The sequence below is a fragment of the Pseudomonas sp. 1176_21 genome (genome assembly GCF_052850635.1).
This window is the reverse complement of the sequence record NZ_VXCV01000013.1, coordinates 1-54,168: the sequence shown is the minus strand read 5'-3', so window position 1 is coordinate 54,168 and position 54,168 is coordinate 1. Positions and strand designations below refer to the sequence as shown.

At 64.9% G+C, this 54,168-nt stretch carries 62 protein-coding genes and 1 tRNA gene (1 of these 63 only partly in view); 44 read left to right on the top strand and 19 right to left on the bottom strand.

Annotated features, from left to right (window positions below; translation table 11 throughout):
- The 5 genes from FW760_RS23140 to FW760_RS23120 all read left to right on the top strand — a co-directional run.
- Positions 1–412 carry the 3' end of a J domain-containing protein gene (locus FW760_RS23140; RefSeq protein WP_078479915.1) on the top strand. The gene continues 1,181 nt to the left of window position 1, outside the view, so the window shows 412 of its 1,593 coding nt (coding positions 1,182–1,593); the start codon falls outside the window, past its left edge; its stop codon occupies positions 410–412.
- Positions 409–966 carry a GNAT family N-acetyltransferase gene (locus FW760_RS23135; protein ID WP_043864414.1) on the top strand — a complete coding sequence of 186 codons (558 nt, stop codon included), beginning with the start codon at positions 409–411 and terminating at the stop codon, positions 964–966. The genes FW760_RS23140 and FW760_RS23135 overlap by 4 nt, the downstream gene beginning before the upstream one ends.
- Before the next feature lie 73 nt (positions 967–1,039).
- Positions 1,040–1,588, top strand: coding sequence for a hypothetical protein (locus FW760_RS23130; RefSeq protein WP_054916297.1), 549 nt, complete (start codon positions 1,040–1,042; stop codon positions 1,586–1,588).
- Complete coding sequence (locus tag FW760_RS23125) at positions 1,589–2,116, top strand: hypothetical protein (protein WP_054916298.1); 528 nt, start codon at positions 1,589–1,591, stop codon at positions 2,114–2,116.
- Positions 2,117–2,131: 15 nt separating this feature from the next.
- On the top strand, positions 2,132–2,653 hold the full coding sequence (locus tag FW760_RS23120) for a hypothetical protein (RefSeq protein ID WP_446444019.1): 522 nt from the start codon (positions 2,132–2,134) through the stop codon (positions 2,651–2,653).
- A gap of 4 nt (positions 2,654–2,657) precedes the next feature.
- Here the strand turns inward: FW760_RS23120 and FW760_RS23115 are convergent, their stop codons facing one another.
- Positions 2,658–3,131: a DMT family transporter gene (locus tag FW760_RS23115; protein ID WP_078479917.1), complete on the bottom strand. Its 474-nt coding sequence runs from the start codon at positions 3,129–3,131 to the stop codon at positions 2,658–2,660.
- Positions 3,132–3,225: 94 nt separating this feature from the next.
- Here FW760_RS23115 and FW760_RS23110 point away from each other — a divergent pair, with 94 nt between their 5' ends.
- Positions 3,226–4,128, top strand: coding sequence for a LysR family transcriptional regulator (locus tag FW760_RS23110; protein WP_058541388.1), 903 nt, complete (start codon positions 3,226–3,228; stop codon positions 4,126–4,128).
- A 25-nt stretch (positions 4,129–4,153) separates the two neighbouring features.
- On the top strand, positions 4,154–4,546 hold the full coding sequence (locus tag FW760_RS23105; protein WP_078479919.1) for a lysozyme inhibitor LprI family protein: 393 nt from the start codon (positions 4,154–4,156) through the stop codon (positions 4,544–4,546).
- 73 nt (positions 4,547–4,619) lie between these two features.
- Here FW760_RS23105 and FW760_RS23100 read toward each other — a convergent pair whose 3' ends face one another.
- The 3 genes from FW760_RS23100 to FW760_RS23090 all read right to left on the bottom strand — a co-directional run bounded on the left by FW760_RS23100 (position 4,620) and on the right by FW760_RS23090 (position 6,542).
- Positions 4,620–4,790, bottom strand: a complete 171-nt coding sequence (locus FW760_RS23100; RefSeq protein ID WP_446444018.1) for an alpha/beta fold hydrolase — start codon at positions 4,788–4,790, stop codon at positions 4,620–4,622.
- Positions 4,750–5,334, bottom strand: a complete 585-nt coding sequence (locus FW760_RS23095) for an alpha/beta fold hydrolase (protein WP_446444030.1) — start codon at positions 5,332–5,334, stop codon at positions 4,750–4,752. The genes FW760_RS23100 and FW760_RS23095 overlap by 41 nt, the downstream gene beginning before the upstream one ends.
- 125 nt (positions 5,335–5,459) lie before the next feature.
- Positions 5,460–6,542, bottom strand: a complete 1,083-nt coding sequence (locus tag FW760_RS23090; protein WP_058541390.1) for a sugar phosphate isomerase/epimerase family protein — start codon at positions 6,540–6,542, stop codon at positions 5,460–5,462.
- A gap of 129 nt (positions 6,543–6,671) precedes the next feature.
- Between FW760_RS23090 and FW760_RS23085 the strand changes: the two genes are divergently transcribed.
- Positions 6,672–7,301: a TetR/AcrR family transcriptional regulator gene (locus tag FW760_RS23085; RefSeq protein ID WP_236177011.1), complete on the top strand. Its 630-nt coding sequence runs from the start codon at positions 6,672–6,674 to the stop codon at positions 7,299–7,301.
- Between the two features lie 29 nt (positions 7,302–7,330).
- Complete coding sequence (locus FW760_RS23080; RefSeq protein WP_054916305.1) at positions 7,331–7,876, top strand: sterol desaturase family protein; 546 nt, start codon at positions 7,331–7,333, stop codon at positions 7,874–7,876.
- Here FW760_RS23080 and FW760_RS23075 read toward each other — a convergent pair.
- Positions 7,788–8,711 (bottom strand): DMT family transporter, encoded by a 924-nt coding sequence (locus tag FW760_RS23075; protein ID WP_054916306.1) that lies wholly within the window; start codon positions 8,709–8,711, stop codon positions 7,788–7,790. The two genes, FW760_RS23080 and FW760_RS23075, sit on opposite strands and share 89 nt — an antisense overlap.
- An 82-nt stretch (positions 8,712–8,793) precedes the next feature.
- Here FW760_RS23075 and FW760_RS23070 point away from each other — a divergent pair, with 82 nt between their 5' ends.
- The 5 genes from FW760_RS23070 (at position 8,794) to FW760_RS23050 (ending at position 14,310) form a co-directional block, all read left to right on the top strand.
- The gene (locus tag FW760_RS23070; RefSeq protein ID WP_058541391.1) at positions 8,794–9,603 is read left to right on the top strand and encodes an AraC family transcriptional regulator; all 810 of its coding nucleotides are present in this window, start codon (positions 8,794–8,796) and stop codon (positions 9,601–9,603) included.
- A 70-nt stretch (positions 9,604–9,673) separates the two neighbouring features.
- The gene (locus tag FW760_RS23065; RefSeq protein WP_043864427.1) at positions 9,674–10,261 is read left to right on the top strand and encodes a hypothetical protein; all 588 of its coding nucleotides are present in this window, start codon (positions 9,674–9,676) and stop codon (positions 10,259–10,261) included.
- A gap of 67 nt (positions 10,262–10,328) precedes the next feature.
- Positions 10,329–10,847 carry a sigma-70 family RNA polymerase sigma factor gene (locus tag FW760_RS23060; protein WP_043864428.1) on the top strand — a complete coding sequence of 173 codons (519 nt, stop codon included), beginning with the start codon at positions 10,329–10,331 and terminating at the stop codon, positions 10,845–10,847.
- Positions 10,844–11,818: a FecR domain-containing protein gene (locus FW760_RS23055; protein ID WP_058541394.1), complete on the top strand. Its 975-nt coding sequence runs from the start codon at positions 10,844–10,846 to the stop codon at positions 11,816–11,818. Before FW760_RS23060 ends, FW760_RS23055 begins: the two co-directional genes overlap by 4 nt.
- A gap of 89 nt (positions 11,819–11,907) precedes the next feature.
- A complete protein-coding gene (locus tag FW760_RS23050; RefSeq protein ID WP_078479926.1) occupies positions 11,908–14,310 on the top strand; it encodes a TonB-dependent siderophore receptor in 2,403 nt (800 codons plus the stop codon).
- Here the strand turns inward: FW760_RS23050 and FW760_RS23045 are convergent.
- The 3 genes from FW760_RS23045 to FW760_RS23035 all read right to left on the bottom strand — a co-directional run bounded on the left by FW760_RS23045 (position 14,288) and on the right by FW760_RS23035 (position 16,284).
- Positions 14,288–14,812 (bottom strand): hypothetical protein, encoded by a 525-nt coding sequence (locus tag FW760_RS23045; RefSeq protein WP_446444017.1) that lies wholly within the window; start codon positions 14,810–14,812, stop codon positions 14,288–14,290. The two genes, FW760_RS23050 and FW760_RS23045, sit on opposite strands and share 23 nt — an antisense overlap.
- A gap of 123 nt (positions 14,813–14,935) precedes the next feature.
- Entirely contained in the window at positions 14,936–15,463 is a 528-nt protein-coding gene (locus FW760_RS23040) for a UPF0149 family protein (protein ID WP_100633012.1), read from the bottom strand.
- A gap of 101 nt (positions 15,464–15,564) precedes the next feature.
- Entirely contained in the window at positions 15,565–16,284 is a 720-nt protein-coding gene (locus FW760_RS23035) for an SDR family oxidoreductase (RefSeq protein WP_043864432.1), read from the bottom strand.
- Between the two features lie 217 nt (positions 16,285–16,501).
- Here FW760_RS23035 and FW760_RS23030 point away from each other — a divergent pair, with 217 nt between their 5' ends.
- From FW760_RS23030 to FW760_RS23000, 7 genes are all read left to right on the top strand, one after another.
- The gene (locus FW760_RS23030; RefSeq protein ID WP_446444016.1) at positions 16,502–17,191 is read left to right on the top strand and encodes a CPBP family intramembrane glutamic endopeptidase; all 690 of its coding nucleotides are present in this window, start codon (positions 16,502–16,504) and stop codon (positions 17,189–17,191) included.
- Positions 17,192–17,253: 62 nt separating this feature from the next.
- Positions 17,254–18,465, top strand: coding sequence for a YeeE/YedE family protein (locus tag FW760_RS23025; protein WP_054916313.1), 1,212 nt, complete (start codon positions 17,254–17,256; stop codon positions 18,463–18,465).
- A gap of 262 nt (positions 18,466–18,727) precedes the next feature.
- Positions 18,728–19,951: an SfnB family sulfur acquisition oxidoreductase gene (locus tag FW760_RS23020; RefSeq protein WP_043864434.1), complete on the top strand. Its 1,224-nt coding sequence runs from the start codon at positions 18,728–18,730 to the stop codon at positions 19,949–19,951.
- 9 nt (positions 19,952–19,960) lie between these two features.
- The gene (locus FW760_RS23015; RefSeq protein ID WP_446444015.1) at positions 19,961–21,334 is read left to right on the top strand and encodes an LLM class flavin-dependent oxidoreductase; all 1,374 of its coding nucleotides are present in this window, start codon (positions 19,961–19,963) and stop codon (positions 21,332–21,334) included.
- On the top strand, positions 21,331–21,996 hold the full coding sequence (locus tag FW760_RS23010) for a methionine ABC transporter permease (RefSeq protein WP_054916316.1): 666 nt from the start codon (positions 21,331–21,333) through the stop codon (positions 21,994–21,996). The genes FW760_RS23015 and FW760_RS23010 overlap by 4 nt, the downstream gene beginning before the upstream one ends.
- A gap of 92 nt (positions 21,997–22,088) precedes the next feature.
- A complete protein-coding gene (locus FW760_RS23005; RefSeq protein ID WP_043864437.1) occupies positions 22,089–22,859 on the top strand; it encodes a MetQ/NlpA family ABC transporter substrate-binding protein in 771 nt (256 codons plus the stop codon).
- Between the two features lie 73 nt (positions 22,860–22,932).
- Positions 22,933–23,985: a methionine ABC transporter ATP-binding protein gene (locus FW760_RS23000; RefSeq protein WP_058541401.1), complete on the top strand. Its 1,053-nt coding sequence runs from the start codon at positions 22,933–22,935 to the stop codon at positions 23,983–23,985.
- A gap of 38 nt (positions 23,986–24,023) precedes the next feature.
- Here the strand turns inward: FW760_RS23000 and ssuD (FW760_RS22995) are convergent, their stop codons facing one another.
- From ssuD (FW760_RS22995) to FW760_RS22970, 6 genes are all read right to left on the bottom strand, one after another.
- Positions 24,024–25,163: an FMNH2-dependent alkanesulfonate monooxygenase gene (gene ssuD / locus FW760_RS22995; protein WP_043864439.1), complete on the bottom strand. Its 1,140-nt coding sequence runs from the start codon at positions 25,161–25,163 to the stop codon at positions 24,024–24,026.
- 99 nt (positions 25,164–25,262) lie between these two features.
- Positions 25,263–26,363, bottom strand: coding sequence for a sigma-54 interaction domain-containing protein (locus FW760_RS22990; protein ID WP_043864440.1), 1,101 nt, complete (start codon positions 26,361–26,363; stop codon positions 25,263–25,265).
- A gap of 9 nt (positions 26,364–26,372) precedes the next feature.
- Complete coding sequence (locus FW760_RS22985; protein WP_043864441.1) at positions 26,373–27,563, bottom strand: acyl-CoA dehydrogenase family protein; 1,191 nt, start codon at positions 27,561–27,563, stop codon at positions 26,373–26,375.
- A complete protein-coding gene (gene ssuD / locus FW760_RS22980; protein ID WP_043864442.1) occupies positions 27,560–28,705 on the bottom strand; it encodes an FMNH2-dependent alkanesulfonate monooxygenase in 1,146 nt (381 codons plus the stop codon). The genes FW760_RS22985 and ssuD (FW760_RS22980) overlap by 4 nt, the downstream gene beginning before the upstream one ends.
- Positions 28,702–29,280: an FMN reductase gene (gene msuE, locus FW760_RS22975; protein WP_446444014.1), complete on the bottom strand. Its 579-nt coding sequence runs from the start codon at positions 29,278–29,280 to the stop codon at positions 28,702–28,704. The genes ssuD (FW760_RS22980) and msuE overlap by 4 nt, the downstream gene beginning before the upstream one ends.
- A gap of 238 nt (positions 29,281–29,518) precedes the next feature.
- Complete coding sequence (locus FW760_RS22970; protein ID WP_123752916.1) at positions 29,519–30,301, bottom strand: AraC family transcriptional regulator; 783 nt, start codon at positions 30,299–30,301, stop codon at positions 29,519–29,521.
- Positions 30,302–30,394: 93 nt separating this feature from the next.
- On the opposite strand from FW760_RS22970, the gene FW760_RS22965 reads away from it, so the two are divergent.
- Complete coding sequence (locus FW760_RS22965) at positions 30,395–31,303, top strand: EamA family transporter (RefSeq protein WP_236177002.1); 909 nt, start codon at positions 30,395–30,397, stop codon at positions 31,301–31,303.
- A 38-nt stretch (positions 31,304–31,341) separates the two neighbouring features.
- Here FW760_RS22965 and FW760_RS22960 read toward each other — a convergent pair whose 3' ends face one another.
- The 3 genes from FW760_RS22960 to FW760_RS22950 are packed head-to-tail and all read right to left on the bottom strand — an operon-like array spanning position 31,342 to position 33,892.
- Positions 31,342–32,244, bottom strand: coding sequence for a transporter substrate-binding domain-containing protein (locus tag FW760_RS22960; protein WP_043864448.1), 903 nt, complete (start codon positions 32,242–32,244; stop codon positions 31,342–31,344).
- Positions 32,245–32,274: 30 nt separating this feature from the next.
- Positions 32,275–32,625 carry a RidA family protein gene (locus FW760_RS22955; protein ID WP_116052897.1) on the bottom strand — a complete coding sequence of 117 codons (351 nt, stop codon included), beginning with the start codon at positions 32,623–32,625 and terminating at the stop codon, positions 32,275–32,277.
- 25 nt (positions 32,626–32,650) lie between these two features.
- A complete protein-coding gene (locus FW760_RS22950) occupies positions 32,651–33,892 on the bottom strand; it encodes a D-amino acid dehydrogenase (protein WP_116052900.1) in 1,242 nt (413 codons plus the stop codon).
- A gap of 107 nt (positions 33,893–33,999) precedes the next feature.
- Here FW760_RS22950 and FW760_RS22945 point away from each other — a divergent pair, with 107 nt between their 5' ends.
- A complete protein-coding gene (locus FW760_RS22945; RefSeq protein ID WP_116052903.1) occupies positions 34,000–34,905 on the top strand; it encodes a LysR substrate-binding domain-containing protein in 906 nt (301 codons plus the stop codon).
- Positions 34,906–35,360: 455 nt separating this feature from the next.
- Positions 35,361–35,921, top strand: coding sequence for a hypothetical protein (locus tag FW760_RS22940; protein ID WP_143516664.1), 561 nt, complete (start codon positions 35,361–35,363; stop codon positions 35,919–35,921).
- A 548-nt stretch (positions 35,922–36,469) separates the two neighbouring features.
- Here FW760_RS22940 and FW760_RS22935 read toward each other — a convergent pair.
- Positions 36,470–36,554: transfer RNA gene (locus tag FW760_RS22935), tRNA-Leu, on the bottom strand.
- Positions 36,555–36,662: 108 nt separating this feature from the next.
- On the opposite strand from FW760_RS22935, the gene queA reads away from it, so the two are divergent.
- The 6 genes from queA (at position 36,663) to FW760_RS22905 (ending at position 42,758) form a co-directional block, all read left to right on the top strand.
- Positions 36,663–37,712, top strand: coding sequence for a tRNA preQ1(34) S-adenosylmethionine ribosyltransferase-isomerase QueA (queA, locus tag FW760_RS22930; RefSeq protein ID WP_043864453.1), 1,050 nt, complete (start codon positions 36,663–36,665; stop codon positions 37,710–37,712).
- A 14-nt stretch (positions 37,713–37,726) separates the two neighbouring features.
- Complete coding sequence (gene tgt, locus FW760_RS22925; protein WP_446444029.1) at positions 37,727–38,842, top strand: tRNA guanosine(34) transglycosylase Tgt; 1,116 nt, start codon at positions 37,727–37,729, stop codon at positions 38,840–38,842.
- Positions 38,843–38,893: 51 nt separating this feature from the next.
- A complete protein-coding gene (yajC, locus tag FW760_RS22920; protein ID WP_043864455.1) occupies positions 38,894–39,235 on the top strand; it encodes a preprotein translocase subunit YajC in 342 nt (113 codons plus the stop codon).
- Positions 39,236–39,298: 63 nt separating this feature from the next.
- On the top strand, positions 39,299–41,167 hold the full coding sequence (gene secD, locus FW760_RS22915) for a protein translocase subunit SecD (RefSeq protein WP_054916607.1): 1,869 nt from the start codon (positions 39,299–39,301) through the stop codon (positions 41,165–41,167).
- A gap of 9 nt (positions 41,168–41,176) precedes the next feature.
- Positions 41,177–42,088, top strand: a complete 912-nt coding sequence (gene secF / locus FW760_RS22910; protein WP_043864457.1) for a protein translocase subunit SecF — start codon at positions 41,177–41,179, stop codon at positions 42,086–42,088.
- Between the two features lie 121 nt (positions 42,089–42,209).
- Positions 42,210–42,758: a glycine zipper 2TM domain-containing protein gene (locus FW760_RS22905; RefSeq protein ID WP_043864458.1), complete on the top strand. Its 549-nt coding sequence runs from the start codon at positions 42,210–42,212 to the stop codon at positions 42,756–42,758.
- Positions 42,759–42,894: 136 nt separating this feature from the next.
- Here the strand turns inward: FW760_RS22905 and suhB are convergent, their stop codons facing one another.
- Positions 42,895–43,713 (bottom strand): type III secretion system regulator SuhB, encoded by an 819-nt coding sequence (gene suhB / locus FW760_RS22900; protein WP_043864459.1) that lies wholly within the window; start codon positions 43,711–43,713, stop codon positions 42,895–42,897.
- Positions 43,714–43,858: 145 nt separating this feature from the next.
- Between suhB and trmJ the strand changes: the two genes are divergently transcribed.
- The 14 genes from trmJ to FW760_RS22830 all read left to right on the top strand — a co-directional run.
- Complete coding sequence (gene trmJ, locus FW760_RS22895; RefSeq protein ID WP_043864460.1) at positions 43,859–44,632, top strand: tRNA (cytosine(32)/uridine(32)-2'-O)-methyltransferase TrmJ; 774 nt, start codon at positions 43,859–43,861, stop codon at positions 44,630–44,632.
- Positions 44,633–45,415, top strand: a complete 783-nt coding sequence (cysE, locus tag FW760_RS22890) for a serine O-acetyltransferase (protein ID WP_054916605.1) — start codon at positions 44,633–44,635, stop codon at positions 45,413–45,415.
- A gap of 154 nt (positions 45,416–45,569) precedes the next feature.
- Complete coding sequence (iscR, locus tag FW760_RS22885; protein ID WP_043864462.1) at positions 45,570–46,061, top strand: Fe-S cluster assembly transcriptional regulator IscR; 492 nt, start codon at positions 45,570–45,572, stop codon at positions 46,059–46,061.
- Positions 46,062–46,104: 43 nt separating this feature from the next.
- Positions 46,105–47,319, top strand: a complete 1,215-nt coding sequence (locus FW760_RS22880) for an IscS subfamily cysteine desulfurase (RefSeq protein ID WP_043864463.1) — start codon at positions 46,105–46,107, stop codon at positions 47,317–47,319.
- A 46-nt stretch (positions 47,320–47,365) separates the two neighbouring features.
- Positions 47,366–47,752 (top strand): Fe-S cluster assembly scaffold IscU, encoded by a 387-nt coding sequence (iscU, locus tag FW760_RS22875; RefSeq protein ID WP_002552476.1) that lies wholly within the window; start codon positions 47,366–47,368, stop codon positions 47,750–47,752.
- 28 nt (positions 47,753–47,780) lie between these two features.
- Positions 47,781–48,104 carry an iron-sulfur cluster assembly protein IscA gene (iscA, locus tag FW760_RS22870; protein WP_043864464.1) on the top strand — a complete coding sequence of 108 codons (324 nt, stop codon included), beginning with the start codon at positions 47,781–47,783 and terminating at the stop codon, positions 48,102–48,104.
- 8 nt (positions 48,105–48,112) lie between these two features.
- A complete protein-coding gene (gene hscB, locus FW760_RS22865) occupies positions 48,113–48,634 on the top strand; it encodes a co-chaperone HscB (RefSeq protein WP_043864465.1) in 522 nt (173 codons plus the stop codon).
- Positions 48,635–48,675: 41 nt separating this feature from the next.
- Positions 48,676–50,538 carry a Fe-S protein assembly chaperone HscA gene (hscA, locus tag FW760_RS22860; RefSeq protein ID WP_043864466.1) on the top strand — a complete coding sequence of 621 codons (1,863 nt, stop codon included), beginning with the start codon at positions 48,676–48,678 and terminating at the stop codon, positions 50,536–50,538.
- 3 nt (positions 50,539–50,541) lie between these two features.
- Positions 50,542–50,883, top strand: a complete 342-nt coding sequence (gene fdx / locus FW760_RS22855) for an ISC system 2Fe-2S type ferredoxin (protein ID WP_043864467.1) — start codon at positions 50,542–50,544, stop codon at positions 50,881–50,883.
- Positions 50,884–50,897: 14 nt separating this feature from the next.
- The gene (gene iscX / locus FW760_RS22850) at positions 50,898–51,098 is read left to right on the top strand and encodes a Fe-S cluster assembly protein IscX (protein ID WP_043864468.1); all 201 of its coding nucleotides are present in this window, start codon (positions 50,898–50,900) and stop codon (positions 51,096–51,098) included.
- A 91-nt stretch (positions 51,099–51,189) separates the two neighbouring features.
- A complete protein-coding gene (gene ndk / locus FW760_RS22845) occupies positions 51,190–51,615 on the top strand; it encodes a nucleoside-diphosphate kinase (RefSeq protein ID WP_043864469.1) in 426 nt (141 codons plus the stop codon).
- Positions 51,616–51,643: 28 nt separating this feature from the next.
- Positions 51,644–52,792, top strand: a complete 1,149-nt coding sequence (rlmN, locus tag FW760_RS22840) for a 23S rRNA (adenine(2503)-C(2))-methyltransferase RlmN (protein WP_054916603.1) — start codon at positions 51,644–51,646, stop codon at positions 52,790–52,792.
- 7 nt (positions 52,793–52,799) lie between these two features.
- A complete protein-coding gene (gene pilW / locus FW760_RS22835; RefSeq protein WP_043864471.1) occupies positions 52,800–53,558 on the top strand; it encodes a type IV pilus biogenesis/stability protein PilW in 759 nt (252 codons plus the stop codon).
- The coding region (locus tag FW760_RS22830; protein ID WP_446444013.1) for a helix-turn-helix domain-containing protein at positions 53,558–54,168 on the top strand (611 nt) is incomplete at its 3' end. The genes pilW and FW760_RS22830, both read left to right, overlap by 1 nt.

The following is a 54,168-nucleotide window of genomic DNA, read 5'->3' as shown; positions in this document are numbered from 1 at the left end:
GGTGCAACTGTCGGCGGTGTTCATGCGCTTCTGGCTGTGGACCGCGCCGAACCTGCTGGCGTTGGACCTGCGCCTGAGCGAATGGCTGATCCCGCGTCGGTTCAACCCCGATGGCGAGCGTCTGCTGCTGCGCCATGGCGTGCCGCGCCTGCTGCTGGCACTGCCGATCTACCCGATGCTGGCCGGTACCCACCCGTGGACCGGTATCGTCGCGCTGACGGGCTACTTCGCTGTCGGGCTGCTTGGCCTGTTGCCGTATCAGCCACCACAGGAAGGCGGCCCGGCGTGGCGCCAGCCGTGGGTGACGCTGCACCGGCTCTACGAATTCAACCTGGCCCAGGCCGCGGTGCTGCTGGTAACGGTGGGCGTGGTGGCGTGGTGGCAGGTTCACCCACCAGGAGTAATTTCATGAGTTTGCCTGAAGCTTTCGACACCGCGCTGTGCCTGAACGGGCCGCGCCTGCAACTGCGGCCCATGCAGGCCCGCGATGCCGAGCAGTGGCTGGGGATCATGGCCGACCCCGAGGTGATGCGTTACTGGCACCACGGGCCGTGGCAGACCCTGGACGAAGCCGAAGTGGCCTTGCTGGCCGACCGCGCCGCCTACCTGGCCGGGCGCAGCCTGAAGCTGGGTATCTACCCCCAGGGCAGCGACCTGCTGCTGGGCATGTGCCAATTCTTCAACATCGACGCCGAGTCGCGCCGCGGCGAAATCGGCTACTGCCTGGCCAGCAGCGCCCAGGGCCAGGGCTACATGGGCGAGGCGCTGGAGCTGTTCGTCGAGTACCTTGCCATCGGCCTGAACATGCGCCGCCTCGAGGCCGAGATCGACCCGCGCAACGGTGCCTCGGCGCGCACCCTCGAACGCATGGGCTTCGAGCGTGAAGGGCTGCTGCGCGAGCGCTGGTGCATCGCCGGCGAGGTGTCGGATTCGGCGTTGTACGGGCTGCTGCTCGAATCGGCCTGAATGACTTGGACAGCGGGGCAGGCGATGGGCTATCGTCGCGCCCCGCTTCCCACCCGGCTGAATGGACTTACTGGTGCGCTTCGATTTCCGCTTGCTGAGCCTGCTGCTGTACCTCGCCTGCCTGTACCCGGAGGCCTGCGCCTGGGGGCACGATTCGGTGCTGCGCGGCATGCACGCGCTGTCGATGGGCTGGCTGGCCGGCGGCCTGTGGTTCGCCAATCCGCTGCTGCTGGGCGCCTTCGCAACCCACCGCAAAGACCCCAAAACCGCTTACCGCCTGGGCTGGTGCGCACTGCTGCTGGCGGGCTCGGCCCTGGCGCTGGGCTGGACCGACTGGTCGCCGATCCCGCCGGCGCCCCACGGCGGGCCTGACGTGCGCACCGGCTACTACTTGTGGCTGGCCTCGATGCTGGCATTCGTGATCGGCCAGCACCGCTACCGGCGCCAGCCCAGGCTTACCCAGCCAGCGCTGGGCTGGCTGCACTGGGTGCTGGTGGCGGGTATCGTGCTGACCATTCCACTGTCGTTCGTCAAGGCCACCGTCGCGCCGGCGCGACCGGTCTACATGAACCTCGGCGAGCCACCAGCGGCCTGCGACGACTGCGAACTCGGGGTCAACTAGATGCTGGCACTGTTCAAGCGGCATTACGTGGTACTGAGCCTGGTGCTGTACCTGGGCAGCCTGTTTCTGGATGCCGTGCCGGTCAGCGAGGTGACCATGCGCGGCATGCATGTGCTGACCCTCGGCTGGCTGGGTGGCAGCGCCTGGTGGGCAAACCCGCTGCTGTGCCTGGCACTGATGCTGCGGCGCAACCGGCCGCTGCTGTCGCTGTTGGCGGCGGTCGCGGCACTGGTGCTGGCGGCGCAGTGGCTGCCAGTGATCGGCTGGGGCGACAGCGCGCTGGTGCCGCGCAAGGCCAATGGCCAGGCCAACCTGCTCGGCGCCTACTACCTGTGGTTGCTGGCGTTGGCGGCATACGTGGCCGGCCAGTTTCTCAACCGCCGGCAGGCGCCGGGCGGGCCGGGCCAGGGCTGGCTGGCCTGGGTGCTGGTGGCGGCGATCTATGCCACGGCGGCGTTCTCGTTCAGCGTGGGCAGCGGCGCCAATGTCACGCCCCCGGCCCCGGCAATACCCTCCAATTCCATCTGACCTGCGGACACTCCTGTGAAACGTCATTACCTCACGCTCAGCCTGGTGCTGTACGTGGCCTGCCTGTATTTCAATGCCTACTACACCGACAACGGTGCCCACATGAGTTCGGTATGGTTGCTGGTGTACGGGCTGTGGGGCATCCCGTTCCAGATCTATGGCTGGTTTGCCAACCCGGTCTTCGGCCTGGCGCTGCTGGCCCACCGCTGGTGGCCGCGGGTGGGGTTGGGCCTGTCGGTGCTGGCGCTGCTGCTGGGGCTGTCGTTCCTGGTGGTGAGCACGGTGCCGGATAACACGCCGCAGTCCTACGATTTCGTGCGACTCACCGCGCTGGGCGTGGGGTACTACCTGTGGATCGGCGCCTTCGTACTGATGACCCTGGGGCAGGCGCTGCACTGTCGTGACCGGCGCGAGGTGCGCCAGGTGCCGCGTCTGCGCGTTGTCGACTGGCTGCTGTTGCTGGTGGTGCTGGGGGGGATCCTGTTCAATGCGTTCCCCCAGCACGGCTACGTGTTCGAGCGCACCCACCCCTGGTGAGCCCTCAACGGTTGGTGCGGGTGCCCCATTGCACCACCAGCATGCCGACGATGATCAGCGCCACCCCGGCGATGCGCAGGCCGTTGACCGGGCGCGATGGCAGGCCCATCAGCCCCCACTGGTCGATGATCAGCGACGAGAGTACCTGGCCGGCGATCACGCACACGATGAAACCGGCCGCGCCCAGGCGCGGGGTGAGGATCAGCGCCGCGGTGATGTAGGCCACCCCGGCCACGCCACCCAACCACGCCCACCACGGCGCCTGGCCGAGGTTGGCCAGTTGCGGCAGCGGTGCGCGCATCAGCAGCAGGGCCGGCAGTACCATCAGCACGCTCACCGCCAGCGAGATCAGCGTGGCCCACAGCGGGTGCCCGAGCAGGCGCCCGAGCGCGGCGTTGGCACCGGCCTGGAACGGCACGGCGGCACCGGCCAGCAGGGCGACAAGCAGCGGTATGGCGACAGCGAGGTTGAGGTTCATGGTGGTTTCCTTCTGGCTATGGAGGGCTTGGTACAGTCTTGGTTATCTGTTTCACTGATGGAAATTCGAATTGTGCACAGGGGCTATTCGCCACATGGATGATCTGCGCCGTATCGACCTCAACCTGCTGCTGACCCTGCATGCGCTGCTGGCCGAGCAGCACGTCTCGCGCGCGGCCTTGCGACTGCACCGCAGCCAGCCGGCGGTGAGCCATGCGCTGGCGCAGTTGCGCGAGATCTTCCAGGACCCGCTGCTGGTGCGCCGTGCGGGCCGCCTGCAGCCCACGTTGCGTGCGCTGGAACTGGCGGCGCCGTTGCAGGATGCCCTGCAGCAACTGGATGCGCTGCTGGGCAGCCCCGGTTTCGAGCCGGCGCGGGCGCGGCGCAGCTTTCGCCTGGCGATGTCGGACTATGGCGCGCGGGTGGTGCTGCCGGGCCTGATGCGCTGCCTGCGCGAGACCGCACCGGGCATCGACCTGGTGGTCAGCCAGGGCAGCCGCGAGGCGATGCTCGGCCAGTTGCTCGATGGCGAGGTGGACCTGGCGCTGGGCGTATTCCCCACCCTGGCCGAGCCGTTGCAGGCCGCCACGCTGTTCGAGGAGGGGTTCGTGTGTGTGGCCGACCGCGCCACGCTGCCGGCCCGTGGCGGGCTGACATTGCCCGCCTGGCTGGCGCGCCCCCATGTGCTGGTGGCGATGCGGCCCGGGGCCGACAACGAGATCGACCAGGCCCTGGCGGCGCTGGGGCAGCAGCGCCGGGTGGTGCTGGCGTTGCCGCACTGGGCGGCGGCCAGCGACGTGCTGGTGGGTACCGACCTGGTGCTGACCGTGGCGCGGCGCAGCGTGCAGAACCTCAAGGCGCAGCGTGGGTTGCGCTGTTTCGAGCCGCCGCTGGCGATTCGCGCGTTCGCCTTTCAGCAGGTGTGGCACGAGCGACGCAAAAAGGAAGCGGCGCACCATTGGTTGCGCGAGCAGGTCATGCGAGCCTGTGCGCCCTAGGCAGTCAGAACAGGAGAGGCAAGCCATGAGTATCAAGCGGATGATGGGGGTTGCGGTGCTGTCGCTGGCGGCAGTTGCGCCGCTGGCGCTGGCGCAGGACAAGACTTCGGTGGCGTACAAGGCCTGCATGGACACCGCGAACACCACGGTGAGCATGAACGAATGCAACAACGCCGAGATCGCCCGCCAGGACAAACGCCTGAACCAGGTCTACAAGAAGGCCATGGCCGCGTTTGGGCCGGTGCAGCAGGGCAAGCTCCGGGATGCGCAGCGGGCGTGGATCAAGTACATCGACAGCAACTGCGATTTCTACTTCACGCAGACCGGCGGCACCATGGACATCCTCAATGGCGGTGGCTGCCGCCTGCGCATGACCTCCGAACGCGCGGATGAGCTGGAGGCATTGCAGGCGCCTTGAACGCCCTTCGCGGGCAATGGCACGCGCTAGATGACAGGCGAGCGCCTTGCTGGCGAAGGCCGCGCCGCAACCCTCAGCGCAGAAACGGCAGCAGGTGCCCGACAAACGCCTCGGGCGCCTCTTCGGTCACAAAGTGCCCGCAGCCCTCGATGATCGCGCCCTGCAACGTGGTGGCGCGCCCCTCCAGGGTTACCCGCGGCGCATCATTGGTTGCCAGTTGCGCCCCGATCGCCAGCACCGGCATGCCCAGTGGCACCTGCCCGCGCTGCTGGTTCTGGCGAATCGTTTCGGGTATCGCGCGGTAGTAGGCAAACCCGCCACGCAAGCCCCCCGGCGCCGAATACGCCTGCACATAGGTATCCACCGCCACCCGATCCAGGCGCACAGCCCATTTCTCGAACATGAACCTCAGGTACTGCGCTTCGCGCCCGGTAATCAGCGCCTCGGGCAGGTCCTGCAACTGGTTGAACATGAAGTGCCACAGGAAGATGTTCTGCTCCGGCGGCGCGAAGATCGACGGCGCCGGCGCCAGGCCCGGAATCACCGCTTCGCTCAGGCACAGCCGGTTCACCACCCCCGGAAAAATCGCTGGCCAGGGCATACCCCACCCACATGCCCACATCGTGGCCCACCACGGCATAGCGTTCGTGCCCCAGTTGCCCCATCAGCGCGTGCAGGCGGGCGGCGCAGGTGCCGGTGTCGTAGCCGTCCAGCGGCTTGTCGGAAAGCCCCATGCCGGGAAGGTCCACGGCAATCGCCTGGTAACCGTTGTCGGCCAGGGCCGCCATGACGTGCCGCCAGGTGTACCAGGTCTGTGGCCAGCCGGGGATCAGCAGTACCGGTGCCCCTTCGCCCTGGGTGACGTAGTGCAGGCGCAGGCCGTGCACATGGGCGTAATGGTGAGTGTGCGTGCTCATCGTTGCAGCTCCCCGACAGGGTTGCCTTCAAGGCCGAGCATCCTGGCGATGACCGCCGGCGCCACCGGGGTACCGGCGAAGTCGTCGAACACCGTGTCGGTGACCTGGATGATGTGCCGGTTGATGAACGCCACGCCTTCACGTGCCCCATCGTGCTGGTTTTTCAGGCAGCACTCCCACTCCAGCGTGGCCCAGCCGCTGTAGTCGTATTCGGCCAGCTTGCTGAAGATGCCCTTGAAGTCGACCTGCCCGTCCCCCAGCGAACGGAAGCGTGCGGCGCGCTTGAGCCAGGGTTGATAACCGCCGAACAGGCCCTGCTTGCCGGTGGGCAGGAACTCGGCGTCCTTGACGTGGAACATGCGGATGTAGTCCCGGTAGTGGTCGATGAACGCCAGGTAGTCGAGTTGCTGCAGGATCAGGTGGCTGGGATCGAACAGCATCTTGCAGCGCGGGTGGTGGCCGACGTGTTCGAGAAACAGCTCGAAGCTTGCACCGTCGTGCAGGTCTTCGGCGGGGTGAATTTCGAAGCACAGGTTGATGCCCTGTTCGGCGCAGGTATCGAGCACCGGCAGCCAGCGCCTGGCCAACTCGGCGAAGGCTGTTTCAACAAGGCCGTCGGGGCGTTGCGGGAAGGGAAAGACGTACGGCCATGCCAGTGCACCGGAAAAAGTCCCCATGTCGCTCAGGCCCAGGCGCCGCGACGCGATGGCCGCGCAGGTGAGCTGGTGCACCGCCCAGGCACTGCGGGCAGCCGCGTCGCCCTGCAGGTGGGCCGGTGCAAAACTGTCGCACAAGGCGTCGTATGCCGGGTGTACCGCCACCAGTTGGCCAAAGAGATGCGTGGTCAGCTCGCTGATCACCAGCCCGTGTTCGGCCAGCATGGCGGTGATGTCGTCGCAGTAGGCCTGGCTGCTTGCGGCTAGCTCGACATCGAACAGACGCTTGTCCCAGGCCGGTATCTGCAACGCCTTGAAGCCCATGTGCGCAGCCCACCGGGCGATGTTTGGCAGTGAGTCGAACGGTGCCTGGTCGGCACTGAATTGCGCCAGATGCAGGCTGGGGCCTTTCAACGTGATCATGTGGAACTCCTATTGTTTGTTGATCGACAAACAATAAGGATGCAGCCTGCGCGTCGTCAAGTATTCTTTGTCTTTCGACAAACAATTACGGATAATGCCGCCTTCATTCCTGGTTGGAGAACTATCGAGATGGCAGGCCGACCACGCCAGTTCGACCGTGAAGCCGCGTTGCGCACCGCCCGGGATGTGTTCTGGGCACGCGGTTTCGAAGCCACGTCCATGAGCGACCTGGTGGCTGCGCTGGGTATCGCTTCGGCGCGCATCTATGCCGCGTTCGGCTCCAAGGAGCGCTTGTTCAAGGAGGCCATCGAGCTGTATGAGCGCGAAGAGGGCGCATTTTCGACCCAGGCGCTGAGCGAGCAACCCACGGCCTACCAGGCCATCGAGCGGCTGTTGCTCGATGCCGTCGACCTGTACACCCGCCCAGCGGGTCCACTGGGCTGCATGGTGGTGTCGGCAGCCACCAACTGCTCGGCCGACAACGACGCCGTGCGTGAATGGCTGGCCGACCACCGCCGCGAAAAAACCTTGTCGATCATTCAGCGCTTGCAGCAGGCGGCCGAGGCGGGCGAGTTGAAACCCGAGGTCGATGTGCAATCGCTGGGCGATTTTTTTGCCACGCTGCTGCATGGGTTGTCGGTGCAGGCCCGCGACGGGGTCGCGCGTGAGCGCCTGCTCAAGGCAGTGGCGCCGGCCATGCAGATGCTGGCCCTGGCTACCGGTGGGCATGGACCATCGGCCGCCGATCAAATACCCTGACACCGTCATTTCCCAACCCCGTACCGACCATGATTGCCCACTTCGCGATTTTTCTCTGCACCCTGGTCGCCATGGAAGGTGTCGGTTATCTGGCGCACAGGTACGTGATGCACGGCTGGGGCTGGTTTCTGCATCGCTCGCACCACGAACCGCACCTGGGCACGCTTGAAACCAACGATATCTACCTGCTGATCCTGGCCCTGGCCGCGATCACCCTGATCGTGCTGGGCAATGCCGGCCACGACCCGTTGCAGTGGGTGGGCGCCGGGGTGGCGGGGTTCGGGCTGATCTACGTGTTGGTGCACGACGGCATCGTGCACCGCCACTGGCCCGCGCGCCCCAGGCCGCGCCACCCCTATCTGCGTCGGCTGTACCACGCACACCTGATGCACCACGCGGTGAAGGGGCGCAGGCACAGCGTGTCGTTCGGCTTCCTCTACGCACCGCCCCTGCATGTGCTCAGGCAGCAGCTGCGCGAGCGCCGTGTCAGGCCGGCTCGCTCAGCGCCGGGGCCTTGCTCGGCGGCTTTATCGAGCCAATGTACACCGCCAGCACCGTCACCAGCGCCCCGGTGATCTGCATGGCCGAACTGGCCTTGTCCAGAAATGCCACGTCGATGAAGTAGGTGATCACCGGCTCCAGCAGCAGGATCAGCCCTGCCAGCCCGAGGCTGATGGCACCAATCGAGCGGTTGACCAGCAACCAGCCGACGAACTGCACCAGCACGCCATAGATCACCAGCATGTAGAAGGTCTGCTGGTCGGCGATGGCCAGGCTCTCGCCCCGCAACAGCGCGTACCCCAGCATCACCCCGGCCGCCCACAGGCTCAGGTGCAGCATCTGCGCGATCTTGTCGCCGCCGCCCTGGGGCAGTTGAGTGGTGACTTTCAGGTAGTACACGCACACGGCATAGGCCAGCCCCGACAGCACGCCATAGACCACGCCCTGGATACCCAGCGCGCTGCCCATCTCCGGCAGCAGCAACAGGTACAGGCCGACGAAGGCCAGGCTGATGGAGGCGACGAAATACAGCGACGGTTTCTCTTTGAGCAGGCACAGCCCGAGCAAGGTCATGAAGAACACCTGGCAGTTGGTCAGGATCGAGCCGATGCCCGGCCCGACGATGTAGATGCTGTGGTGCCACAGGATCAGGTCGATGGCCAGGAACACGCCGGCCAGGGCGGTGTAGCGTCGAGCCCTGGGGTGGGCCAGGCGAGCAGGTTGCCTTCTCACCCGCAGCAGCAGGTAGAACAGCACCGAGGCGATCAGCATCCGGTAGAAACCCGCGCCCCCGGCGCCGATATGGGCGAAGGCCACCGCCAGCGCCGACAGGCTGAGCATCAGCCCGCCCAGTGTCAGCTCGACGATGGCCCGGTTGCTGGAGAGGGTGACCCCGTTGGATGACTGCATGGTTTTCTCTGGTCTGTTGCGAAGAAGTCGGGCAAATTTATCCACCCGCCTTGCGCGCGTATTGCACAAAACTGGACAGGCCATGGAGCAACAGGACTTCTCGCGCTTCTGGCGCGTCCCCGAAGGGGGCTGTGAATTGCTGGCGGCGCGCTACAGCGCACGGGCCTTCGGCCGCCATTCCCATGAGCGCTACGCGGTGGGGGTGATCGGTGCGGGCGTGGAGAAGCTCTTCTACCGTGGCACCCAGCACCTGGGCACCGCCGGCAGCATCGTCACCCTGACCCCGGGCGAGATGCACGACGGCGTGCCGGGCAGCGCCGAGGGTTGGAGCTACCGCATGCTCTACCTCGACCCGCAGTGGCTCAACCGTGCGGTGTTCGAGGGGCGTTTCGGCGACGGGCATATCCACCTGTTCCAGCAGGCGCTGACCCACGACATGGGCTTTGCCCAGGCCTTCCTGCACCAGCATCAGGTGATCGAGCAGTCGTGTTCGAGCCTTGAGCGCGAGAGCGTGCTGCTGCACCTGGTCAGCCAGCTGTTCGAGCGGTGCGGCGGGCCGCAGCCCCGGGCGGTGGCCGACGAACGCGAAGTGGTGCGACGGGTGCGGCAGATGCTCGACGAGCAGTACGCGCAGAACATCGCGCTGAACGACCTGGCGCAGTGGGTGGGGCTCGATCCGCTGTACCTGATACGGGTGTTCAAGAAGAGCGTGGGCGTATCGCCGCACAGCTATCAGATCCAGACGCGGGTGGCGCGGGTGCAGCAGTTGCTGCGCAGTGGCGTGGGCATCGCCGAGGCGTCGCTGCGTTGCGGGTTCTTCGACCAGAGCCACATGACCCGGGCCTTCAAGAAAGTGGTCGGCATCACCCCGGGCTGCTTCCAGCGCGGCTGACTCGTGCAGGAGCCGGCGTTCAGGAGCCGGCCTTGCCGGCGAGGCGCCTGGCCCCGACAATGTGTTCCCGATGGATGCTCCACCAAGGAAGGACTTCACCGTGCACCGTATCGCCACGCTGTTGTGCTTGCTGCTCACCCTGGGCGGCTGTACCGAATACAAATGGGGCCATGACTGGAAGCCCGACCGCCTGGGCGGCTGGCAGGACCACACCGACCCCAAGCTGCGCTACGGCGCGTCGCTGGGCGCCACCTGCAACGCCAGCCCGTTGTGGCTCAAGGTGGTGAATCACGGTCAGTCGACCTACCAGTCGCTGTTGTTCATTCCGTTGTTCCCTGACCGCACAGGCGGCGAGTACCCCCTGTGGATAACCGTCAACCATCCGGCCCTCAAGGCGTGCAGCTCATCGGCACCGAGCCCGCTGCGGGTGAAGATGGGCGATCAGGTGGTACAGGGCCTGCGCTTTCCCGAGCGGGCGCAGGAGGACGGCACCTGCGTGATCGAATTCGATGACGATCGCTACGCGGCCGATGAGATGTCGATCGAGATCGACCCGGCGGTGCTGCCTTGCACGATCGCCCCCGTGACCCTGAAAAAGGACCGCTACTTCTGCATTCGCAACATGCGCTGGGGCGGCTCGCCCAGTTGCCGCGAGTAGGGCACGGCTTGCAAATCCCAGGGCGAGGGATAAGAATGCGAACAATTACCATTAGTGTGCCCCTCGCATGTCCAACCCGCGCCCGTCCGCCCAGCACCCGTTGCACCTGCTGTACGCCGAACACCATCACTGGTTGCGCGGCTGGCTGGCCCGTCGGCTCAATTCCCACGCCGATGCCGCGGACCTCACCCACGACACCTTCCTGCGTACCCTGACTTCGCCGCACCTGGGCCAGCTGGACGAGCCGCGGGCGTTCCTGTGCATGGTCGCCAAGCGGGTGCTGTACACCTTCTGGCGTCGCGGCGAGCTGGAGCGCGCCTACCTTGAAGCGCTGGCCAACCTGCCCGAGCCGGTGGCGCCGTGCGAGGAAACCCTGGCGGTGCTGCGCGAGGCGCTGGAGGCGGTGGATGCCTTGCTGGCCGGGTTGCCGGCCAAGGTGCGCCATGCCTTTCTGCTCAACCGCCTGGAGGGCCTGACCCACCAGCAGATCGCCGACCAGATGCAGGTGTCGCTGAGCAGCGTCGAGCGCTGGGTGCGGCGCGCCGTGACCCATTGCTACCTGGCACAACTGGGCGCGGGCACGTGAGCGGCCGCAGCCTGGCAGCGCTGACCCCGGCGGTGCGCGAAGCCATCGAATGGAGCGTGCGCCTGGGCTCGGGGGCGGCGACGGCAGCCGACCGCGACGCCTTCGAGCAGTGGCAGGCGCTGGACGCAAGCCATCGCCAGGCCTGGCAGGCGGTTACCCAGGCCACCCACACACCCTTGAACCCCTTGCTGGAAGTGCCCGGCAGCGCCAGTGCGGCCACGCGCGCCCTGCGCAGCAGCGGGTTGTCGCTGCAGCGGCGCCGGTTGCTGCGCGGCGGCAGCGCCTTGCTGCTGATGCTGGGCCTGCCGGCGTTGTTGACGGTGCAACGGCGCATGCCACTGGACGCCGTGTTCAGCGACCACTACAGCGGCACCGGCGAGCGCAGGCGCATTCAACTGGCTGACGGCAGCGTGCTGCTGCTCAATGCGCGCACCACCGTGGAGGTGGCGTTCAGTGCCGAAGCCCGGGTGATCCATCTGCGCCACGGCGAGCTGAACATCCAGGTGGCCCGCGACCCGCACCGCCCCCTCGAGGTGGTCACTGCGCAAGGCCGGGTGCGGGCCCTGGGCACGCGCTTCAGTGTCGCCACGCTGGATCAGCGCAGTGCCGTCAGCGTGCAGCAGCACAGCGTGCAGGTGCGTAACCGCGCCGGGCAGAGCATCGTGGTGGACAGCGGGCAGACCCTGCGCTTTGCCGACGATGCACTCTCGCCCCTGGGCAATGAGCAAGGCCGCCTGGATGCCTGGATGGAAGGTCGCCTGGAGGTGGACGACGCGTCGCTGGGCAGCGTGATCGATGCCTTGCGCCCTTACCGCTACGGCGTGCTGCGGGTTTCCCCGGCGGCGGCGCAACTGCGCGTGTTCGGGGTGTTCCCGCTGGACGACAGCGACCGCGCCCTGCAATCGCTGGCGCAGGTGCTGCCGATCAGTGTCGAGGCGTTTGGGCCGATCACCCTGATCGACCTGCGCTGAAAAAACATTCCGCCAGGGTGAAGGCTTTTTTCGGCTCGCTGGACATAGCAGGAAACGCCCATTCACTTCCTGCGAGGAAAGCCCTTCACATGCGTCCCCAACTCCTGAGCCCCGCGCGCCTGGCACTGGCTGTCGCGGTTGCCGTTTCTGCCTGCTCCCTCGACCTGAACCGCGCCTGGGCGGACCCAGCCATGCAGCGCTATGCGTTGCCGGCGCAACCACTGGACCAGGCCCTGCGCCAGATCGCCCGGCAAAGCGCCAGCACCCTGGTGGTGGACCCGGCGCTGCTGCGCGGGCGCCAGAGCGCGGCGGTGAACGGGCAACTGAGCGCCGAGGCAGCGGTGCGCCAGGCAGTGGCGGGCAGCGGCCTGCAACTGCGCGTGACCGACAACGGCACCCTGACCCTGGAGAAGGCCGACAGCAGTGATGCGCTGCAACTGGGTGCCACCAGCATCACCGGCAGTACGCTGGGCGAGGTCACGGAAAACACTGGCTCCTACACCACCGCCAGCATGGCCACGGCCACCAAGTTCAAGGCCTCGGCCCGGGAAACCCCGCAGTCGGTGACCGTGGTCACCCGCCAGCGCATGGACGACCAGAACATGCAGACCCTGGACGACATCGCCAGCTACACGCCGGGGCTGACTCTGCGCAAGACCGGCGGCGAGCGCCCGCAGTTCTACTCGCGCGGTGCGGCCATCGACAACATCATGGTCGACGGCCTGCCCATCGCCTACGACAGCGACACCCTGGGCACCGCGACCCTGGCGATGTTCGACCGGGTGGAGGTGGTACGCGGGGCTTCCGGCCTGATGGTGGGCTCGGGCAACCCGTCGGGTACCCTCAACCTGGTGCGCAAGCGCCCCACGCTGGCGCCGCAGATCACCCTCACGGCGGCAGCCGGCAGCTGGGACAACTACCGTACCGAAATCGACGCCAGCAGCAGCCTCAATGATGCCGGTACCGTACGCGGGCGAGTGGTGGGCAGCTACCAGGACAAGAACAGCTTTACCGATGCCTACAGCAACCAGCGCCAGTTGCTGTACGGGATCACCGAATTCGACCTGTCGGACGCCACCACGCTGACCCTGGGCGGCTACTACAACCGCGAGGACAACCCCGGCGCGGACTGGAACGGCAGCCCGACCCATGCCGATGGCAGCTTCCTCGACATTTCCCGCTCGTCGCGCTTCAGCCCCGACTGGACCTACTGGGACAAGACCAACAAGAGCGTGTTCGCCGAGGTGGAACATCGCCTGGACAACGACTGGCGCCTGCGCCTGAGCGCCAGCTGGCTGAAGGCCAACCTGGAGATGCTGGGCAGCAGCTACTACCGGCTCGACCCGACCGCCGACGAGCTGCAACTGAATGTGGGGCGCTACTCCTACGAACATACGCAGAAGAGTATCGATGGTTATGCCAGCGGGCCGTTCAGCCTGTTCGGGCGTACCCATGAACTGGTGGTGGGGGCGAGCTACCGCCGCGACGATACCGACGACGGCCCTGGCGGCGGCCCGGATGCGAGCTTCAACTATGTCGTGGACCCCAACAACTTCCACTACAAGGACGTGCCCCGGCCGGCCATCGACTACAACTGGTCGCGCAAGGGCAAGGTGGATCAGTCCAGTGCCTACACCGCCGTGCGTTTCAACCTGCGCGATGACCTGAAGCTGATCCTCGGCTCGCGCCTGGACTGGTATGAGTACCAGCAGCACACCGAGGTCGGGGCCTACGCCTTCGGCGCCGACTACAAGGCCACCCGCGAGGTCACCCCGTATGCGGGGCTGATCTATGACCTGAACGACACCTACTCGGTCTACACCAGCTGGACGCGCATCTTCAAGCCGCAGGAGTACCAGAACAGCAGCGGTGGCCTGCTGGCGCCGGTAACCGGCACCAACTACGAGGCCGGGCTCAAGGCCGAGTACTTCGGTGGTGCGTTGAACGCCAGTTTTGCGCTGTTCCAGCTCGACCAGGAGAACCTGGCCAAGTCGTTGCCGGCAGGTGATTGCCCGACCATGGATGCCTGCTACGAGGCGGCCGGCGAAATTCGTACCCGCGGCCTGGAACTGGAGCTGGGCGGCGAACTGGCGCCGGGTTGGCAGGCGTCGGCCGGCTATACCTATGCGGCGGCCGAGTATGTGAAGGCCACCGGCTCGGCGCAGAAGGGTGACCGCTTCGACAGTGATTCGCCGTACAACCTGTTCAAGCTGGCGACCAGCTACCAGTTGCCGGGCGACCTCGATCAATGGAGCGTGGGCGGGGCCTTTCGCACCCAGAGCCGCACCTATACCAGCTACAGCGTGAAGCAGGGCGGGTACAGCGTGGTCGACCTGATGGCCCAGTACCGCGTGACGCCGGCGGTGACGTTGCAGACCAACCTCAACAACGTGGCGGACAAGCGTTACTACCAGAGCATCAGCAACCCGGCCGGGGCCAACATCTTCGGCGAGCCGCGCAATGTGATGTTCACCGTGAAGTGGTCGTTGTGAAGTCGCTGAAGGCGCGGAACAGGCGGGTGCCCACGTAGCTGCGCAGGTGCGGGTGGCGGCTGCGGTGGTAGCAATCCCAGTAGCTGACCATGCGTGCGCGGGTCAGGCTGAAGTAGGCGGGGTTGTCGTTGAAGAAGCGGCCGTAGGCGCTGGCGTCCAGGGTCGGCAGGTTGGCCTCGCACAGCGCCAGCAGCTCGATCACGTATTCGCCGGTGAGCTGGAACACGAACGGGATGACCCACGTCTCTGGTGCCCGAATGATCTGCTGCAGGTAACGCTCGCGCACGTGGCCGTCGGGGTGGCGGGTGAGCAGGCAGGCGTGGATCAGTGACCGGGCTGTATCGGCAGCCGGCAGGTGAAGGCGGTAGGGCAGGGTCAGGGGTTCGCCGTCGAGGGTGACGGCGATGCCCTGGTCACCGTTGGGCAGGTCGAGGTGCCGGGCCAGGTCCTGGACTTCGCGGGCCAGGTGGTGGGGGAAGGCGGCGGTGAGGGTGGTGGGCATGCACTGCTCCGGATTGTTGGGGTATGTGCTGGCGTCATCGCGGGTCAAGCCCGCTCCCACAAGGAACTGCGCCGAACCTGTGGGAGCGGGCTCGACCCGCGATGGGCGGCGCCGCAGCCCGCTTCAGCGCTGCGTCGCCCAGTACCCCTGCAACGCCCGCGCCGCGGGCTCGATGGCGGCCACGCGCTGGCGATGCAGCACCACATCCAGGTCGGCAGGCAGTTCGAAGTTGTCCTGTGCGGCACAGGTCTCGATCACATCCAGTGCCACCTGCTGCGCCGCCGGCAAGGCCGGCCAGTTGGCCAGGCCTGCACCGCGCAGGTAGCCAAAGCACCACTCTTCGGCCAGCGTCAGCGGCTGGCCGTTGTGCTCGGTCTCTTCGAAGCGTGGCGAGAAACGCTCGGCCAGGTTGTTCGCGTGCAGGGTCACCAGCTCGACGAAGCGCTGGCAGTCTGCAGCGCTTTCCCATTCCGGCTGGCGACCACCGAAGATCCCCGGGAACCATTCGTCGATAGCCACAGGCGCCGGGCCGGACACCAGCGCGGTGAGGTAGCCGTCCAGTTCCGAGGCGTTGAGCACCGAATGGTCATCGCCATACTGCAGCAGGATGTCTTCGATGAACTCGAAGTCGGTGTCGTTGAGCGTCTGCATGAAAAAGGTCCTTCACATAACGGTGGGCGCAGCCAGGCTGCGCGTCAAAGGCGGGAAGGATGGCGCTTTCGCCGGTTTTTATCCAGCGTGCTGATCAGCGCTCAGAAGCGCTCGTCGAGCAGGGCCGGCAAGGTCAGCTCCTTGACGTAGCTGGCCGACGACAGGCTCAGCGCCATGCGCACCACCTGCACCACGTCGTGCACGGGGATCAGCTGGCCTTCGCCGCGTTGTTCGGCCACGTCGCGGGGCGTGCTGAGCGGGTCTTCGGTGTTGAGGTAACCCAGGTTCAGACAGGTCACGGCCAGGCGCTGCTCGCGGTAGCCTTCGCGCAGCGCATCGGCGATGCCACGCAGGGCAAACTTGGAGGCGCCGAAGGCCACCTCGGGGCGCCCGCTCTGGGGCAGGCCGGAGGTGGAACCGGTGAGGATGATGCGCGGGGTGGCGCTGCGCAACAGGGTGGGCAGCAGGCGCTTGATCAGCAGCAGGGTGGCGGTGATGTTGCAACTGACGATGGCCTGTACCTGCGCGTCGCTGTCGCCGAGAAAGTCGTAGGCCGGGTCGAAGGCCAGCTCTTCCCAGATGCCGAGGTTGTAGATCAGCGTGTCGAGGCCGTGCTCTGCCACAGCCTGGGCGATGGCGTGCGCGGCGCTGGCCGGCTCGGCCAGGTTGGCTTCGACCCAGTTCAACTGCACGCCGGCCTTGGCGGCGATGCCGTCGGGGCGCGTGCGCGACACGCCGACCAGCGTGTCGCCCGCCTCGCCGAGGCCTTCGATCAGGGCCTTGCCCAGCCCTTTGCTGGCACCGACTACCAGGGTTTTCATGGGGTGATTTCCTTGTCTGCACGGGGAGAGAGCGCGGATGCAAACAGAGGGCGAGGGGAATGGCAAATGGCCGGATGTATCCAGATGTGAATCTACTTGAGCACTTAGCCTGTAGCAGCCGGCTGCCGGCGATGGGCTGCGCAGCAGCCGCGAAACTCGCCATAATGCGCCCCCCACCAAGGAGAGCGCTGTGAACAACCCCGTACAAGGAGGTCCCGTGACCACCCCTTACATCGCCAGCACCGCCGGCAAGCGCATCGGCCTCGCGCTGCTGGGCCTGCTGCTGTACTTCACCGCGCAGTTCGCCGGCGCCTTTCTGTTCGGCAGTGGCCTGGACTTCACCCTGGCTTTGTTCGGCGCCCACCTGGTGGCGTGTGCAACCATCGGCGGGCTGTACCTGTTGCTGCGGCGCAACCCGCTGGCCGGGCATGCCTTCAGGGGGGCCAACTTCAGCTACAAGGCCCTCTGGCTCGGCCTGACCAGCGTGGTGGTGGTCTACCTGCTGGCCTACAACTACGCCGCCCTGGTCGACCAGCCCGCCGAGCCGTTCATGCTGCAGTTCATGACCCTGCTCGGTGCCGGTTCGCTGGCCGATCGCGTGCTGCTGACCAGCATGGTCATCGTGCTCGCCCCCCTCGGCGAAGAGCTGGCATTCCGGCATTTTCTGCTCAACCTGTTCCCGTTCCGCAAGCCGCTGTGGGCGGTGGTGGCGATCGTGGTCAGCGCCCTGGCGTTTGCCGCCATCCACCTGCAGTACACCTTCAGGTCGACCGTGGTGCTGTTGTTCATCCTCGCCCTGATGCTGGCCTATGCGCGGATCCGAACCGGCGGCCTGCTGGTGCCCATGGCGATGCATGCCTGCGCCTCGACCCTGGCACTGGCGATGTACCCGCTGTTCTATCCGTGAGCCCGCACGGCGGCCGGTGACGGTATACTCGCGGCCTGTTCCGTCTATATCCGAGTATCGTCATGGGTCTTTCTCTCTCTGCGGCGCCTGAGCGCCGTCTCGGCGCGCCACTGGTTGCGCTGTCATTGCTGGTGGTCGGCGCCGTCTTTCTGAATGCCAGCGTGGGCATCAAACAGGTGCTGCTGCTGATCGTCGGCGCCGCCCTGGGCCTCACGCTGTACCACGCCGCGTTCGGCTTCACGTCCGCCTGGCGGGTGTTCATCAATGAGCGCCGTGGCGCCGGCCTGCGCGCGCAGATGGTGATGCTGGCTATCGCCGTGCTGCTGTTCTTTCCGGCCCTGGGCGCCGGCACGCTGTTCGGCCAGCCGGTGACCGGGCTGGTGGCGCCGGCCGGGGTGTCGGTGGTGTTCGGTGCGTTCATCTTCGGCATCGGCATGCAGATGGGCGGCGGCTGTGCCTCGGGCACACTGTTCACCGTGGGCGGTGGCAACGCGCGCATGCTGGTGACGCTGCTGTTCTTCATCATCGGTTCGGTAACCGCAACCCACCACGCCGACTGGTGGTTCGCGCTGCCGTCGTTCCCGGCCACCTCCGTGGTGCAGACCTTTGGCGTGGCCCCCGCGCTGGTGCTTAACCTGGTGGTGTTCGGCCTGATCGCCTGGGGCACGGTGGTGCTGGAGAAGCGTCGCCACGGCGCCCTCGAGGCCCCGGCAGGCAGCCAGCATGAGGGCCTGCGTCGCTTCCTGCGTGGCCCGTGGCCGCTGGTGTGGGGCGCAATCGGCCTGGCGCTGCTGAACTACGCGACCCTGGCACTGGCGGGCCGGCCGTGGGGCATCACCTCGGCGTTCGCCCTGTGGGGCGCCAAGACCCTGAGCGGGCTGGGCGTGGACGTGGGCAGCTGGGCGTTCTGGCAGATGCCGGGCAACGCCAAGGCGCTGGCTGCACCGCTGTGGGAGGACGTGACCACGGTGATGGACATCGGCATCGTGCTGGGTGCGTTGCTGGCAGCAGGCCTGGCCGGGCGCTTCGCGCCGAGCCTGAGGATTCCGATGCGCTCGCTGCTGGCCGCGGTGATCGGCGGCCTGCTGCTGGGCTACGGCTCGCGGCTGGCGTATGGCTGCAACATCGGCGCGTACTTCAGCGGCATCGCCTCGGGCAGCGTGCATGGCTGGCTGTGGCTGGTGGCGGCGTATGCCGGCAACGTGGTGGGGGTGCGGATTCGCCCGCTGTTCTTTGTGGCTGAACGCAAAAGCGTGGCAGCCAGCGGCGGCTGAGGCTGGCGGTACTGCATGGGAACCGGCTCGCAGCAGCCGGTTTTTTCATGCCTGCCCGTTACTGCGAATAGGCGCGCGGTGTACGGGGAGCAACTGACCGCTGTCGTACTGTTGCACTGCGAACAGTTGGCCAACACTTTGTTGCCGTGCATCCAGCCATGTCGCTTTATGTTGTACGTAACTCATTGATTTATAGGTGAAATTCAAGTGGCATGGGTTGTGCTATCTCACGGGTGACTCTGTGTACTCATCGAGATAGACCATGACTGCCACCCCTGTATCTGCCCACTACGACATCCGCCAGCCGGATGCCCACGTCATCCGTGACGATGCCGAAGCCATCGCCATTGCCCATCGGGTTGCCGCGCTGCTGCGCGAAGGCGCGTCCGAGCGCGACCGCAGCCGCCAGGTCCCGGCCGACGTGGTGGATGCGTTCTCCAACAGCGGCCTGTGGGGCATCACCGTACCGAAACAGTACGGGGGGGCGCAGGTGTCCTTCGCCACCCTGGCGGAGGTGATCGCGATCATCTCCGCCGCCGACCCTTCGCTGGGGCAGATACCGCAGAACCACTACTGCCTGCTCGAAGACATCCGCCTGCAGGGCAGCGAAGAGCAGAAGCGCTTCTTCTTCGACCTGGTGCTGGCCGGGCACCGCTTTGCCAATGCGCTGTCGGAAACCGGCGGCAAGAACGTCAAGGAGATCCAGACCCGCATCGTGCCCCATGCCGATGGCTACCGCATCGACGGGCGCAAGGGCTACTGCACCGGCTCGTTGTACGCGCACTGGCTGGGGGTGCTGGCGCTGGACGCGCAGGACCGCTCGCAACTGGCCTTCGTGCGCCGCGATACCCCGGGCCTGGTGATCGTCGATGACTGGGACAACATCGGCCAGCGCACCACCTCCAGCGGCACGGTGCTGGCGCAGGAACTGATCGTACCGGCCTTCAACCTGTTTCCCACCTACCGCTCGTACGAAACCCCGACCCTGGCCGGCCCCTTCGCGCAACTGACCACCGCCGCCATCGACGCCGGCATCGGCCGTGCGGCGCTGGACGACGCCATCACCTTCATCCGCGAGCAGGCCCGCCCGTGGATCGATGCGGGCGTGGAGCAGGCCAGCCAGGACCCGCTGACCATCGTGCAGATCGGCGCGCTGGAGATTCGCCAGGAAGCCGCCGAGGCCCTGCTGGAGCGCGCCGGCAAGGTGCTCGACCGGGCCAGCCTGGCCCCCGACGAGGACTCGGTGGCCCAGGCCTCGGTGGCCGTGGCCAAGGCCAAGGTGCTGACCACCGAAGCGGCGATCGAGGCCAGCAACCGCCTGTTCGAGCTGGGCGGCACGCGCTCCACCCAGGTGCGCCACAACCTCGACCGGCACTGGCGCAACGCCCGCGTGCACACCCTGCACGACCCGGTGCGCTGGAAGTACCACCTTGTGGGCAACTGGGCCTTGAACGGGGCCAAGCCACAGCGTCACGACTGGAACTAGGCCGCCACCATGCCCAAGCAGATACGCCTCAATGCCTTTGCCATGAACACCGTCGGCCACCTGTCGCCGGGCTTGTGGCGCCATCCGCGTGACCAGGCCACGCGCTACACCGACATCCACTACTGGACCGAGCTGGCCAGGACCCTGGAGCGCGGCAAGATCGACGGGTTGTTCATCGCCGATGTGCTGGGCGCCTACGACGTGTACGGCGGCAACGCCGACGAGGCGCTGCGTACGGCTGCGCAGGTGCCGGTCAACGACCCGCTGCAGCTGGTGCCGGCCATGGCCGCCGTCACCGAGCACCTGGGGTTTGGCGTGACCGCCTCGGTGTCGTTCGAGCACCCGTACCCGTTTGCCCGGCGCATGTCCACGCTCGACCACCTGACCCGTGGCCGCGCCGGCTGGAACATCGTCACCTCGTACCTGTCCAGCGGGGCGCGCAACCTGGGCCAGCGCGAACAGCTGTCGCATGACCAGCGCTACGCCCTGGCCGAGGAGTACCTGCAGGTCTGCTACAAGCTGTGGGAGGCCAGCTGGGAAGACGACGCCGTGCGCGCCGACCGCGCCAGCGGGGTGTATGCCGACCCGGCCAAGGTGCACGGCATCGGCCACCAGGGCGAGTTCTTCCAGGTGCCGGGCTTTCACCTGTGCGAGCCCTCGCCCCAGCGCACCCCGGTGCTGTACCAGGCCGGTGCCTCGACGCGCGGCAGGGCGTTTGCGGCGGCCAACGCCGAGTGCGTGTTCGTTGCTGCGCCGAGCAAGACGGTGCTCAAGAACCAGGTGGCGCAGGTGCGCGCTGCGGCGGTGGCGGCCGGCCGCGCACCGGGCGATATCCTGGTGCTGGAGCAGCTTACGGTGATTGTCGCCCCCACCGATGAACAGGCCCTGGCGCGCCTGCGCGAGTACCGCGAGTACGCCAGCGCCAGCGGTGCGCTGACGCTGATGTCGGGCTGGACCGGCATCGACTTCGCCCAGTACCAGGGCGACCAGGTGCTGCGCGAAGTGCAGAGCGATGCGATCCAGTCGGCGGTGGAAGCCTTCACCCGTGCCGACCCCAGCCGCACCTGGACCACCGCCGAAATTGCCGACTATTGCGCCATCGGTGGCGACGGCCCGGTGCTGGTGGGCTCGGCGCAGACGGTGGCCGACCAGTTGCAGGAATGGGTGCAAGAGACCGACGTGGACGGCTTCAACCTGGCCAGCGTGGTGGCCCCGGAAACCTTCGAGGCGGTGGTCGACCTGCTGGTGCCCGAGCTGCAGGCCCGTGGCCTGTTCAAGCGCGATTACGCCCAGGGCACGCTGCGCAACAAGCTGTTCGACGCAGGTGACCGGCTGGGCGCGCCGCACCCGGCCGCCGCGCTGCGCAGGGGCGCTGGGCAATGAGCGAGCTGCTGGCCCATGTCAACTGGCCCGAGGTGGGCCAGGCCTGCCTCGACACCTTGAGCATGCTCGGCGTAGCGCTGGGTTTCACGGTGCTGATGGGGCTGCCGCTGGGGGTGCTGCTGTACCTCACCGGCCAGCGCCAGTTGCTGGCCTCGCCGCTGGTGTACCGCGTGCTGTCGGTGGTGGTGAACGTGCTGCGTTCGATGCCGTTCATCATCCTGCTGATTGTGCTGATCCCGCTCACCCAGGTGGTGGCCGGTACTTCGCTGGGCGTGCCCGGCGCCATACCTCCGCTGGTGATCGGCTGTACGCCGTTCTTTGCGCGGCTGGTGGAAATCGCCCTGCGCGAGGTCGACCGCGGCCTGGTGGAGGCCACCCAGTCGATGGGTGGCAGCACCTGGCAGATCGTATGGCACACCGTGCTGCCCGAGGCGCGCACCGGCCTGATCGCGGCGGTGACGGTGACCGCCATCGTGCTGGTGGACTACACGGCGATGGCCGGTGTGGTCGGCGGCGGCGGCCTGGGCGACCTGGCGATCCGCTTTGGCTACCAGCGCTTTCAGACCGACGTGATGGTGGTGACCGTGCTGCTGCTGATCGTGCTGGTACAGGTGCTGCAGGTGAGTGGCGACCGCCTGGTGCGGCGCTTCACCCGGCGTTGAATTGTGTTTCCCGTCAGCGGCAGCCGGGTTTCGCTGCCGCCGGCCCACGTATCCCACGGCGGCCAATGTTCTACCTGTTCAGGAGCAAGCCCATGAAGAAGACCCTGGCCGTACTGGCCGCCGTGCTGTCGCTGTCGGCGCACGCCAACGAGAAACTGGTGGTGGGCGCCACCCCGGTGCCGCACGCCGAGATCCTCGAGTTCGTCAAACCGGCGCTGGCGGCCGAAGGCGTGGACCTGGACATCAAGGTGTTCAGCGATTTCATCCAGCCCAACCTGCAACTGGCCGAGAAGAACCTGGACGCCAACTACTACCAGTACCGGCCGTTCCTCGACGAATTCAACGCCACCCGCAAGACCGACCTGGTGCCGGTGGTGGGCGTGCACATCGAGCCTTTCGGTGCGTACTCCACCCGCATCAGGAGCATCGCCGAGCTCAAGGACGGCGCCAGCGTCGCCATCCCCAACGACCCGGTCAACGCCGGGCGTGCCCTGGTGCTGCTGCACGAAGCCGGGCTGCTCACCCTCAAGGACCCGAGCAACACCCTGGCGACCCAGCGCGACATCGCGGCCAACCCAAGGCACCTGAAGATTCGCGAACTCGAAGGCGCGCTGCTGGCCCGTGCGGTGAACCAGGTGGACCTGGCGTTCGTCTTCGCCAACTACGCGCTGGAGGCGGGCATCGATACCAGCAGCGCGCTGATCGTGGAGAAGGGCAAGGACCTGTACGTGGAGTACCTGGTCGCACGCCCCGACAACATCGATGACCCGCGCATCCAGAAGCTGGCCAAGGCGCTGAACTCGCCACAGGTGCGTGACTTCATCCTGACCCGCTACAAGGGCCAGATAGTGCCCGGCTTCTGAGCCCCGGTGGCCCGCGCTGGCGACAGCGCGGGCCTTGGTCGAATCGCATCCTTCGCAGGGCAGGCCTTGATCCATGGTCAGTTTCAATCAACAGCCGCTGGCAGGCGCCGTGCATATCCGCCTGGTGGGGCTCGGCAAGCAGTACCCGGGGCGCGAGCGCACTGTGCATGCGCTGCGCGACATCAACCTGGAGATACGCCGGGGCGAGGTGTTCGGCATCATCGGGCGCAGCGGCGCGGGCAAGTCGTCGCTGCTGCGTTCGCTCAACCGCCTGGAGCAACCCAGCAACGGCCAGGTGCTGATCGACGGCGAGGACATCGCCGGCTACGACACCGCGCAACTGGCCCGCCAGCGCCAGCGCACCGGCATGATCTTCCAGCACTTCAACCTGATGTCGGTGAAAACCGTCGGCGAGAACATCGGCCTGCCGCTCAAGCTGGCCGGCATTGGCCGCGCCGAGCGCGAGCGGCGGGTGAGCGAGATGCTGCAACTGGTGGGCCTGGAGGACAAGCGCGATGCCTTCCCCGCACAGCTGTCCGGTGGCCAGAAGCAGCGCGTCGGCATCGCCCGGGCGCTGGTGCTGCAGCCCGACCTGCTGCTGTGCGACGAGGCGACCTCGGCGCTGGACCCGCAAAGCACCCAGTCGATTCTGGCGCTGCTACGCGATATCAACCGGCGCCTGAACCTGACCATCGTGCTGATTACCCACGAGATGGAAGTGATCCGCGAGCTGTGCGACCGCGTGGTGGTGCTGGAGGCGGGCGAGGTGGTGGAGCAGGGCGAGGTGTGGCGGGTGTTCGGCTGCCCGTGCCACGAGGTGACCCGCACCCTGCTGCGCACCCTGCACCCTGGCGGCGCCCATGACCTGGCCCCAGCCAGCGCCGGCGACTGGCTGCTCGACCTGCATTACACCGGGGCCCGTGGCCAGGCGCCGGAGCTGAGCGCGATCAGCGCGGCACTGGGTTACCCGACCCACCTGGTGCAGGCCAATATCGAGCGTATCCAGGGGCGTATCCTTGGCCGTCTGCGCGTGCGCGTGGAGGCCCCTGAACAGGTGTGTGCGCAGGTGCTGCAGCAGGCCCGTACAGTGGCCGACAGCGTCGAGCGGGTGGCCGCACGGGCCTGAGCCGGCCGGCCTGCACCGGGTAGCCCGGGCCCTGCCCGTTACTGGCTGGCGGCGGGCCTGGCCTGGCCGGCACGCACGTCGAAGGCGCCCCCGGTGAAGGCGCCATCCACCGTCACCTTGCTTTTGCCGGGCAGCAGCGGGAACACCAGTTCGGCGAAGCGGTAGGCTTCCTCCAGGTGCGGGTAGCCCGACAGCACGAAGCGGTCCACGCCCAGGGCGACGTACTCCTGCAGCCGTGCCGCCACCGTGGCCGGGTCGCCGACCAGTGCGGTGCCGGCGCCGCCACGCACCAGGCCGACCCCGGCCCACAGGTTGGGCGAGACTTCCAGCCGGTCGCGGCGCCCGCCGTGCAGCGCGGCCATGCGCCGCTGGCCTTCGGAATCCATGCTGGCGTAGTTGGCCTGTGCGGCGGCGATGGTGGCCTCGTCCAGGTGGCTGATCAATTCCTCGGCCGCCGCCCAGGCCTGTTCACTGGTTTCACGCACGATCACATGCAGGCGCACGCCAAACTGCACCGTGCGCCCGTGGCGGGCGGCACGGGCGCGCACGTCGGCGATCTTTTCGGCCACCGCGGCGGGTGGCTCGCCCCAGGTCAGGTAGGCGTCCACATGCCTGGCCGCCAGCTCGTGCGCGGCGGCTGACGAGCCACCGAAGTACAGCGGCGGGTAGGGCGTCTGCACCGGCGCGAAGAAGTTCTGCGCGCCCTCCACCCGCAGGTGCTCGCCGTGAAAGTCGACCCGTTCGCCACTGAGCAGTTGACGCCACACGGTGAGGAATTCGTCGGCGGCGTCGTAGCGCTGGTCGTGCGCGAGAAACACGCCATCGGCGGCCAGCTCGGTGGCATCGCCGCCGGGCACCACGTTGAGCAGCAGGCGTCCGCCGCTGGCCTGGTCGAGGGTGGCGGCCTGGCGCGCCGACGCGGTGGGGTTGCCCAGCGAGGTGCGCAGGGCCACCAGCAGCTTGAGGCGGTGGGTCACCGGCACCAGGCTGGCGGCGGTGACCCAGGGGTCGAGGCAGCTGCTGCCGGTGGGGATGAGGATGCCGTCATAGCCGAGGTTCTCGGCGGCCACGGCAATCTGGCGCATGTAGGCGTTGGTGGCCGGGCGCCCGCTGGCGGAGTGGCCGAGGTAGCGGGTGTCGCCGGAGGTGGGCAGAAACCAGAAGATATCGAGGCTCATGGTGGGGTGCTCGTTGCAGGAAGAATGGGCCACCGCCCCGGCCGGGACGGCGTGCAACGCAAGGTGGGTGAAGTCGCTGCTTGCTTGGGCAAGTCTGGGTCAGATCGACAGGTTGATGACGCGTGTGGCGTTCGGCTCCGGTGGCGGCTGGCGCTTGTTCACCACCAGTTCGCCGATGCGGATCAGCAGGGCACGGGTGACGTTGCGGCTCAGGCCCAGCAGGCGCGCGGTGTGCACCTGGTTGTAGTGGCAGAAGCGGTAGGCACTGCGCAGCAGCGCCTCCTCGACCTTTTCATGCAGCGCGCCGTGCTCTTCTTCGAACAGCTTCTGAAACGCGCGCTGCAACAGGGCGTTGGCGGATGTGTCCGGGGCGGGTGTGCCCTCGGGTCGCTCGATGCGCAGGTTGGACAGGCGCAGGTCGTCCTGCTGGATCACGCCGTCATGGCAGATCAGCAGGGTGTGGTGGATGACGTTTTCCAGCTCGCGGATGTTGCCCGGCCAGTCGTAGCTGGCCAGCTTGTGCTCGGCCTCGCTGCTCAACTGCACATCGCCATAGCCCAGGCGGGCGCTGTAGCTGGCCATGAAGTGGCGGGTCAGCGGCAGGATATCGCCGGGGCGCTCGCGCAGCGGGTACAGCTGCAGGCTGACCACGTTGAGGCGGTAGAACAGGTCTTCGCGAAAGTGCCCGGCGTTGATCGCCTTTTCCAACTGCACGTTGGTGGCGGCCAGCACGCGCACGTTGATCGGGATGCTCTTGCGCGACCCCAGGCGCACCACTTCGCGCTCCTGCAGCACGCGCAGCAGCTTGACCTGGATGGCCATCGGCAGGTCGCCGATCTCGTCGAGAAACAGCGTGCCGCCGTCGGCTTCCTCGAACCAGCCGGCCTTGGACGCCAGGGCGCCGGTGAAGGCGCCCTTTTCGTGGCCGAACAGTTCGGCCTCGACCAGCGACTCGGAGAACGCCCCGCAGTTGACCGCCACGAACGGCCCGTGGTGGCGCCGGCTGAGGTTGTGGATATGTCGCGCCACCAGCTCCTTGCCCGTACCGGTTTCGCCAATGATCAGCACGCTGGCCTCACTCGGCGCGACCTGCTGCAGGTGGGCGAGCAGCGCCTGCGACCTCGGGTCTTCGAACACCTGTGCGGTGGCCCTGATCGAGGTGGCCAGGGTTGGCGATGGCGGGAGCGTCAACAGGTGCATGGGCAGCCCTCAGGAGTAGAAGGACGGGGCGGGCACCGTCCGGTTCAGGGCCCAGTCACCCAGCTCGTGGACCTTGTAGTCCACCGGGTCGTGCAGGGTCTGGGTGCGCAGGTTGCGCCAGTAGCGATCGAAGCGCAGCGAGGCATGCGTGGCGCGCGCGCCGGTCACTTCGAACAGGCGGTTGCACAGGTCCAGGCCGGTGCGGGTGGCCGCCACCTTGGCCGCGGCGATGGACAGCGCCAGCTGCCCGCGCTCGTCGCTGCTCAGCGTGGGGCCCTTGTGCCAGGCTTCGTCGAGTTGGTTGCAGGCGCGTTCGGCCAGCAGCCGAACGCCTTCCAGGCCCACCCAGAAGTCGCCGTAGTGGCGCAGGATGTACGGGTCTTCGCTGACGTGCCGGGCGTTGGACTTGAACCACGGTCGCCCTTCCTTGAGCGTGTACTGGCGTGCCTCTTCCAGCGCACCTTCGGCGATGCCGAGGAAGATGTGCGCAAAGTGCAGTTGCGCGATCAGCGGGCGCAGGCAGGCGAACGGAGTGCTCAGCGGGCCGGGGTCGAGCAGCAGTTCGGATTCCTCGACGCGCACGCGCTCGAAGGTGGCGCTGCCGCTGTCGGTCTGGCGCTGGCCCATGTTGTTCCAGTCGCCATGCAGGGTGATGCCGGTACGTGCCGTGGGGATGGCGGCGATCAGCAACTTGCCGCCGGCGCTTTCATCCACCGCCGAGGCGATCAGCATTTCCGAGTCGCTGGCGCCGGAGCAGAAGCTCTTCTTGCCCGAGAATTCGCGCCAGCCGTCGTACTTCTTGACCACGGTGCGGGTGTCGAGCGGGTTCAGGGCGTTGCCCCAGAACCAGTTCTTGCGGGCGGTCTGCTCGAACCAGGGCTGCCACTGGTCGGGGCTGGAGAACAGGCGCACGGTGGCCAGCATCAGGTGCTGGAAGCCGAACACGTGGGCGATGGAGCTGTCGACCCGGGCGAACTCGCGCACGATGTTCAGGGTTTCGCCCCAGCTGGCGCCCATGCCGCCGAACTGCGTGGGAATGCTCAGGGCCAAGAGGCCGCTGTGGCGAATGGCGTCACGCTCGGCCTTGGGTGTGCCGCCGCGCTCGTCGCGTTCGGCGGCGGTCAGTGCGAACTCGGCGGCCAGCGCGCGCGCGGTCTGCAGCGGGCTGAGCAGGGTGGGTTCCGGTTGCTTGGCACTCATGCGGTCTGCGCCTTGGGCAGCACATCGTTGGCGATCATTTCGCCGAACGGCCCGGTCAGGTTGGTGACGCCGCGCCCGGCTAGGCTGGCGTAGGGTTCTGGCAGCAGCGGGAACACCAGCTCGGCGAAGCGGTAGGCTTCCTCCAGGTGGGGGTAGCCGGAGAAGATGAAGCTTTCGATGCCCAGGTCGGCGTATTCCTTGATGCGCGCGGCCACCTGTTGCGGGTCGCCCACCAGCGCGGTGCCGGCGCCGCCCCGTACCAGGCCCACACCGGCCCACAGGTTGGGGGCGATCTCCAGCTGGTCGCGGCGACCGCCGTGCAGGGCAGCCATGCGCCGTTGGCCCTCGGAGTCGAAGCGCGCGAAGGACTGTTGCGCCGCGGCGATGGTGTCGTCGCTGATGTGCGCGATCAGGCGGTCGGCGGCCTGCCAGGCCTCTTCGGCGGTTTCGCGCACGATCACGTGCAGGCGGATGCCGAACTTCACCGTGCGCCCGTGCCTGGCGGCGCGGGCGCGCACATCGGCGATCTTCTCGGCGACGGCGGCGGGCGGTTCGCCCCAGGTGAGGTACACGTCCAGCTGTTCGGCGGCCAGGTCATGGGCGGCGTCGGACGAGCCACCGAAGTACAGCGGCGGGTAGGGCTTTTGTACCGGTGGGTAGAGCGCCTTGGCGTTCTCGACCTTGAAGTGCTTGCCCTCGAAATCCACCGACTCGCCTTGCAGTACGCGGCGCCAGATACGCAGGAACTCGTCGGTGACCTCGTAGCGTTCGCTGTGGCTGAGGTGGATGCCGTCGCCGCGGTTCTCGTCGGGGTCGCCGCCGGTGACCACGTTGATCAGCAGGCGCCCGCCGGACAGGCGGTCGAGGGTGGCGGTCATGCGCGCCGACACGGTGGGCGAGATGATGCCGGGGCGTATCGCCACCAGGTAGCGCAGGCGTTCGGTCAGCGGCGCCAGGGCCGAGGCGACCACCCAGGAGTCCTCGCACGAGCGGCCGGTGGGGATCAGCACGCCGTGGTAGCCCAGGCCATCGGCGGCCTGGGCGATCTGCTTGAGGTAGTTGAGGGTGACCGGGCGCGCGCCGTCGCTGGTGCCGAGGAAATGACCGTCGCCGTGGGTGGGCAGGAACCAGAACACGTTCATCGTTCGGCCCCGCTGGCGAGCTTGCGCTGGCTGTGGGCGTGGGCGGCGAAGAACGGTGCGGCACGCTCGGCGGCCAGGCTGACACGGGCTTGCAGTACCGGGCTGCTGACCTGGTAGTTCTGCAGGTCGCCTTCGCTGCCATACACGCCGATGGGCAGGGTCAGCGCCTGGAAGAAGCTGAACAGCGGGCGCAGTTGGTGGTCGATCACCAGCGCATGCAGCGGGCTGCCACCGGTGGCGGCCAGCAGCACCGGGGTGTCGATCAGGCTGTCCTGGCCCACCAGGTCGAACAGGTGCTTGAGCAGGCCGGGGTAGGAGCCGCGGTAAACCGGCGAGGCAACGATCAGCAGGTCGGCATGCTCGATGGCCTGCAGCTGCTGTTCGACCGTGGCCGGCAGTTCGGCGCGCGACAGGGCGCCGCCTACCTGGCGGGCGATCTCGCTCAGCTCGATGAGCTGGGCGTCGATGTGCAGGTGCTTGCCCAGCTCGGCGACGATCGCCTCGGTCAGTGCCAGGGTGCGTGAGGGGCGATAGGCGCCGCCGGAAACGGCGACGACCTTGAGTGCTGCGGTCATGTGTGCGTCCTGTGGTGTGGCCCTGCGCTCAGAGCGTTACCCAGGCTTGAGCAAGAGCCGTACCACAGTCGCAGGCCCCGTTTTTGCTGGGCCTGGCGCGGTAGTGAGGTGGCAATGGTGTTGGTGCGGGAGGTTTTTGTTGGCTGGCTGTTGCTGGGGCAACAGTTGCTGGGCAGACAGTTGGCTGTGGGTGTAGGCCTGGCGCGCTACTGCTTGGGTTGCAGCGAATCGTGGTGCATCAACTTACCGCGTTGGCGAAGTACTGGCTGGGCGCCGCGCCCAGCACGCGCCGGAACACACTGGTGAACGCACTGGGGCTGCTGTAGCCAAGGTCCGTCGCCACCCGCGTGATCGCCTCGCCATTGCCCAGGCGCACCACCGCCGCCATCAGGCATGCCTGCTGTCGCCATGCCACGAAGCTGATGCCGGTGTGCTGGCGAAACAGCCGGGTGAAGGTGCGCCGGCTCATGCCCACCTGGCGGGCCATGTCATCGATCCCTGTATCCAGCGAGGGCTGTGCCAGCAAGTGCTGGCAGGCCCGGGCGAGCCTGGGTTCGCTGGGCAGCGGTGCATTCAGCGACAGCGCCGGCATGTCGGCAATCTCGTGCAGCAGCAGGTTCATCAGGTAGCCCTCGCGGCTGCCTTCGGCATACAGCGCCGGCACATCCCGGGCGCGCAGCAGCAGTTGGCGCAGCAGTGTCGACACACCGAACACCTGGCAGTGTTCGGGCAGGCCGAGGCGGGTGGCGGCAGGCTGGCGCACATAGGTGTTCAGCATCGTCACCGGGCCGTTCATGCTCATCTCGTGGGGCACGCCTGCGGGCACCCAGATGGCCCGCTGCGGCGGCACCACCCAGTTGCCCTGGCGGGTGAACACCGTGATCACCCCGCAGGCCGCATAGGCGAACTGCCCACGCTGATGGGTATGCAAGGCAAAGTGCTGCCCGTCGCCATAGTCGTTGGCCGTGACCACGGCGTCGCGGGGGGTGTGTTCATAGGGGTCGATGTCGATTTCGCGCATGGCCCGAATTTAATGATCTATGACCTGATAGTGCAAGCGAGCCAGTGTGCTCATTGCGCATAGTGGCGCCCTGACTTTCGGGATAGGTACGCCATGCAAAAGAAACATCTGGCCCTGGCCGTGCTGGTGACGGCGGTATGGGGGTTCAACTTTCCCATCACCAAGCTCGGCCTGGCCGCAATTGACCCGCTGCTGTTAACGGCGTTGCGATTCACCCTGGCGGCGTTGCCGTGGGTGTTCTTCATCCGGCGCCCGGCGGTCGGCCTGGGCTGGGTGGCGGCATACGGGTTGATCTTTGGCGTGGCGATGTGGGCGTTGATCAACCTGGGAATCGAGCTGGGCGTGCCGCCGGGCACGGCGGCGTTGCTGGTGCAGTTCAGTGCGTTTTTCACCCTGGGCTGGGGCGTGTTGCTGTTTCGCGAACGCCTTGGCGTGGGGCAGGGCGTCGGGGTGGGGCTGGCAGTGCTGGGGCTGGTGTCCATCATCAATGGCAGGCCCGGCGATGGCTCGGTGGTGGGTTATGGCTTGTTGCTGGTGAGTGCGTTCAGCTGGAGTGTGGGCAACGTCATCATCAAGCGCTCGAAGGTGCGCGAGATGTTTGCCTTTGTGGTGTGGGCGAGCCTGTTCGCACCGCTGCCGCTGGTGCTGCTCACCTGGCTGATGCATGGCACCGCGCCGTTCACCGGGGTGGCCGCGCAGGTGGGGTGGGTGGCGGTGTTTTCGCTGGTGTTCCAGGTGTATGCGGCGACGCACTTCTGTTACTGGGGGTGGAACCTGCTGCTGCGTGAGTATCCGGTGTCGAAGGTGGCGCCGTTGTCGTTGCTGATCCCGGTATTCGGGGTGGCAGGGTCGATGGTGCTGCTGGGGCACCGGGTGGATGCGCACGAGGCGGTTTCGATCGGGTTGATTCTGGCGGCGCTGGGGGCGGGGTTCGTGAAGTGGCCTGGGCGGGCGCATTCGCCAGCAAGGCTGGCGCCTACAGGGGAGCGCGAGACGGTGTAGGCGCCAGCGTTGTTGCTGAAGGGGCAGGGCACTGATCGCTACTGCACCGGATCACTCACCGGCTTGGCAATGATCGCCTTGAGTTCACTGGTCATCGGGAACTCGAGGTTCAAGCCTTTTGGCGGGATCGGCTGCTCAAACCAGCGCTGGTAGATCCCGTTGATCTCCCCCGAGCTGTACAGCTCGCCCAGTGTCGAATTCACCAGTGCGAGGAATTGCGGATCGTCCTTGCGCACCATGCAGCTGTAGATTTCCCGAGACTGCTCCTCCCCAACCACTACCCACTTGTGCGGATCGCGAGCCTTGGCGCGCTCGCCGTAGAGCAATGCATCGTCCATGTAGAACGCCGCTGCCCGACCGGACTGCAACAGCTGGAAGGCTTCGCCGTGGTCCTTGGCGCTGATCACGAACATGTCGATCTTGTTATCGATGTTGTAGCTCTTCAGATAGCGCTCGTTGGTGGTGCCGGCGGTGGTCACCACGTTCTTGCCGCGCAGGTCGGCGAAGCTCTTGATCCCACTGTCGTTGGCGGTCAGCAACTGGCCTTTGACGTAGATGAAGCCGTAGGAAAACGCCACCTGTTTTTGCCGCTCAGCGGTCACGCCGGTCGAGCCACATTCCAGGTCGACCGTGCCGTTCTGCACCAGCGGAATGCGGGTTTGCGAAGTCACCAGGTTGTATTTGACCTTGAGCTGGGGCGCCGCGAGCTTTTGCTGCACGCGCTCGACGATCTTGTTCGCCAGGTCCACCGAGTAACCCATCGGTTGACCCGAGTGATCGCCCACGTAGGAGAAGGGTACCGACGCATCGCGATAACCCAGGGTAATGCTGTTGGTACTGGCAATCTTGCTCAGGGTCGGCCCCAGCGAGGTTTCTTCAGCCTGCACTTGAGTGCCGAGCAATACGCCCAGGGTGCAGCCGAGCAACGTGATTTTTTGCATTGTTATTCTCCGTTGTGGGTGATGGATTGCTTAGCGGCGGGCCGCGATAACGCTGATTTCGACTCGCACCTGCGGGCGGGCCAGCTCGGCCTGCAAGGTCGTGCGACTCGGTGCCTGGTCAGGCGACAACCAGTCCGACCATACGTAGTTCATCGCCGCGAAATCCTCACCAATGTCCTTCAGGTAAATGGTCGCGCTGAGCAGGTGATCCTTGTCGCTGCCCGCCTCGGCCAACAGCGCGTCGATTTTTGCCAGCACCTGGCGAGTCTGGCCAGCGGCGTCGGTGGCATCACCCGGTACTTGGCCGGAGAGAAACACCAGGTCGCCAAAGGTCACGGCAGCGGACAAGCGTGGATTGGGCTGGATGCGGCTGATGGTCATCGGATAGTCCTTCTCTTGGGTAATTTCAGGCCACACGGGGCGCAAAGCCCTGCAGATCAATGGAGGGGCGGCGCTGGCCGATCAGCTCGCCGAGCAACTGCGCACTGCCGCAGGCCAGGGTGAAGCCCAGGGCACCATGGCCGAGGTTGAGCCACAGGTTGCGATACGCCGTTGCGCCCAGCAGCGGCACGCCGCTAGGGGTCGCCGGGCGCATACCGGCCCACTCGATGGCCTGCTCGTAGTCGCCGGCATTGGCGAAGGTGTCACGCGCCTGGCGCTTGATCAGGGCCAGCCGCTTGGGGTCCAGCGCCTGTTCAAAGCCGACGATGTCGACCATGGCCGCTACCCGCAGTTGCTCGCCGATGCGGGCGTAGACGATCTTGCGGTCATAGTCAGTGATGCTCAGGTCCGGGGCCCAGTGGTGGGCGCCGATCGGCACGGTGAGGCTATAGCCCTTGAGCGGGTACAGGGGCAGGTGCACCCCTGGCAACGTCAGCAGTGGGCTGCGATGGCCGGCGGCAATCACCAGATGCTCCACTGGCAGCACTTCATCCCCCAGTTCGATTGCGCTCACCATGCCATTGGCCTGGCGAATACCGGTCACGGCCTGGCCCAGGCGGAACTCGCAACGGCCCGAGGCCCGCAAACGCGCCGCCAGTAGCTGGCAGAAGCCGTGGCAGTCACCGACCTCTTCATCGGGGGTGTAGATCGCGCCAACAAAGGGGGCATCGGCCAGCGCCGGGTCCAGGCGGGCGCAGTCGGCAGACGACAGCACCTGCTGTTGCTGGGGGGCGGCCAGCCTGTGGCGGGCGTGCTCGAAGCTCGCGGTGTTGCGAAAGGTCACCAGCTTGCCATTGCGCCGCCAGTGGAAACCGTCCAGGGCATCGTCCTCGCGCCAGGCCTGCAGGGTGGCCTGGCTGAACAACGCCAGGCGCAGCAGGTGGGCTGCATTGGTGCGGTTGACGGAGGAGCGGCAGGCCCCCAGAAAGGACGCCATCCAGCGCCACTGCGCCGGGTCCAGGCGGGGGCGCAGCTTCAACGGTGAGTCACCGCGCAGCATCCAGCCGATGGCCTGCAATGGCACGCCGGCATCGGCCAGGGGCGCCACGTAGCGATAGGACAACTGGCCGCCATTGGCAAAACTGGTTTCACTGCCCAGCGAATCCCGCGCCTCGACCAGGGTCACCTCAACGCCATCGCGCACCAGTGCGTAAGCCGTTGCCAGGCCAATGACGCCGCCGCCGATGATGCATACACGCTGAGCCATGTCATTCCTTAGCCGTGGTTGAGACGAGACCGAGGTTAGAGCCAGGTGACAGGCGCCGAACAATGAATAAAGATGGTCATCCCATAAACAAAGGTTATGGACTCGCCATGCGCCTTCGCCACATCGAGATCTTCCAGGCCATCCGTCAGACCGGGTCGGTCAGCGCTGCCGCGCAGTTACTGCACGTCTCCCAACCCGCCGTGACCAAAGTGCTGCAACACGCTGAGCAGCATCTGGGTTTCCCGTTGTTTCTACGGGTGCGCGGCAAACTCCAGGCCACCCCGGAAGCGCTGGAGCTGGAGCGTGAGGTCGACAAGGTCACCGAAAGCCTGCAAGGGGTGCGACGCCTGGCCCAGAGCCTGCGCCGCGAGCCGGGCCACAGCCTGCGGATCGGCGCGACCCCGGCACTGGCCCTGTCGTTGTTGCCGCCGGCCATTCATGAATGGACGCAACGTTATCCGGAGATCGCCTGCGAGCTGTCCAGTGCCCATAGCCGCGAGCTGGTGCAGAACCTGCTGATGCGCGAAATCGATGTCGCCCTGACCCTGCAACTACCCGATCACCCGGGGCTCAATGCCCAGGCGCTGGCCAGTGGGGTGTTGGTGGCGTTGGCGCCGGCCGGTTACTGGCCCCAGGAGGAAGAAGGCCAGCCGCTGCCGCTGCAGGCCCTGGCCGACGCGCCGCTGATCGGGCTGTCCAGTGCCGATCCGCTGTCGGCCCGCCTCGACAGCTATCTCGAGGCGGTAGAGCCGCCGCCACGGGTGAGCATCGCGGTGCAAACCTATTCACTGGCCAGGGCGATGGTCGAATCCGGTGCAGGGCTGGCGGTGATCGATCCCTTCACCGCCCTCAGCGCGTCGCCTGGGGCCATCGCCATTCGCCCCCTGGCTCCAGCGTTGCCGATCACCCTGTACGCGGTGACCCGCGCTGCCGAACCGCCACCGCATACACTGGGCGAGCTGCTGACGATCTTCAGCGCTCGTGCGCAGGGGCAATTGGATTGTTGGCGCTGAAGCGTTGACTTGCCAGGGAAGGGGATGAAACCCCAGAGACTAAAAAGCCCGCAGTCAGCGGGCTTTATGGGTGTTGCGTAGTCGTCGTTGGACGGCTATGTACATCGAAATAGTAATGGGTTTGGAAGCCATTCGGTAAGCACATCCAAAACAGAGTTGGGCTGTGATAAGCGATGTGTTTTCCACCGCATACGAAAAACCGTAATTGCTACATTAGAGCGTGCAGATGTAAAAAACCTTGTCATCATTTCATGGGTAGGTCATAAAGCAGAGGGTTTGTTGCGGATGACTGTTGACAGGTATTGCGAAGGAAAGCACTTGAAGAACTCGCATACAAGTTCCAGTCTTAAATATATTACGTCCTCTCGATGTTGGAATGATGGCGTTTAACTATCACTCAAATGGTGATAGCATTTTGCCTTGGTGGCAAGACTTGGCTCTCGCGATTCAACTGAATGGATAAGGAAAAGATGGAAAAAATTAAAAGCTTTGTGCTGGCATCGTTGGTTGCCGCTTTTGCGTGCACAGCATCAGCAGAAACCTTTGAACACGTCGAGCTTGATAAAGACAGAAGAAGCGTTGAGTATTCTGGACCTATCAATAAGACAATCAGTGCGATTAAAGAACGTAAATGGCTAGGACAAACCAAGGCTATGGATGGTGGGGTCGTGTTCACCCCTTATGTGAATCCCCAATTCGGTAAGAACAATACTGAATCCGGGGGTGCCATTATGGTGACTGCTACATTTTATCTCTATGACAAGCCAGTCAAAGAAGCGTTGATGGTTGCACGTCAAAGTCAAATTCCCGGTTTTGTTGAGTTTTATGGCTATGATTCAAGGGAGCTTCAAATGCATATAAGAATGGTTGACGATGACACCTTTCAATCGTTCGCAAGTGATACGCAATATCGCTCTCCTGAAAAGCTGAATACTTACAAGAAAGTCGACAGTTTCAATAAGAGTAATTACAAGAGCGAGTTGAAGTCTGCCTTGGATGATGGCACTGTTTTTTGAAATGTGTAAACGACAATAAAGCACATCAGTGTTTTTGTTGATTTGAGGTCGATGAAGAGAAGATAGACCGCGTTCGTATAATGGTCGATAACTATCAGGCTGCCTTTCAAGGTGGCCTTTTCAATGCCTGCTATACAGTTGCCAAGCATTGTTGAATGCTTGATTTGTTCGGTCTTTTAATTTCGATGACAGTCAAATAATGGCTTAATGCAACGAAATATTGTGTCAATGGTAGATTGAAAATATATGTAGGGTTGGATTGTAGCTGTCAAAAATTAAAAGTTAGGGTTAGACCCGTGCTCAATTTTCATGCTTGAACACGTTCAACCACAAAAAACGACCTTGCCGGAGACGCGAAGGTTCTTGAATACCCATAAAATCTATTGCCTTTTGTGGGTTTGTATGATCTTGGCTTCGCGTGGTGTAACGCTTTGGGGCCGCATTTTCCGAGGGAAATGGGTTTGAGAAGAACAGATTTTCTGGATAGAAAAAGGGGTAGAAATTTCTTTCTACCCCTTCTCTAAGTCCTTGATTTACAAGGATTTGTATGGTGCCCCGAGGGAGACTCGAACTCCCACTCCTTTCGAAAACGGATTTTGAATCCGCCGCGTCTACCAATTCCGCCATCAGGGCTTGTGGCGGCGAAGTATAGTGAGGCGCCTACCGTTGGTCAATCAGCTTTCATGGTCAATTTTGCCGCTTTCCGCTAAACTTTGCGGCCCTGTCAAACCGATCACCATCATGCGCGTCGCCGATTTCTCCTTTGAGCTTCCAGATTCCCTGATCGCCCGCCATCCACTGGCCGAACGGCGCAGCAGCCGGCTGTTGACCCTCGACGGGCCCACCGGCGCGCTCGCGCATCGCCAGTTCACCGACCTGCTCGAGCACCTGCGCCCGGGCGATCTGATGGTGTTCAACAACACCCGGGTGATCCCGGCCCGACTGTTCGGCCAGAAGGCCTCCGGCGGCAAGCTGGAGATCCTCATCGAGCGCGTGCTCGACAGCCATCGCGTGCTCGCCCACGTGCGCTCGAGCAAGTCGCCCAAGCCAGGCACCCAGCTGCTGATCGACGGCGGCGGCGAAGCCGAGATGGTCGCGCGCCACGACGCGCTGTTCGAGCTGCGCTTCACCGAAGAGGTGCTGCCACTGCTCGACCGCGTCGGCCACATGCCGTTGCCTCCTTATATAGACCGCCCCGACGAAGGCGCCGACCGCGAGCGCTATCAGACGGTCTATGCGCAGCGCTCCGGCGCCGTGGCCGCGCCCACCGCCGGCCTGCACTTCGATGAAGAGCTGATGGGCAAGATCGCCGAAAAGGGCGTGAGTACCGCCTTCGTCACCCTGCACGTGGGCGCCGGCACCTTCCAGCCGGTGCGCGTGGAGCGCATCGAAGATCACCACATGCATAAAGAGTGGCTCGAAGTGGGCCAGGACGTGGTGGACGCCGTGGCCGAATGCCGGGCGCGTGGCGGGCGGGTGATCGCGGTCGGCACCACCAGCGTGCGCTCGCTGGAAAGCGCGGCGCGCGACGGTACGCTCAAGCCGTTCAGCGGCGATACCGACATCTTTATTTTCCCGGGCCGCCCGTTCCACGTGGTTGACGCCCTGGTGACCAACTTCCATTTGCCCGAATCCACGCTGCTGATGCTGGTTTCGGCCTTCGCCGGTTACCCCGAGACCATGGCTGCCTACGCCGCAGCGGTGGAAAACGGCTACCGCTTCTTCAGTTACGGTGATGCCATGTTCATCACCCGCAATCCGGCGCCACGCGGGCCCGAGGATCAAGCATGAGTCGCACCTGTCGTATGTCCTTCGAGTTGCTGGCCACCGACGGCAAGGCCCGTCGCGGCCGCCTGACATTCCCCCGGGGCGTGGTCGAAACCCCGGCCTTCATGCCGGTGGGCACCTATGGCACGGTCAAGGGCATGCTGCCACGCGACATCGAGGCCATCGGCGCGCAGATGATCCTGGGCAACACCTTCCACCTGTGGCTGCGCCCGGGCACCGAGGTGATCAAGGCCCACGGCGACCTGCACGACTTCATGAAGTGGCAGGGCCCGATCCTCACCGACTCCGGCGGCTTCCAGGTGTTCAGCCTGGGCGCGATGCGCAAGATCAAGGAGGAGGGCGTGACCTTCGCCTCCCCGGTGGACGGCTCCAAGGTGTTCATGGGCCCGGAAGAGTCGATGCAGGTGCAGCGCGACCTGGGCTCGGACGTGGTGATGATTTTCGACGAGTGCACCCCGTACCCGGCCGATGAAGATGTGGCGCGCATCTCCATGGAGCTGTCGCTGCGCTGGGCCCAGCGCTCCAAGAACGCCCACGGCGACAGCACCGCGGCGCTGTTCGGCATCGTGCAGGGCGGCATGCACCGCAACCTGCGCGAGCGTTCGCTGGAGGGCCTGGACAAGATCGGCTTCGACGGCCTGGCCATTGGCGGGCTGTCGGTGGGCGAGCCCAAGCACGAGATGATCAAGGTGCTGGACTACCTGCCGGGCATGATGCCGGCTGACAAACCTCGTTACCTTATGGGGGTAGGCAAGCCGGAAGATCTCGTTGAGGGTGTGCGCCGCGGCGTCGACATGTTCGATTGCGTGATGCCCACGCGCAATGCGCGCAACGGTCATCTGTTTGTCGATACCGGCGTGCTTAAAATCCGTAACGCGTTCCATCGCCATGATGATTCGCCACTGGATCCGACCTGTGACTGCTACACCTGCCAGAACTTCTCCCGCGCTTATCTGCATCACCTGGATAAATGCGGCGAAATGTTGGGCAGCATGTTGAATACCATCCACAACTTGCGTCATTACCAGCGCCTGATGGCTGGTTTGCGCGAGGCTATTCAACAGGGTACATTGGCCGTCTTTGTCGATGCCTTTTACGCCAAGCGCGGGCTGCCTGTGCCGCCCTTGGATTGATGTTCTGTCGAACCTGACACACGTACAACAACTTGCAACTTGGAGTGCTAAATGAGCTTTCTGATTCCTGCCGCTTACGCGGACGCAGCAGCCCCGGCAGCTGCCGCCGGCCCAGCCGGTACCGGCTTCGAGTGGATTTTCCTGGTCGGCTTCCTGGTCATCTTCTACCTGATGATCTGGCGTCCACAGGCCAAGCGCGCCAAAGAGCAGAAGAACCTGCTGAGCAACCTGCAGAAAGGTGACGAAGTTGTCACCAACGGCGGTATTGCCGGCAAGATCGTCAAAGTGGCCGATGACTTCGTGGTGCTGGAAGTGTCCGACACCGTGGAACTGAAGTTCCAGAAGGGTGCTATTGCCGCGACCCTGCCCAAGGGCACGCTCAAAGCGATCTAAGTTTCAGATTTTCTACAATCGACGGGGCGCGCAAGGCGCCCCGCGTCTTGAACGGGCGGCGTGATGCTGAACAAATATCCTCTATGGAAATACGCACTGATCCTGGCGGTACTGGCGATCGGTTTTATTTATTCCGCTCCCAACCTCTACCCTGACGATGCGGCTATTCAGGTCAGCGGTGCCAGCACGGCGCTGCAGGTCAGCCAGGCCGACCTGGACCGTGCCACCAAGGCACTGGCCGACGCCGGTATCGCGGTCAAGGGTGCAAGCCTGGGCGAGAAGGGCAAGGGCGCACTGGTGCGTCTGGCCAAACAGGACGACCAACTGCCTGCCAAGGACGTTGTGCGCAAGGCGCTGGGTGACGACTACGTCGTTGCACTGAACCTGGCCCCGACCACTCCGCAATGGCTGCGCAACCTGGGTGCAAGCCCGATGAAGCTGGGCCTGGACCTGTCCGGTGGTGTGCACTTCCTGCTTGAAGTGGACATGGACAAGGCCATGGCGGCACGTCTGAAGGTGTACGAAGGCGAAGTCAAAAGCCTGCTGCGCAAGGAGCGTGTGCGCTACCGCAGCCTGCCGCAGCAAGATGGCGGCATTCAACTGGGCTTCTCCGATGACCAGTCCCGCGAACAGGCTCGCAGCCTGATCCGCAAGAATTTCAACGATTTCGAGCTGACCACCACCGAGCGTAACGGCCTGTCGGTGCTGCGTCTGGCGATTACCCCGGCCAAGGTCGCGGAAATCCGTGAATACTCGATCAAGCAGAACCTGACCACGGTACGTAACCGCGTCAACGAACTGGGTGTGGCCGAGCCACTGGTTCAGCGCCAGGGTGCCAACCGCATCGTGGTCGAGCTGCCAGGCGTGCAGGACACCGCCGAAGCCAAGCGTATCCTGGGCAAGACCGCGAACCTGGAGTTCCGTCTGGGTGCCGAGCCGGGTGCGTCCAAGGCCACTACCGAGACCTTCGAGTTCCGTGAGGGCGGTCGCCCACCGGCAGCGGTCGAGCGTGGCCTGATCATCACCGGTGACCAGGTCACCGACGCCCAGGCCAGCTTCGACGAGCAGGGTCGCCCGCAGGTGAACATCCGCCTGGATGGCCACGGCGGCGAGCTGATGAGCCGCGCCACGCGCAGCAACGTCGGGCGCAGCATGGCGGTGATCTTCATCGAACAGCGTCCGGTTACCCGCTACGTCAAGCAGATGGTCGACGGTGTCGAGAAAGACGTGCCGGTGCAGTCGTTCGTGGAAGAGAAGCGCATCATCAGCCTGGCGACCATCCAGTCGCCGCTGGGCAGCCAGTTCCGCATCACCGGCCTGAACGGCCAGGGTGAGTCGTCCGAGCTGGCCCTGCTGCTGCGTGCCGGTGGTCTGGCGGCGCCGATGTACTTCGCCGAAGAACGTACCATTGGCCCGAGCCTGGGTGCCGACAACATCACCAAGGGTATCGATGCATCGCTGTGGGGCATGCTGTTCGTGTCGCTGTTCATCATGGCCATCTACCGTGCCTTCGGCCTGATCGCCACCATCGCCCTGGCGGGCAACATGGTGCTGCTGCTGGCGCTGATGTCGCTGCTGGGGGCTACGCTGACCCTGCCGGGCATTGCCGGTATCGTGCTGACCATGGGTATGGCGGTCGACGCCAACGTACTGATCTTCTCGCGCATACGTGAAGAACTGGCCAATGGCATGTCGGTGCAGCGCGCTATCCACGAAGGCTTCAACCGTGCCTACACCGCGATCGTCGATGCCAACCTGACCACCCTGCTGGTGGGCGGCATCCTGTTCGCCATGGGTACCGGTCCGGTCAAGGGCTTCGCGGTTACCATGTCCCTCGGGATTTTCACCTCGATGTTCACGGCCGTCATGGTCACCCGCGCAATGGTCAACCTGACCTGCGGTGGGCGGGATATCAAGAAGTTGTGGGTATAAGGGGCTGCCATGTTACGTACCATTAACTTCATGGGTGTGCGGAACGTCGCGTTCGGCGTCACCCTGCTGCTGACTGTGCTGGCACTGTTCAGCTGGTTCTACAAAGGGCTCAACTTCGGCCTGGACTTCACTGGCGGTACGCTCATCGAGCTGACCTACGAGCGCCCGGCCAACCTTGGCGAGGTTCGTGAAGAGCTGGTCAGGTCCGGCTTCCACGATGCCGTGGTGCAGAGCTTCGGTGCTACCACCGACCTGCTGGTGCGCATGCCGGGCGACGACCCGATGCTGGGCAACAAGGTGGCCGAGGCACTGCAGAAGATCAGCACCGACAACCCGGCCACGGTCAAGCGTGTCGAGTTCGTCGGCCCGCAGGTGGGCGAGGAACTGCGTGACCAGGGCGGCCTGGGCATGCTGCTGGCGCTGGGCGGCATCCTGGTCTACCTGGCCTTCCGCTTCCAGTGGAAGTTTGCGGTGGGCGCCATCCTGTCGCTGGTGCACGACGTGATCGTGACCATGGGCATCCTGTCGTTCTTCCAGATCACCTTCGACCTGACGGTGCTGGCGGCGGTGCTGGCGATCATCGGCTACTCGCTCAACGACACCATCGTGGTGTTCGACCGGGTACGGGAAAACTTCCGCGTGATGCGCAAGGCTTCGCTGATCGAGAACATCAACGTCTCGACCACCCAGACCCTGCTGCGTACCGTGGCCACCTCGGTGTCCACCTTGCTGGCGATCGCGGCACTGCTGTTCTTCGGTGGTGACAACCTGTGGGGCTTCTCGCTGGCACTGTTCATCGGTGTAATGGCCGGTACCTACTCGTCGATCTACATCGCCAACGTGGTGCTGATCTGGCTGAACCTGAACAGTGAAGACCTGATCCCGCCGGTGAAAACCGAGGGTGTGGACGAGCGTCCATAAGGCTTTTTGCCACTGTCCTGAGCGGTACAAGAAGGCGCGAGTATTGAACTCGCGCCTTTTTTTATGCTCCAAGGCTGGGAGAAGCGCGGGCGTGTTCCCGCAGGTAAATCAGGAGGTTCACGTGAACAAGTCAATGCTGGTGGGTGCGGTGCTGGGTGCTGTCGGTGTCACTGCCGGAGGTGCCGTGGCTACCTACAGCTTGGTCAAGGGCGGGCCGCAATACGCGCAGGTGACGTCGGTGCAGCCGGTCAAGCAGACCGTCAAGACGCCACGGGAAGTCTGCAAGGATGTCACGGTGACCCGTCAGGCGCCGGTGAAGGATCAGCACCAGATCGCCGGTACCGTGCTGGGCGCCGTGGCGGGTGGGTTGCTGGGTAACCAGATCGGCGGCGGCAATGGCAAGAAGATCGCGACCGTGGCCGGTGCCGTCGGTGGTGGCTATGCCGGCAACAAGGTGCAGGAAGGCATGCAGAACCGCGATACCTACACCACCACGCAAACCCGCTGCAACACGGTCAATGACCTGAGCGAGAAGGTGGTAGGGTACGACGTGAAGTATTCGATTGGCGACAAGGCCGGGCAGGTGCGCATGGAGCGCGACCCGGGTTCGCAGATCCCGCTGGACGAGAATGGCAAGCTGGTACTGACGCAGGCGCAGCCTGGGCAGTGATGACCCTTTCGCCGGCAAGGCGGGCTCCTACAAAGCCATGCGCAACCTGTAGGCGCCGGCCTTGCCGGTGAAGAGGCCCGAAAGCCAGCCACAAAAAAGCACCCCGAAGGGTGCTTTCTTATTGCCCGGCTGAAACTCAGCGCTTCAGCGAAGCCGGCAGGTGCGGCTGGATCGCCGTCAACACCGCCTTGAAGCACTTGATGTTGCCGGCAACGATGTGGCCCTTCTCGAGGAAGTCATGACCACCGGTGAAGTCGCTCACCAGGCCGCCCGCTTCCTGGATCAGCAGTGCGCCTGCAGCCATGTCCCACTCGCTCAGGCCCGACTCCCAGAACGCATCGAAGCGGCCGGCGGCCACGTAGGCCAGGTCCAGGCTCGCGGCGCCGGCGCGGCGGATGCCGGCGGTCTGGCCGACCAGGGCACGGAACATGCCCAGGTAGTTGTCCAGGCCATCCATCTGGTTGTCACGGAACGGGAAGCCGGTACCCAGCAGGGCGCCGTCCAGGCTGGTGCGACCGCTGACGCGCAGGCGGCGACCATTGAGCTGGGCGCCACGGCCACGGCTGGCGGTGAATTCTTCCTGGCGTACCGGGTCGAGGACCACGGCGTGTTCCAGGCGACCGCGGTACTTGCACGCGATGCTCACGGCAAAGTGAGGGACGCCACGCAGGAAGTTGGTGGTACCGTCGAGCGGGTCGATGACCCACAGGTAGTCCTTGCCTTCTTCGCCGTTGCCAGCGTGCAGGCCGGTTTCTTCACCGTAGATGGAGTGGTTCGGGTACGCCTTGCGCAGGGCGTCGACGATGACTTTTTCCGCCGCGCGGTCGACTTCGGAGACGTAATCCTTGGCGTCTTTCTCATCTACCTTGATGGTATCCAGGCGCTCGATGGAGCGGAAAATCAATTCACTGGCGCTGCGGGCGGCGCGCAGCGCGATATTCAGCATGGGCTGCATGGACGTTTCACCTGGGTCGTTAAAGAAAGCCGAACATTCTAGCAGAAAACTTTGAACGAAGAAGGGCGACATTTGCTTTCATAGCGTAATGCCGGTCGCTTCTGTAAGATTTGCTCCCTTCCTTCCGTGTCTGTGAGCCGTGCCCGTGCTGCCAAGAATTCGTGTCGTCCTGGTCAATACCAGTCACCCCGGCAATATCGGCGGGGCTGCGCGCGCCATGAAAAACATGGGCCTGTCGCGCCTGGTGCTGGTCGAGCCGAACGACTTTCCTTCCCACGAGGCCAGTGCCCGTGCCTCCGGCGCCGATGACGTGCTGGCGGGTGCCGAGGTGGTGGCCACGCTCGAGGATGCGCTGGTGGGCTGCACCCTGGTGGTGGGCACCAGTGCCCGCGACCGGCGCATCCCGTGGCCCCTGCTCGATCCGCGCGAATGCGGCGCCAAGGTCGTCGAGCAGGCAGGCGAGGGTGCCGAGGTGGCGCTGGTGTTCGGCCGTGAACATGCCGGCCTGACCAACGACGAGCTGCAGCGATGTCATTATCACGTGCATATCCCGTCCAACCCGGATTTCAGTTCGCTGAATCTGGCGGCTGCGGTCCAGGTCCTGGCCTATGAAGTGCGCATGGCCTGGCTGGCAGCCGACGGGCAGGCGTCGAAAGTCGAGAAGGTCGAAGTGGCCTCGGTGCGCAGCGCAGAGCTGGCGACCATGGACGAAATGGAGCTGTTCTACCAGCACCTGGAGTCCGCGCTGGTGGACATCGGCTTTCTCGACCCGACCAAGCCCAAGCACCTGATGCCGCGTTTGCGTCGCCTGTACGGGCGCAGCGCGGTGAGTCGATCGGAAATAAGCATTTTGCGCGGCATCCTCACCGAAACCCAGAAAGCGGCCCGGGGCGATGCGCACAAGCGGAAGGATCAGTAAATGTTCGAGCGTCTGCGTGAAGATATCCAAAGCGTTTTCCACCGTGACCCGGCGGCGCGCAATGCCTTTGAAGTGCTGACCTGCTACCCGGGCATGCATGCGATCTGGCTGCACCGCGCGGCGCATGCCCTGTGGGTACGGGACTGGAAGTGGCTGGCGCGGCTGGTGTCCAACTTCGGTCGCTGGATGACCGGCATCGAGATTCACCCCGGTGCAAAGGTAGGCCGGCGCTTCTTCATCGACCACGGCATGGGCATCGTGATCGGCGAAACCGCCGAGATCGGCGATGACGTGACCCTGTACCAGGGCGTGACCCTGGGCGGCACCAGCTGGAACAAGGGCAAGCGCCACCCGACCCTGGAGGACGGCGTGGTGGTGGGGGCCGGCGCCAAGGTGCTGGGCCCGTTCACCGTGGGCGCGGGGGCCAAGATCGGCTCCAATGCGGTGGTCACCAAGGCGGTGCCGGCCGGCGCCACGGCGGTGGGCATCCCGGGGCGTATCATCGTCAAGTCCGACGCCGAGCAGGAGGCCCGGCGCAAGGCCATGGCCGAGAAGATCGGCTTCGACGCCTACGGCGTGAGCGAAGACATGCCCGACCCGGTGGCCCGCGCCATCGGCCAGTTGCTCGACCACCTGCAAGCGGTGGACGGGCGCCTGGAGGACATGTGCGGTGCGCTCAAGAACCTGGGCAGCGACTACTGCGCCAAGGAACTGCCGGCCCTGCGTGACGAAGACTTCGCGGATGTGAAGGCCGACGCCCGCAGCGACGCGTCGACGCATTGACAGAAGGGCGTGCGCTGGCGCGCCCGACTTTGCTACACTCTGCGCCGCCTCTCAGGCGCAATCCCGACTAAAGCAGTAGGTCTTATAGTTGACTTAAATGCTCGGGAATCGCATACTCGCACACATCCCGTAACTCCCGTGGTACCAAATAGCCATGCGACTGACTACAAAAGGCCGATACGCCGTGACTGCCATGCTTGACCTGGCGTTGCACGCGCAAAACGGGCCGGTGTCCCTGGCCGACATTTCCGAGCGCCAAGGCATCTCCCTTTCCTATCTGGAGCAGCTGTTTGCCAAGCTGCGTCGCAGCAGTCTGGTCTCCAGTGTGCGCGGTCCAGGCGGCGGCTACCAGCTGTCGCGCGTGATGGAAAGCATCCAGGTAGCCCAGGTGATCGATGCGGTCAACGAATCGGTCGACGCTACACGCTGCCAGGGCCTGGGTGATTGCCACGCTGGCGATACCTGCCTGACCCACCACTTGTGGTGTGATCTCAGCCAGCAGATTCACGAATTTCTGAGCGGTATCAGCCTGGCTGACCTTGTTACTCGCCGTGAGGTGCAAGAAGTCGCCCAGCGTCAGGACCTGCGCCGCATGGCGGGCCGGACACCGCATCTGGACAAGATTGAGACATCCGCCGTCGAATGACCGTTTCGACTGCGCGATGAGCCCGCCTGATAGGAGATATTCAATGAAGTTGCCGATCTACCTCGATTACTCCGCGACCACCCCGGTCGACCCACGTGTCGCCCAGAAGATGAGCGATTGCCTGCTGGTCGACGGGAACTTCGGTAACCCGGCCTCGCGCTCCCACGTCTTTGGCTGGAAAGCCGAAGAAGCGGTCGAGAACGCTCGCCGCCAGGTCGCCGACCTGGTCAACGCCGACCCGCGGGAAATTGTCTGGACCAGTGGCGCCACCGAGTCCGACAACCTGGCAATCAAGGGCGTCGCGCACTTCTACGGCACCAAGGGCAAGCACCTGATCACCTCCAAGATCGAGCACAAGGCCGTTCTGGACAGCACCCGTCAGCTGGAGCGTGAAGGCTTCGAAGTCACCTATATCGAGCCGGGCGCCGATGGCCTGATCACCCCGGCCATGGTCGAGGCAGCCCTGCGTGAAGACACCATCCTGGTGTCGATCATGCATGTGAACAACGAAATCGGCACCATCAACGACATCGCCGCCATTGGCGAACTGACCCGCTCGCGTGGCGTCATGTTCCACGTCGATGCCGCGCAGTCCACCGGCAAGGTCGAGATCGACCTGCAGAAGCTGAAGGTCGACCTGATGTCGTTCTCGGCGCACAAGACCTACGGCCCCAAAGGCATCGGCGCGTTGTACGTCAGCCGCAAGCCGCGCGTGCGTCTTGAAGCCACCATGCACGGCGGCGGTCACGAGCGCGGCATGCGTTCGGGCACCCTGGCCACCCACCAGATCGTCGGCATGGGCGAAGCCTTCGCCATCGCCAAGGAACTGATGGCCAGCGAGAACCTGCGCATCAAGGCCCTGAGCGACCGCTTCTACAAGCAGGTCGAGAACCTTGAAGAGCTGTACATCAACGGCAGCATGACCGCGCGTATTCCGCACAACCTGAACCTGAGCTTCAACTACGTCGAAGGCGAGTCGCTGATCATGGCCCTCAAGGACCTGGCAGTGTCTTCGGGTTCGGCGTGCACCTCGGCATCGCTCGAGCCGTCCTACGTGCTGCGCGCCCTGGGCCGCAACGACGAACTGGCGCACAGCTCGATCCGCTTCACCTTCGGTCGCTTCACCACCGAAGAAGAAATCGACTACGCCGCGCAGAAGGTCTGCGAGGCCGTGACCAAGCTGCGCGAATTGTCGCCGCTGTGGGATATGTACAAAGACGGCGTCGACATCTCCAAGATCGAGTGGGCTGCGCACTAAGTAGTCGCCAGCAAGAGCGGCTCTCTGATGAGGAAGGAATAGCACCATGGCTTACAGTGAAAAGGTCATCGACCACTACGAAAACCCACGCAACGTCGGCAAGATGAATGCCGAGGACCCGGATGTCGGTACCGGCATGGTCGGCGCGCCGGCGTGCGGCGACGTGATGCGCCTGCAGATCAAGGTCAACGAGCAGGGCGTCATCGAAGATGCCAAGTTCAAGACCTACGGCTGTGGTTCGGCCATCGCTTCAAGCTCCCTCGCTACCGAGTGGATGAAGGGCAAGACCCTGGACGAAGCCGAAACCATCAAGAACACCCAGCTGGCCGAAGAACTGGCGTTGCCGCCGGTGAAGATCCACTGCTCGGTACTCGCCGAGGACGCCATCAAGGCGGCCGTGCGCGATTACAAGCAGAAGAAAGGTTTGCTCTAAGTTCGCCTGTTGCAGGTAAGGAGTCTCGATGGCTATCAGCATGACAGAAGCCGCCGCCAACCACGTGCGGCGGTCCCTCGAAGGACGCGGCAAGGGTGACGGCATTCGCCTGGGCGTTCGCACCACCGGCTGCTCGGGCCTGGCCTACGTGCTGGAGTTCGTCGACGCGCCGGATAGCGAGGACCAGGTGTTCGAAAGTCACGGCGTCAAGGTGATCATCGACCCGAAAAGCCTGGTGTACCTGGACGGAACCGAACTGGATTTCGTCAAGGAAGGGTTGAACGAAGGCTTCAAGTTCAACAATCCCAACGTGCGCGGTGAGTGTGGCTGCGGCGAAAGCTTCAACGTCTGAGGCTGCGCGTGGGTACTCCTTGTCATTTCGCCCTGTTTGACCTGCAGCCGGGCTTTCGCCTGGACCTCGACAAGCTGGCCGCGCGCTATCGCGAGCTGGCCCGCGAGGTTCACCCGGACCGCTTCGCCGATGCCCCCGAGCGTGAACAGCGCCTGGCGCTGGAGCGCTCGGCCGGCCTCAACGACGCCTACCAGACCCTCAGGAGTGCGCCCAAGCGGGCGCGCTACCTGTTGGCGATGGGGGGCCACGAAGTGCCGCAGGAAGTCACTGTCCACGACCCCGAGTTCCTCTTCCAGCAGATGCAATGGCGAGAAGAGCTCGAAGACCTGCAGGACAGTGCCGACCTCGATGGCGTGGCCGCGTTCAAGCGCCGCCTGAAGGTCGCCCAGGAAGCACTCAACGAGGACTTCGCCGCCTGCTGGGAGGATGCTGCGCAGCGTGAACAGGCCGAGCGCCTGATGCGCCGCATGCAGTTCCTCGACAAGCTCGCCTATGAAGTGCGCCAGCTGGAAGAGCGCCTCGACGATTAACCCGGTGGCGCCATTGGCGACACCCCTGGTATCAGATAAGCATGGCCCTACTGCAGATCGCCGAACCCGGTCAGACGCCACAGCCCCATCAGCGCCGCCTGGCCGTGGGCATTGACCTTGGCACCACCAATTCGCTGGTCGCTGCATTGCGCAGCGGCATTTCCGAACCGCTGCCAGACGCCGAGGGCCGGGTCATCCTGCCGTCGGCGGTGCGCTATCACGCCAACCACGTCGACGTGGGCTACAGTGCCCGTGACGCGGCCTCCAGCGACCCGCTGAACACCGTGCTGTCGGTCAAGCGCCTGATGGGGCGCGGCCTGGCCGACGTCAAGCAACTGGGCGAGCAACTGCCCTACCGCTTTGTCGGCGGCGAGTCGCACATGCCGTTCATCGACACGGTGCAGGGCCCGAAAAGCCCGGTGGAAGTCTCGGCCGACATTCTCAAGGTGCTGCGCCAGCGCGCCGAAGCCACCCTGGGTGGCGAGCTGGTCGGCGCGGTGATCACCGTGCCGGCGTACTTCGACGACGCTCAGCGCCAGGCCACCAAGGACGCTGCGCGCCTGGCCGGGCTGAACGTGCTGCGCCTGCTCAACGAACCGACCGCTGCGGCTGTGGCCTATGGCCTGGACCAGAACGCCGAAGGCGTGGTGGCCATCTATGACCTGGGCGGCGGCACCTTCGACATTTCCATCCTGCGCCTGACCGGCGGTGTGTTCGAAGTGATGGCCACCGGCGGCGACAGCGCCCTGGGCGGCGATGACTTCGACCATGCGGTGGCCGGCTGGATCATCGAGCAGGCGGGCCTGTCTGCCGACCTCGACCCCGGCACCCAGCGTCAACTGCTGCAAGCTGCCTGTGCGGCCAAGGAAGCGTTGACCAACAGCGATGTCGTGTCCGTGAGCCATGGCGCCTGGCAGGGCGAGTTGACCCGTGCCGGCTTCGACGCGCTGATCGAACCGATGGTGGCGCGCAGCCTCAAGGCCTGTCGCCGCGCCGTGCGCGACAGTGGCATCGAGCTGGATGAAGTCGAAGCCGTGGTCATGGTCGGTGGTTCCACTCGCGTGCCGCGTGTGCGCGAGGCGGTGGGCGCGCTGTTCGGGCGTACCCCGCTGACCGAGATCGACCCCGATCAGGTGGTGGCCATCGGCGCCGCGATCCAGGCCGATACCCTGGCCGGCAACAAGCGCGACGGCGGCGAACTGCTGCTGCTCGACGTTATTCCGCTGTCCCTGGGGCTGGAAACCATGGGCGGGTTGATGGAGAAGGTGATCCCGCGCAACACCACCATCCCGGTTGCCCGTGCCCAGGAATTCACCACGTACAAGGATGGCCAGTCGGCCATGATGATCCACGTGCTGCAGGGCGAGCGTGAGCTGATCAGCGACTGCCGCTCCCTGGCGCGCTTCGAGCTGCGCGGCATTCCGGCCATGGTGGCCGGTGCGGCGAAGATTCGCGTCACCTTCCAGGTCGACGCCGACGGCCTGCTCAGCGTTTCGGCGCGCGAGCTGGGCTCGGGTGTGGAATCGAGCATTCAGGTCAAGCCGTCCTACGGCCTGACCGACGGCGAGATCACTCGCATGCTCAAGGACTCCTTCGAACATGCCGGCTACGACAAGGTGGCGCGCCAGCTGCGCGAGCACCAGGTCGACGCCGAGCGTCTGCTCGAAGCGGTGCAGGGCGCGCTGGACGCCGATGGCGAGCGCCTGCTGGACGCCGAAGAGCGCCTGGCGATCGAACAACAGATGCAAGACTTGCGTGATTTGATGAACGGTACCGATGGCGCCGCCATCGAGCAGCAGACCAAGCGTCTGTCGCAAGTGACCGATGCCTTTGCCGCCCGTCGCCTTGATTCGACGGTAAAAGCCGCTTTGGCCGGGCGCAACCTGAATGAGATCGAGGAATAACTGATGCCGCAGGTGATTTTTCTGCCCCACGAGAAGTTCTGTCCGGACGGAATGGTGGTGGAGGCCGAAACCGGTAAGTCCATCCTTGAAGTGGCCCATGACAACCACATCGAGATCGAAAGCGCCTGCGGCGGCGTCTGCGCCTGCACCACGTGCCACTGCGTGATCCGCGAGGGTTTCAACTCGCTGAACGAGGCCGACGAGCTGGAAGAGGACTACCTCGACCGCGCCTGGGGCCTGGAGCCCACGTCGCGCCTGACCTGCCAGGCCAAGGTCGGCACCGAGGACGTGACCGTCGAGATCCCGAAATACTCGCTCAACCACGCCGCTGAAGCGCCGCACTGACCGTTGGAGTCATCATGAGCCTGAAATGGGTTGATGTACTTGAAATTGCAATTCAGCTTGCCGAAAGCAAGCCGGAAGTCGATCCTCGCTACGTGAATTTCGTCGAACTGAGCCGCTGGGTGCAGGCCCTGCCCGACTTCAGCGACGATCCGAACCGTGGCGGAGAGAAGGTGCTTGAAGCCATTCAGGCCGCCTGGATCGAAGAAGCCGACTGAGCGCACTCGGCAGGTTAGGCAATCCCCCGGAACCCGCGTATAATTCGCGGGTTTAATTTTTCGCTTCACTTACTGTTTCTGGAGTTACACCATGGCTGTTCAACGTACTTTCTCCATCATCAAGCCTGACGCCGTTGCCAAGAACGTGATCGGCGAGATCACCACCCGTTTCGAAAAAGCCGGCCTGCGCGTCGTTGCCTCGAAACTCAAGCAACTGTCCAAAGCCGAAGCCGAAGGCTTCTACGCCGAGCACAAAGAGCGCGGCTTCTTCGGTGACCTGGTTGCCTTCATGATCTCCGGCCCGGTCGTTGTACAGGTTCTGGAAGGCGAAAACGCCATCGCTCTGAACCGTGAGCTGATGGGCGCCACCAACCCTAAAGAAGCTGCTGCCGGTACCATCCGTGCCGACTTCGCCGAGTCGATCGACGCCAACGCCGTTCACGGTTCGGACTCCGAAGCCGCTGCTGCTCGCGAAATCTCGTACTTCTTCGCAGCTACCGAGGTAACCGCTCGCTAAGCGACAGCTTACGAGTGAGGGTGAATCCATGACGACATCGACTGGTAAAACTAACCTGTTGGGCCTGACCCAGCCGGAAATGGAAAAATTCTTCGAGTCCATCGGGGAGAAGCGTTTCCGTGCCGGCCAGGTAATGAAATGGATTCACCACTTTGGCGTCGATGATTTCGACGCCATGACGAATGTCGGCAAGGCCCTGCGCGAGAAGCTCAAGGCCGTTGCCGAGATTCGCGGCCCCGAAGTGGTCAGCGAGGACATCTCCAGCGACGGCACCCGCAAGTGGGTGGTGCGCGTGGCGTCCGGCAGCTGCGTCGAGACCGTGTACATCCCCCAGGGCAAGCGTGGCACCCTGTGTGTCTCGTCCCAGGCCGGTTGCGCCCTGGACTGCAGTTTCTGCTCCACCGGCAAGCAAGGATTCAACAGCAACCTCACCGCCGCCGAAGTGATCGGCCAGGTGTGGATTGCCAACAAGTCGTTCGGCAGCATTCCCGCCACCATCGACCGCGCCATCACCAACGTGGTGATGATGGGCATGGGTGAGCCGCTGCTCAACTTCGACAACGTGGTCGCCGCCATGCACCTGATGATGGACGACCTGGGCTACGGCATTTCCAAGCGCCGTGTGACCCTGTCCACCTCCGGCGTGGTGCCGATGATCGACCAGCTGGCCAAGCACATCGACGTGTCCCTGGCGCTGTCGCTGCACGCACCCAACGATGCCCTGCGCAACGAGCTGGTGCCTATCAACAAGAAGTACCCGCTCAAGATGCTGCTCGAGTCGTGCATGCGCTACATGGCCGAACTCGGCGAGAAGCGTGTGCTGACCATCGAGTACACCCTGCTCAAGGACGTCAACGACAAGCTCGAGCACGCGGTCGAGATGGTCGAGCTGCTCAAGAACATCCCGTGCAAGATCAACCTGATTCCGTTCAACCCGTTCCCGCACTCCGGCTACGAGCGTCCGAGCAACAACGCGATCCGCCGCTTCCAGGACCACCTGCACCAGGCCGGCTACAACGTTACCGTGCGCACCACCCGTGGCGAGGACATCGACGCGGCCTGTGGTCAGCTGGTGGGGCAGGTGATGGACCGCACGCGCCGCAGTGAGCGCTATATCGCGGTACGGCAGCTCAATGCCGACGCCGATATGCCGCAAACCGGCGCGGCGGGCAACTGAGGCCGACATGGGCCTGCGCGCCGCGCTGCCAACCCTGTTGCTGACGCTGCTTGCCGGCTGCGTCGGCAGCGGCAGTTCCGACCCGCTGCAAAGCGGCAAGGGGCGCGAAGAGGCACGCCAGGCCTATGTGCAGCTGGGCCTGGGTTATTTGCAACAAGGTTTGACCGAACGCGCCAAGGTGCCGCTGAAAAAGGCCCTTGAACTGGACGCTCGCGACCCGGCAGCCAATGCCGCGCTGGCCCTGGTGTTCCAGCGCGAGGACGAGCCGGCGCTGGCCGAGGGGTATTACCGCAAGGCCCTGGCTGCCAACCCCGACGACCCCCGTATTCGCAACAATTTCGGCAGTTTCCTGTATGCGCAGGGGCGCTATGCCCAGGCGCAGCAGATGTTTCGCCAAGCGGCGGCCGATACCCTGTATCCTGAACGCTCCCGGGTTTTCGAGAACCTTGGCCTGACCGCCATCAAGCTGGGTCAGCGCGAGCAGGCGCGTGAACACCTGCAAAAGGCTTTACGGCTCAACCAGCAGCAACCGCGCGCGTTGCTCGAAATGGCTGAGTTGTCTTACGAAGACAGGCATTATGTGCCGGCGCGCGACTACTACGATCGTTTCAGCCAGCTGAGCGATCACGGCCCCCGCAGCCTGCTGCTGGGTTCGCGCCTGGCAACTGTATTCGAAGAACCTGACAAGGCCGCCGAACTGGGCGTGCAATTACAACGACTTTATCCCGGTACGCCGGAATATCAGCAATACCTGTCGGAGCAATGATGAAAGCGGCGCATCCCGAAGTAGCAGCAGCGACTCGCCAGAATCCCGGTGAGACCTTGCGTCAGGCCCGTGAAAGCAAGGGCTTGTCGCAGGCCGAAGTGGCCCGCAAGCTCAACCTGACCGTGAGTTCCCTGAACAACCTTGAAACCGGCGCGTTCGACAAGCTGCCAGGGCATACCTTCGCCCGCGGCTATATCCGTGCCTACGCCAAGCTGTTCGAGATGGACCAGGCCGAACTGGTGCTGGCCTTCGACCAGGCCACCGGCAGCAATTCCCAGGGCAGCGACGTGCATGCGCTGGGGCGTATCGAAGAGCCGGTACGCCTGTCGCACAACATCCTGCGCATCGTCAGCCTGTTGCTGCTGATCCTGGTGATCGGCGGTGGCTTCTTCTGGTGGCAGGACCAGACCAGCCTGCGCGGCAAGGACCTGGCCAGCCTGGCCATGGAACACGTCGAGGTCGAGAGCGCCGATGGTACCACCCAGATCCACCCGCTGGACGAGCCTGAAGACCAGGCCGTGGCCGAAAGCCAGGAAGCGCCGGCTGCCAGCGCACCGGCCGAGCAGGCCCAGCCTGCCACCGACGAGGCTGCCGCACAGGCCCCGGCCGC

Bases quoted from the DNA above. Each gene is read 5' to 3' on its own strand.
- FW760_RS23135 (WP_043864414.1), top strand. From the start codon at position 409: ATGAGTTTGCCTGAAGCTTTCGACACCGCGCTGTGCCTGAACGGGCCG.
- FW760_RS23125 (WP_054916298.1), top strand. From the start codon at position 1,589: ATGCTGGCACTGTTCAAGCGGCATTACGTGGTACTGAGCCTGGTGCTG.
- FW760_RS23115 (WP_078479917.1), bottom strand. From the start codon at position 3,131: ATGAACCTCAACCTCGCTGTCGCCATACCGCTGCTTGTCGCCCTGCTG.
- FW760_RS23110 (WP_058541388.1), top strand. From the start codon at position 3,226: ATGGATGATCTGCGCCGTATCGACCTCAACCTGCTGCTGACCCTGCAT.
- FW760_RS23105 (WP_078479919.1), top strand. From the start codon at position 4,154: ATGAGTATCAAGCGGATGATGGGGGTTGCGGTGCTGTCGCTGGCGGCA.
- FW760_RS23100 (WP_446444018.1), bottom strand. From the start codon at position 4,790: ATGCCGGTGCTGGCGATCGGGGCGCAACTGGCAACCAATGATGCGCCG.
- FW760_RS23095 (WP_446444030.1), bottom strand. From the start codon at position 5,334: ATGGCGGCCCTGGCCGACAACGGTTACCAGGCGATTGCCGTGGACCTT.
- FW760_RS23090 (WP_058541390.1), bottom strand. From the start codon at position 6,542: ATGATCACGTTGAAAGGCCCCAGCCTGCATCTGGCGCAATTCAGTGCC.
- FW760_RS23085 (WP_236177011.1), top strand. From the start codon at position 6,672: ATGGCAGGCCGACCACGCCAGTTCGACCGTGAAGCCGCGTTGCGCACC.
- FW760_RS23080 (WP_054916305.1), top strand. From the start codon at position 7,331: ATGATTGCCCACTTCGCGATTTTTCTCTGCACCCTGGTCGCCATGGAA.
- FW760_RS23075 (WP_054916306.1), bottom strand. From the start codon at position 8,711: ATGCAGTCATCCAACGGGGTCACCCTCTCCAGCAACCGGGCCATCGTC.
- FW760_RS23070 (WP_058541391.1), top strand. From the start codon at position 8,794: ATGGAGCAACAGGACTTCTCGCGCTTCTGGCGCGTCCCCGAAGGGGGC.
- FW760_RS23065 (WP_043864427.1), top strand. From the start codon at position 9,674: ATGGATGCTCCACCAAGGAAGGACTTCACCGTGCACCGTATCGCCACG.
- FW760_RS23060 (WP_043864428.1), top strand. From the start codon at position 10,329: ATGTCCAACCCGCGCCCGTCCGCCCAGCACCCGTTGCACCTGCTGTAC.
- FW760_RS23050 (WP_078479926.1), top strand. From the start codon at position 11,908: ATGCGTCCCCAACTCCTGAGCCCCGCGCGCCTGGCACTGGCTGTCGCG.
- FW760_RS23045 (WP_446444017.1), bottom strand. From the start codon at position 14,812: ATGCCCACCACCCTCACCGCCGCCTTCCCCCACCACCTGGCCCGCGAA.
- FW760_RS23040 (WP_100633012.1), bottom strand. From the start codon at position 15,463: ATGCAGACGCTCAACGACACCGACTTCGAGTTCATCGAAGACATCCTG.
- FW760_RS23035 (WP_043864432.1), bottom strand. From the start codon at position 16,284: ATGAAAACCCTGGTAGTCGGTGCCAGCAAAGGGCTGGGCAAGGCCCTG.
- FW760_RS23025 (WP_054916313.1), top strand. From the start codon at position 17,254: ATGGGTCTTTCTCTCTCTGCGGCGCCTGAGCGCCGTCTCGGCGCGCCA.
- FW760_RS23020 (WP_043864434.1), top strand. From the start codon at position 18,728: ATGACTGCCACCCCTGTATCTGCCCACTACGACATCCGCCAGCCGGAT.
- FW760_RS23015 (WP_446444015.1), top strand. From the start codon at position 19,961: ATGCCCAAGCAGATACGCCTCAATGCCTTTGCCATGAACACCGTCGGC.
- FW760_RS23010 (WP_054916316.1), top strand. From the start codon at position 21,331: ATGAGCGAGCTGCTGGCCCATGTCAACTGGCCCGAGGTGGGCCAGGCC.
- FW760_RS23005 (WP_043864437.1), top strand. From the start codon at position 22,089: ATGAAGAAGACCCTGGCCGTACTGGCCGCCGTGCTGTCGCTGTCGGCG.
- FW760_RS23000 (WP_058541401.1), top strand. From the start codon at position 22,933: ATGGTCAGTTTCAATCAACAGCCGCTGGCAGGCGCCGTGCATATCCGC.
- ssuD (WP_043864439.1), bottom strand. From the start codon at position 25,163: ATGAGCCTCGATATCTTCTGGTTTCTGCCCACCTCCGGCGACACCCGC.
- FW760_RS22990 (WP_043864440.1), bottom strand. From the start codon at position 26,363: ATGCACCTGTTGACGCTCCCGCCATCGCCAACCCTGGCCACCTCGATC.
- FW760_RS22985 (WP_043864441.1), bottom strand. From the start codon at position 27,563: ATGAGTGCCAAGCAACCGGAACCCACCCTGCTCAGCCCGCTGCAGACC.
- ssuD (WP_043864442.1), bottom strand. From the start codon at position 28,705: ATGAACGTGTTCTGGTTCCTGCCCACCCACGGCGACGGTCATTTCCTC.
- msuE (WP_446444014.1), bottom strand. From the start codon at position 29,280: ATGACCGCAGCACTCAAGGTCGTCGCCGTTTCCGGCGGCGCCTATCGC.
- FW760_RS22970 (WP_123752916.1), bottom strand. From the start codon at position 30,301: ATGCGCGAAATCGACATCGACCCCTATGAACACACCCCCCGCGACGCC.
- FW760_RS22965 (WP_236177002.1), top strand. From the start codon at position 30,395: ATGCAAAAGAAACATCTGGCCCTGGCCGTGCTGGTGACGGCGGTATGG.
- FW760_RS22960 (WP_043864448.1), bottom strand. From the start codon at position 32,244: ATGCAAAAAATCACGTTGCTCGGCTGCACCCTGGGCGTATTGCTCGGC.
- FW760_RS22955 (WP_116052897.1), bottom strand. From the start codon at position 32,625: ATGACCATCAGCCGCATCCAGCCCAATCCACGCTTGTCCGCTGCCGTG.
- FW760_RS22950 (WP_116052900.1), bottom strand. From the start codon at position 33,892: ATGGCTCAGCGTGTATGCATCATCGGCGGCGGCGTCATTGGCCTGGCA.
- FW760_RS22945 (WP_116052903.1), top strand. From the start codon at position 34,000: ATGCGCCTTCGCCACATCGAGATCTTCCAGGCCATCCGTCAGACCGGG.
- FW760_RS22940 (WP_143516664.1), top strand. From the start codon at position 35,361: ATGGATAAGGAAAAGATGGAAAAAATTAAAAGCTTTGTGCTGGCATCG.
- queA (WP_043864453.1), top strand. From the start codon at position 36,663: ATGCGCGTCGCCGATTTCTCCTTTGAGCTTCCAGATTCCCTGATCGCC.
- tgt (WP_446444029.1), top strand. From the start codon at position 37,727: ATGTCCTTCGAGTTGCTGGCCACCGACGGCAAGGCCCGTCGCGGCCGC.
- yajC (WP_043864455.1), top strand. From the start codon at position 38,894: ATGAGCTTTCTGATTCCTGCCGCTTACGCGGACGCAGCAGCCCCGGCA.
- secD (WP_054916607.1), top strand. From the start codon at position 39,299: ATGCTGAACAAATATCCTCTATGGAAATACGCACTGATCCTGGCGGTA.
- secF (WP_043864457.1), top strand. From the start codon at position 41,177: ATGTTACGTACCATTAACTTCATGGGTGTGCGGAACGTCGCGTTCGGC.
- suhB (WP_043864459.1), bottom strand. From the start codon at position 43,713: ATGCAGCCCATGCTGAATATCGCGCTGCGCGCCGCCCGCAGCGCCAGT.
- cysE (WP_054916605.1), top strand. From the start codon at position 44,633: ATGTTCGAGCGTCTGCGTGAAGATATCCAAAGCGTTTTCCACCGTGAC.
- iscR (WP_043864462.1), top strand. From the start codon at position 45,570: ATGCGACTGACTACAAAAGGCCGATACGCCGTGACTGCCATGCTTGAC.
- FW760_RS22880 (WP_043864463.1), top strand. From the start codon at position 46,105: ATGAAGTTGCCGATCTACCTCGATTACTCCGCGACCACCCCGGTCGAC.
- iscU (WP_002552476.1), top strand. From the start codon at position 47,366: ATGGCTTACAGTGAAAAGGTCATCGACCACTACGAAAACCCACGCAAC.
- iscA (WP_043864464.1), top strand. From the start codon at position 47,781: ATGGCTATCAGCATGACAGAAGCCGCCGCCAACCACGTGCGGCGGTCC.
- hscA (WP_043864466.1), top strand. From the start codon at position 48,676: ATGGCCCTACTGCAGATCGCCGAACCCGGTCAGACGCCACAGCCCCAT.
- fdx (WP_043864467.1), top strand. From the start codon at position 50,542: ATGCCGCAGGTGATTTTTCTGCCCCACGAGAAGTTCTGTCCGGACGGA.
- iscX (WP_043864468.1), top strand. From the start codon at position 50,898: ATGAGCCTGAAATGGGTTGATGTACTTGAAATTGCAATTCAGCTTGCC.
- ndk (WP_043864469.1), top strand. From the start codon at position 51,190: ATGGCTGTTCAACGTACTTTCTCCATCATCAAGCCTGACGCCGTTGCC.
- rlmN (WP_054916603.1), top strand. From the start codon at position 51,644: ATGACGACATCGACTGGTAAAACTAACCTGTTGGGCCTGACCCAGCCG.
- pilW (WP_043864471.1), top strand. From the start codon at position 52,800: ATGGGCCTGCGCGCCGCGCTGCCAACCCTGTTGCTGACGCTGCTTGCC.